Origin of the sequence: Pseudoalteromonas sp. SR41-4 (assembly GCF_014163985.1) — a bacterium.
Lineage (GTDB): Bacteria > Pseudomonadota > Gammaproteobacteria > Enterobacterales > Alteromonadaceae > Pseudoalteromonas > Pseudoalteromonas rhizosphaerae.
The window spans coordinates 173,015-226,253 of record NZ_JACJEI010000006.1 but is presented as its reverse complement, the minus strand read 5'-3'; the positions used below and the strand labels follow the sequence as shown (position 1 = coordinate 226,253).

48 protein-coding genes (1 of these 48 only partly in view) are annotated in these 53,239 nt (G+C 40.6%); 11 read left to right on the top strand and 37 right to left on the bottom strand.

The window, feature by feature from the left end:
• Nucleotides 1-122 precede the first annotated feature (122 nt).
• The 15 genes from H5180_RS07300 to rppH all read right to left on the bottom strand — a co-directional run bounded on the left by H5180_RS07300 (nt 123) and on the right by rppH (nt 14,827).
• A complete protein-coding gene (locus H5180_RS07300) occupies nt 123-782 on the bottom strand; it encodes a FlgO family outer membrane protein (RefSeq protein WP_404936332.1) in 660 nt (219 codons plus the stop codon).
• Between the two features lie 8 nt (nt 783-790).
• Nucleotides 791-1,471, bottom strand: coding sequence for a FlgO family outer membrane protein (locus H5180_RS07295; protein ID WP_145240939.1), 681 nt, complete (start codon nt 1,469-1,471; stop codon nt 791-793).
• A 12-nt stretch (nt 1,472-1,483) separates the two neighbouring features.
• Nucleotides 1,484-2,077, bottom strand: coding sequence for a FlgO family outer membrane protein (locus H5180_RS07290; protein WP_145240937.1), 594 nt, complete (start codon nt 2,075-2,077; stop codon nt 1,484-1,486).
• A 51-nt stretch (nt 2,078-2,128) separates the two neighbouring features.
• Complete coding sequence (locus H5180_RS07285) at nt 2,129-2,794, bottom strand: SPOR domain-containing protein (RefSeq protein WP_182757985.1); 666 nt, start codon at nt 2,792-2,794, stop codon at nt 2,129-2,131.
• Nucleotides 2,795-2,804: 10 nt separating this feature from the next.
• Complete coding sequence (locus H5180_RS07280) at nt 2,805-5,750, bottom strand: hypothetical protein (RefSeq protein WP_182757984.1); 2,946 nt, start codon at nt 5,748-5,750, stop codon at nt 2,805-2,807.
• Nucleotides 5,751-5,775: 25 nt separating this feature from the next.
• Nucleotides 5,776-6,570: a molecular chaperone gene (locus tag H5180_RS07275; RefSeq protein WP_182757983.1), complete on the bottom strand. Its 795-nt coding sequence runs from the start codon at nt 6,568-6,570 to the stop codon at nt 5,776-5,778.
• Nucleotides 6,571-6,578: 8 nt separating this feature from the next.
• Nucleotides 6,579-7,049, bottom strand: a complete 471-nt coding sequence (locus H5180_RS07270; protein ID WP_182757982.1) for a DUF4402 domain-containing protein — start codon at nt 7,047-7,049, stop codon at nt 6,579-6,581.
• A gap of 10 nt (nt 7,050-7,059) precedes the next feature.
• On the bottom strand, nt 7,060-7,653 hold the full coding sequence (locus H5180_RS07265; protein WP_145240927.1) for a DUF4402 domain-containing protein: 594 nt from the start codon (nt 7,651-7,653) through the stop codon (nt 7,060-7,062).
• A 119-nt stretch (nt 7,654-7,772) separates the two neighbouring features.
• Nucleotides 7,773-8,405, bottom strand: a complete 633-nt coding sequence (locus tag H5180_RS07260) for an SPOR domain-containing protein (RefSeq protein ID WP_259399551.1) — start codon at nt 8,403-8,405, stop codon at nt 7,773-7,775.
• A 121-nt stretch (nt 8,406-8,526) separates the two neighbouring features.
• Nucleotides 8,527-9,405: a UTP--glucose-1-phosphate uridylyltransferase GalU gene (gene galU / locus H5180_RS07255; protein WP_145240925.1), complete on the bottom strand. Its 879-nt coding sequence runs from the start codon at nt 9,403-9,405 to the stop codon at nt 8,527-8,529.
• A gap of 35 nt (nt 9,406-9,440) precedes the next feature.
• Nucleotides 9,441-10,292, bottom strand: a complete 852-nt coding sequence (locus H5180_RS07250; RefSeq protein ID WP_145240924.1) for a thymidylate synthase — start codon at nt 10,290-10,292, stop codon at nt 9,441-9,443.
• A 15-nt stretch (nt 10,293-10,307) separates the two neighbouring features.
• Nucleotides 10,308-11,111, bottom strand: coding sequence for a prolipoprotein diacylglyceryl transferase (lgt, locus tag H5180_RS07245; protein WP_145240923.1), 804 nt, complete (start codon nt 11,109-11,111; stop codon nt 10,308-10,310).
• Nucleotides 11,112-11,123: 12 nt separating this feature from the next.
• Nucleotides 11,124-11,933: a sulfite exporter TauE/SafE family protein gene (locus tag H5180_RS07240; RefSeq protein ID WP_145240922.1), complete on the bottom strand. Its 810-nt coding sequence runs from the start codon at nt 11,931-11,933 to the stop codon at nt 11,124-11,126.
• Nucleotides 11,934-12,014: 81 nt separating this feature from the next.
• Nucleotides 12,015-14,288, bottom strand: coding sequence for a phosphoenolpyruvate--protein phosphotransferase (gene ptsP / locus H5180_RS07235; RefSeq protein WP_145240921.1), 2,274 nt, complete (start codon nt 14,286-14,288; stop codon nt 12,015-12,017).
• A gap of 17 nt (nt 14,289-14,305) precedes the next feature.
• On the bottom strand, nt 14,306-14,827 hold the full coding sequence (gene rppH, locus H5180_RS07230) for an RNA pyrophosphohydrolase (protein WP_145240920.1): 522 nt from the start codon (nt 14,825-14,827) through the stop codon (nt 14,306-14,308).
• A 427-nt stretch (nt 14,828-15,254) separates the two neighbouring features.
• Between rppH and mutH the strand changes: the two genes are divergently transcribed.
• A complete protein-coding gene (gene mutH, locus H5180_RS07225; protein ID WP_145240919.1) occupies nt 15,255-15,926 on the top strand; it encodes a DNA mismatch repair endonuclease MutH in 672 nt (223 codons plus the stop codon).
• 14 nt (nt 15,927-15,940) lie between these two features.
• Here mutH and H5180_RS07220 read toward each other — a convergent pair whose 3' ends face one another.
• The 6 genes from H5180_RS07220 to rlmD form a co-directional block, all read right to left on the bottom strand.
• The gene (locus tag H5180_RS07220) at nt 15,941-16,915 is read right to left on the bottom strand and encodes a 2OG-Fe(II) oxygenase (protein WP_182757981.1); all 975 of its coding nucleotides are present in this window, start codon (nt 16,913-16,915) and stop codon (nt 15,941-15,943) included.
• Nucleotides 16,916-17,106: 191 nt separating this feature from the next.
• Nucleotides 17,107-18,405: a phosphopyruvate hydratase gene (gene eno / locus H5180_RS07215; RefSeq protein ID WP_145240917.1), complete on the bottom strand. Its 1,299-nt coding sequence runs from the start codon at nt 18,403-18,405 to the stop codon at nt 17,107-17,109.
• A gap of 111 nt (nt 18,406-18,516) precedes the next feature.
• On the bottom strand, nt 18,517-20,151 hold the full coding sequence (locus H5180_RS07210; RefSeq protein ID WP_145240916.1) for a CTP synthase: 1,635 nt from the start codon (nt 20,149-20,151) through the stop codon (nt 18,517-18,519).
• Nucleotides 20,152-20,289: 138 nt separating this feature from the next.
• Nucleotides 20,290-21,102 carry a nucleoside triphosphate pyrophosphohydrolase gene (gene mazG, locus H5180_RS07205; RefSeq protein ID WP_182757980.1) on the bottom strand — a complete coding sequence of 271 codons (813 nt, stop codon included), beginning with the start codon at nt 21,100-21,102 and terminating at the stop codon, nt 20,290-20,292.
• Between the two features lie 8 nt (nt 21,103-21,110).
• Nucleotides 21,111-23,267, bottom strand: coding sequence for a GTP diphosphokinase (gene relA, locus H5180_RS07200; protein WP_182731179.1), 2,157 nt, complete (start codon nt 23,265-23,267; stop codon nt 21,111-21,113).
• A gap of 8 nt (nt 23,268-23,275) precedes the next feature.
• Entirely contained in the window at nt 23,276-24,601 is a 1,326-nt protein-coding gene (gene rlmD, locus H5180_RS07195) for a 23S rRNA (uracil(1939)-C(5))-methyltransferase RlmD (RefSeq protein ID WP_145240912.1), read from the bottom strand.
• A gap of 98 nt (nt 24,602-24,699) precedes the next feature.
• Between rlmD and barA the strand changes: the two genes are divergently transcribed.
• Complete coding sequence (gene barA, locus H5180_RS07190) at nt 24,700-27,465, top strand: two-component sensor histidine kinase BarA (RefSeq protein WP_145240910.1); 2,766 nt, start codon at nt 24,700-24,702, stop codon at nt 27,463-27,465.
• On the opposite strand, the gene H5180_RS07185 is transcribed toward barA, so the two are convergent.
• A complete protein-coding gene (locus H5180_RS07185) occupies nt 27,462-28,391 on the bottom strand; it encodes a hypothetical protein (RefSeq protein ID WP_182731177.1) in 930 nt (309 codons plus the stop codon). The two genes, barA and H5180_RS07185, sit on opposite strands and share 4 nt — an antisense overlap.
• A gap of 127 nt (nt 28,392-28,518) precedes the next feature.
• Between H5180_RS07185 and H5180_RS07180 the strand changes: the two genes are divergently transcribed.
• Complete coding sequence (locus H5180_RS07180) at nt 28,519-28,986, top strand: YcxB family protein (protein WP_145240906.1); 468 nt, start codon at nt 28,519-28,521, stop codon at nt 28,984-28,986.
• 26 nt (nt 28,987-29,012) lie between these two features.
• On the opposite strand, the gene csrA is transcribed toward H5180_RS07180, so the two are convergent.
• The 5 genes from csrA to ribA all read right to left on the bottom strand — a co-directional run bounded on the left by csrA (nt 29,013) and on the right by ribA (nt 34,468).
• The gene (gene csrA, locus H5180_RS07175) at nt 29,013-29,204 is read right to left on the bottom strand and encodes a carbon storage regulator CsrA (RefSeq protein ID WP_004587515.1); all 192 of its coding nucleotides are present in this window, start codon (nt 29,202-29,204) and stop codon (nt 29,013-29,015) included.
• 689 nt (nt 29,205-29,893) lie between these two features.
• Nucleotides 29,894-32,494 (bottom strand): alanine--tRNA ligase, encoded by a 2,601-nt coding sequence (gene alaS / locus H5180_RS07170; protein ID WP_145240904.1) that lies wholly within the window; start codon nt 32,492-32,494, stop codon nt 29,894-29,896.
• A gap of 19 nt (nt 32,495-32,513) precedes the next feature.
• Entirely contained in the window at nt 32,514-32,966 is a 453-nt protein-coding gene (locus H5180_RS07165) for a regulatory protein RecX (RefSeq protein WP_182718042.1), read from the bottom strand.
• Between the two features lie 11 nt (nt 32,967-32,977).
• A complete protein-coding gene (locus tag H5180_RS07160) occupies nt 32,978-33,766 on the bottom strand; it encodes a BPSS1780 family membrane protein (RefSeq protein ID WP_182757979.1) in 789 nt (262 codons plus the stop codon).
• Between the two features lie 78 nt (nt 33,767-33,844).
• On the bottom strand, nt 33,845-34,468 hold the full coding sequence (gene ribA / locus H5180_RS07155; RefSeq protein WP_145240900.1) for a GTP cyclohydrolase II: 624 nt from the start codon (nt 34,466-34,468) through the stop codon (nt 33,845-33,847).
• A gap of 255 nt (nt 34,469-34,723) precedes the next feature.
• Here ribA and H5180_RS07150 point away from each other — a divergent pair, with 255 nt between their 5' ends.
• The gene (locus tag H5180_RS07150) at nt 34,724-35,806 is read left to right on the top strand and encodes an energy transducer TonB (RefSeq protein WP_182757978.1); all 1,083 of its coding nucleotides are present in this window, start codon (nt 34,724-34,726) and stop codon (nt 35,804-35,806) included.
• Between the two features lie 74 nt (nt 35,807-35,880).
• Here H5180_RS07150 and H5180_RS07145 read toward each other — a convergent pair whose 3' ends face one another.
• The 4 genes from H5180_RS07145 to H5180_RS07130 form a co-directional block, all read right to left on the bottom strand.
• Complete coding sequence (locus H5180_RS07145; protein ID WP_145240896.1) at nt 35,881-36,333, bottom strand: low molecular weight protein-tyrosine-phosphatase; 453 nt, start codon at nt 36,331-36,333, stop codon at nt 35,881-35,883.
• A 72-nt stretch (nt 36,334-36,405) separates the two neighbouring features.
• Entirely contained in the window at nt 36,406-36,621 is a 216-nt protein-coding gene (locus H5180_RS07140; RefSeq protein WP_145240894.1) for a TIGR02450 family Trp-rich protein, read from the bottom strand.
• Nucleotides 36,622-36,927: 306 nt separating this feature from the next.
• Nucleotides 36,928-37,446, bottom strand: coding sequence for a hypothetical protein (locus H5180_RS07135; RefSeq protein WP_182757977.1), 519 nt, complete (start codon nt 37,444-37,446; stop codon nt 36,928-36,930).
• A 69-nt stretch (nt 37,447-37,515) separates the two neighbouring features.
• The gene (locus H5180_RS07130; RefSeq protein WP_182718023.1) at nt 37,516-38,022 is read right to left on the bottom strand and encodes a DUF3087 domain-containing protein; all 507 of its coding nucleotides are present in this window, start codon (nt 38,020-38,022) and stop codon (nt 37,516-37,518) included.
• A 152-nt stretch (nt 38,023-38,174) separates the two neighbouring features.
• On the opposite strand from H5180_RS07130, the gene H5180_RS07125 reads away from it, so the two are divergent.
• Genes H5180_RS07125 through H5180_RS07115 form a run of 3 tightly spaced genes read left to right on the top strand, consistent with a single transcriptional unit; the run spans nt 38,175 to nt 40,004 of the window.
• Nucleotides 38,175-38,813: an energy transducer TonB gene (locus tag H5180_RS07125; protein ID WP_182731172.1), complete on the top strand. Its 639-nt coding sequence runs from the start codon at nt 38,175-38,177 to the stop codon at nt 38,811-38,813.
• A gap of 26 nt (nt 38,814-38,839) precedes the next feature.
• Nucleotides 38,840-39,391 (top strand): RNA polymerase sigma factor, encoded by a 552-nt coding sequence (locus tag H5180_RS07120; protein WP_145240886.1) that lies wholly within the window; start codon nt 38,840-38,842, stop codon nt 39,389-39,391.
• Nucleotides 39,378-40,004: a hypothetical protein gene (locus H5180_RS07115; RefSeq protein WP_145240884.1), complete on the top strand. Its 627-nt coding sequence runs from the start codon at nt 39,378-39,380 to the stop codon at nt 40,002-40,004. Before H5180_RS07120 ends, H5180_RS07115 begins: the two co-directional genes overlap by 14 nt.
• Before the next feature lie 67 nt (nt 40,005-40,071).
• Here the strand turns inward: H5180_RS07115 and H5180_RS07110 are convergent, their stop codons facing one another.
• The 3 genes from H5180_RS07110 to H5180_RS07105 all read right to left on the bottom strand — a co-directional run bounded on the left by H5180_RS07110 (nt 40,072) and on the right by H5180_RS07105 (nt 43,725).
• Entirely contained in the window at nt 40,072-41,547 is a 1,476-nt protein-coding gene (locus H5180_RS07110; RefSeq protein WP_310736487.1) for a P-loop NTPase fold protein, read from the bottom strand.
• Entirely contained in the window at nt 41,484-41,870 is a 387-nt protein-coding gene (locus H5180_RS23555; RefSeq protein ID WP_259399550.1) for a hypothetical protein, read from the bottom strand. Before H5180_RS23555 ends, H5180_RS07110 begins: the two co-directional genes overlap by 64 nt.
• 772 nt (nt 41,871-42,642) lie before the next feature.
• Nucleotides 42,643-43,725, bottom strand: coding sequence for a hypothetical protein (locus H5180_RS07105; RefSeq protein ID WP_182731164.1), 1,083 nt, complete (start codon nt 43,723-43,725; stop codon nt 42,643-42,645).
• Between the two features lie 222 nt (nt 43,726-43,947).
• On the opposite strand from H5180_RS07105, the gene H5180_RS07100 reads away from it, so the two are divergent.
• Entirely contained in the window at nt 43,948-45,093 is a 1,146-nt protein-coding gene (locus H5180_RS07100) for a PQQ-dependent sugar dehydrogenase (protein WP_182757976.1), read from the top strand.
• A gap of 72 nt (nt 45,094-45,165) precedes the next feature.
• Here H5180_RS07100 and H5180_RS07095 read toward each other — a convergent pair whose 3' ends face one another.
• A complete protein-coding gene (locus H5180_RS07095; protein ID WP_259399549.1) occupies nt 45,166-46,755 on the bottom strand; it encodes an RICIN domain-containing protein in 1,590 nt (529 codons plus the stop codon).
• Nucleotides 46,756-47,160: 405 nt separating this feature from the next.
• On the opposite strand from H5180_RS07095, the gene H5180_RS07090 reads away from it, so the two are divergent.
• Both H5180_RS07090 and H5180_RS07085 read left to right on the top strand, forming a co-directional pair.
• Nucleotides 47,161-47,610 (top strand): carboxymuconolactone decarboxylase family protein, encoded by a 450-nt coding sequence (locus tag H5180_RS07090; RefSeq protein ID WP_182757975.1) that lies wholly within the window; start codon nt 47,161-47,163, stop codon nt 47,608-47,610.
• Nucleotides 47,611-47,727: 117 nt separating this feature from the next.
• Nucleotides 47,728-48,327, top strand: a complete 600-nt coding sequence (locus H5180_RS07085; protein ID WP_246175539.1) for a helix-turn-helix domain-containing protein — start codon at nt 47,728-47,730, stop codon at nt 48,325-48,327.
• 82 nt (nt 48,328-48,409) lie between these two features.
• Here H5180_RS07085 and H5180_RS07080 read toward each other — a convergent pair whose 3' ends face one another.
• Nucleotides 48,410-49,786, bottom strand: a complete 1,377-nt coding sequence (locus H5180_RS07080) for a Na+/H+ antiporter NhaC family protein (RefSeq protein WP_182718013.1) — start codon at nt 49,784-49,786, stop codon at nt 48,410-48,412.
• Between the two features lie 150 nt (nt 49,787-49,936).
• Nucleotides 49,937-52,384 carry a penicillin binding protein PBP4B gene (gene pbp4b / locus H5180_RS07075; RefSeq protein WP_182757974.1) on the bottom strand — a complete coding sequence of 816 codons (2,448 nt, stop codon included), beginning with the start codon at nt 52,382-52,384 and terminating at the stop codon, nt 49,937-49,939.
• A 486-nt stretch (nt 52,385-52,870) separates the two neighbouring features.
• Between pbp4b and H5180_RS07070 the strand changes: the two genes are divergently transcribed.
• Nucleotides 52,871-53,239: the beginning of a MurR/RpiR family transcriptional regulator gene (locus tag H5180_RS07070; RefSeq protein ID WP_145240869.1), read on the top strand. Its footprint extends 477 nt past the window's final position; only the first 369 of its 846 coding nucleotides appear in the window; its start codon is at nt 52,871-52,873; its stop codon lies beyond the right edge, outside the window.

Genomic DNA, 53,239 nt, shown 5'->3' with positions numbered 1-53,239 from the left:
CTTCTAGGTTCTAGGCGCTAGGCGCTAGGTGCTAGTTGCTAGTTGTTAGGTGCTAGGTGCTAGGAACCTATAACGGTTTATCCTATTTACATTCAAGCAGTTTAATTGATTTTATCACGATGCTACGTAATACTCGCGCGTTGTAGGTGAATATCGGCGTTGTTGAGTACGTAATAAGGCAGTATTTTGTTGCTACTGGCAACTACGCGCTTGCTGGTGATATCAATAATACGGGCGTTTACTTCAACACCGTTGCTGCGGTAGATCAAGGTGCCTGATAACACATGACTGGCGATGCGTTGATCCGCTAACTGCTCTATATCGCGTGAAAATACAAAGTCACCGCGTGGGTTCATAGTTATTTGGTCGGTGGTTTTAAAGTCAACAATACCATAACCAAATTTTTGCAGTTGATGAATAAAACTCTCTGATAACTGGTTGCCTAATTGGCTGCTGTTATTAAGGCTGGCATCTAAATCTACAAATGAAGTAACGGCAATCGAGGTATCAAGCTCTGTTTGCATTGTGTCGACTAAGTCTAACGCCATTTGCTCTACATAATTAACCAGTGTTTTATGGTGTTTGTTAGGACTAAACTGCGCTGAGTTATCAAGTGGCTCGGCACTATTCATTTGTACTTGTTTTAGCATTTGAGTAAGGTCATATCGGCTAGTCGTACTTTGTACAGGCTCAGCCGTGTTATTGGTCATACTGCATGCGCTGAGAATGCTGATCACACCCCCTACGGTTAATAATTTAGCGCTGTGGATTAGCTTACTCATCATTGGCCTCACTTACTCACTTGTTTTAGCATTACGCCATCAGTGCGATAGCTACTGTCGAGTGCATCAACAACGGATTGCGGAATAAACCCTTGTGCAGAGCCAACTACTGCCTTACTTGTTAAACCAATAATTCGGGCATTGACTAATACACCACCTTGGTGATTTACCATAGTGCCCGCCAGTACGTAGTTGAAGTTTTGATCTTTACTTAGCTCTAAATAATCGCGACTAAATACAAAGTCGCCAGAGGGAGTAACACGCATATAGTCGGTGGTTTTAAAGTCGATCACCGGTACACCAAAACTGTGTAGCTCGTGCATAAAACTTTCGGCGATTTGATTACCTAACAATGTGCCGTCGTTGTAATCATCATCTAAAAAAATAAAGCTTGATACGGCCAGCGGCGTTTTGGTATTTACGTATTGTAAATTTTCAGCCATATCTTGCATTATGCCACGTACATAATGATTAATATTTTTACGTGTTGGGACTGTGACTTGGCTGCTATCGTTCATCACTGGAATATTGTTTTGATAAAATGTATTATTTTGCCCAGGAGCTGCAACCATTCTTTGATCACCCTCTAACTGCGCAGAGTTATCAGTTTGTGCTGTTTTGCCCGGTTCCATCATTTGCGCGCAACCAAAACCCAGTGGCAAACATAAAGTTAATATTAAGCGTTTCATGAGAGCTCCTAATTAGTATTCGCTGCGGTAAATATAACCGTCGCGCTGTTGTATTTTTTCATCGCCCCACATCACATTTATGGGGATCTCTGTACTGGCGGCAGATACAACGCGGCTATCTTGCGTATTTACCATACGGGCGTTAACTATATAGGCATGTTGTTGCCGTGTTAAGGTACCCGTGATAACAAAGTCAATATTCTGACGTTGGCGTAATTTGCTAATGTCGCGACTTAATATACCATCTGCGTTGCTGGCTAAATTAAGGTGTTTTTCAAGGCGATATTCAATAGTGTTATAGCCAAGTTGGGTAAACTGAGTAAGTAAGCTTTCTTGAATTTGCTGACTCAGCCCAGCGCCCTGCCCTTGTGCCAGCTCACTATCTAGCGCGTTGGCTAAGTAAAAGCTAGTAACGGCAATCCGTGCAGAGCTTTTAAACGGCCCTTGCACATGGCTCAATTGACTACTCAAGTCGCTCACATACTGATGCACAGTATAAGGTGCCATTGTTGCTTTTGGGGCATTGGTACTTGGTGCTGGCGGTTTTTCTTGCGTTAAACTACACGCAGTTAGACTCAGCAATAATAAACATAACAAAAGGCGCATAATTGCCATCCTCACTAAACATGGCAATAACAAAGCAAGTATTATGCCTATTTATAATTTTATTGGGTTATCTGTGTAGTGAGTCACCATGCAGTTGAGCTGTTGTAGCTTTAATTTATCACAATCAGCTTGGGCGTTTTTTTGATATTGGTATGCCCCGATTTTTAAGCGGTAATAAGTCATGCCTTTTACCTGAGCAGTTTCGACATTGGTGGTAAATTTATCTGACAATAAACTCGGTACTTTTTGTTGAATTGTTTGCCAGCTTGGAGCTAATTGCGATTGTTGAGTGACCGCAATAATTTGCAGCGCAAAAAGCGCGTTGTTAGTTATGTTTGACTGTGTTGCTATAGATTGCGCAGGTCTATCTAACGGTACTTGCTGTGATGCCAAGGCAGCAGATGAATGGCTCTTCTTACCTGTGTTCTCGTCATCATTTGCTATCGCGGTTAACTGTGCTATCAATAAATTCAAATCACTTTCAATCAGTAATAACCGTTCGAGATCGGGTTTAATCGCTTGCCACTGTGCAGAGCTAGTTTGTAACTGTTGTAGCTCTTGTTGCGTGATCTGCACATAGGTTTCATGATTAGTTTCAGCTGTACTGCTGGTACTTTTTTGCGCGCTATCCGTCGTGCTGATACAGCCAGATAATATAATTAAACTCATTATTAATACGGCTGATTGCATTACACTAAACGATTGTTTGATATTCATTGCTATTCCTTTAATGAAGTATTGTTCGTTGTTCAATATCACACTTCAATCTTTGTTTTATTAATGACTGACAAAGATCCGTAAATTCAGGCTGTGCTTGCTTAGCGTATGCTAAAGCGAGTATGTACTTACTTTGCTGTTGGTCATGAATATAAAACACGTCTTGCTGTTGTAATTTTAAGCGTGGGCTTATCAAACGTAAGTATGCCTTTAACATCATTAACGATGAAAAATTCCCCGCATTCACAATAGTACCCGACAATTCTTCAAGTGATTTTAAAGTAAAATCAACCCCAACCAACACATCCCCTTTTGCTGATAAATCAACTGTTACTTGCTGGGTGTTTTTTAATGCTTTACGTTCTTTAAAGCTATCGTCAACCACAGCCCGATACTGCCCTGGCCGTAGGTCGGTAAACAAATAATAGCCATCATAAGCCGCTTGGGTGTTGGCAACTTCTTTATCGTTTTGATCTAACAAGGTTATTTTTGCATAAGGCTGCACATAAGTGTGATCGCCTTGCTGCTGATACACCACCCCTTCAATTTCGCTGGCGTTATTTAGCGGGTAATCCATGTATTCAATAAATCCTGCTCTTGGCGTGATTGAAAAGCCCTCATTGGCAGGCACAAAAAACGGATCGGGGAAGCTGTCTCTATCGAGCACAATATCTGTGGTGCGATTAGCTGGCATTGAGGTTAACAATGCAATGCCATTTTCATCGGTTATTGCTTGGCGATAATTTTGCAGCCCTTTTACTTTTATACCTGCAACACCTTGCTCGTCAGGATCCATAATGCCGTTGTTATTTTGATCTAAAAATACTTTAACCAGTAGACTACCGGTACTGGTTAGACTGCGGTTTGACATAAAGGCGCGGTTATTTTCAGCGTCATAACCAAAACTAAAACGGCTATATAAACTAAAAAGCCAATTATCATTACTGTCGTAGTTAATGGTGCTGCTTAAATTAAAATCATCATTTTGCCAATTAAGGCCCAAGTCCGCTGATTGGATATTCTCATTTAGGGTATTTTTAAGTGTGAGCTCGGCTTGTAACTTTGCAGTAATACTGCGATTAAATTCAGCTTGGTAACTTAAAATATCACTGTCTGGCGATAATAAATAATCAAAACCAAAACGGCTATATAAACGCCCTATTCGTCCTTGCACACGGGTTGCCCCATATACTTTGCTTTGCTCATTTACATTTTGCCATTGCAATAGGTTGTTCACAGAGAAGCCTGAGTAACTATAATTAAAACGATTATAAGCTTGTTGTAGGTCGCGACCTGAGCTTGAATGCTGCAATAAAAAGTTGTTTTGATAATTAAGACGACCATAACGATTTTGCATCAACTCACCCGACATATCGAATTGATAACTTTGCAAGTCTTGCTGTTGATCCGAGCGATCTGTAACGGTAAACAGCAGTGATTGATCGGCCAGTTGGGTTCTTGCTGTGAGTTCTAATTCATTTTGTTGTTGGTTATTTTGCTCGTAGTCTAAATTAATCAACATTCTTTCAAACAAGTTGATATTAGTGCCAAAAGCAAATTGATAAAATTCATCGTCCTCACGCTTTTGCGCCATAGCCCCGGTGTAAATCGCGATATTATCAGTCAAACCACGTTCGTATCGCCCTGCCGCTAACCAGCCACTTTGTTGTGAATTACTTTCACTTCCTAGTAATCGTTTACCTTGCTCTGATACTGATATTTCGTATGCAGCTTCTCCTTGCGCCAATTGATTACCGTCAATAAAGTAATATTCTGTTTTGCGTTCAACTTGCCCTTGAGGACCATAAAAGATCAACTCAAAGTTATTTTCACCATACAGTAAATCAATACTATCGAATATATAACGGCCATATGCAAGGCTTAACTGTTGTTCAATTAAAATGCCATTACGATAAAGCTCAACATCCCAACCAGGCTGGATAGCGCCTGTGAGATTAATCCGATTGTTATCTATTTTGCGATCTAACTGATAATTTGAAAACTTAAAACCACGGCCATATTGACCGTTATAACGACTACCTACTTGCGTTGCAGTGATATCACCAAACTCCAACTCGCTGGCTGCAAAAACACCGAGTAAGCTGTTATTAACATCTTGTTTAGAGAATGTCAGCCGAGAGTCAGTCAGTAAATCTTGTTCACGTCCTGCTAAAAAATATTCTGCTGAAAGGTACGCAAAATCTTGTGCGCCTAATAATGAATAACTTGTACGGCTGCTATCATTATCACGACGATAATTTAGCTGTAAATCAGCCACTGGCATTGAAACCGCCTGATAGGGACTAGCCTTCCAAGGTTGTGTAGGTTGGTTATCCCCTTTACGCTGGTTGTTAAACAAACGCTTTTGCCTTTGTTGTTGCGCAGCAACAGGAAACAATTGCTCCGTTGTAAGCTCTAGCGTTAAATTCGCATAATCAGGGATAATAGCAACTGAGAAGGCGCGCTGTAAAACGGCCGCATCAATATAAATATCATCATCAATTAGTAGTTGCTGCGAAGATAGCGTAACGACTTGATTATTAAAAATTAATTGTTTAGGTTCAGTAGCATTTAGTGTAAATAAGTTTGCTTCATTGATAAACCAACCTGAAGCGGTGCCATTTGCAATATCAACATTAATAGCCAGTTGTAATATTTCGACTAAACCCGATAACCCCAATAACACACCTTGTTCGCTTTTAATCGCAAATGCTTCACCAAGATATTCACCGTTTAAGTGCAGCGAAAAGAGTAAAAATTCACCGGCGGCAATGCGCTGTGCTGCAGGTTGCCTGTGTTCGGCTATAACGGGCTGCTGTGCACTCACTTTCGGGTGCGGTTGATTTAATTTAGTTTGAATAGCTTTAAGTGTGCGCAACACATCAGCAGTTTGCACAGCACTAGCAAAACTCATTGAGCTTAAAAATAAAAGCCCAAGAGTAAATATACGGATCACTTTATTCGCTTAATAACGCTTAAGATTATTTCCCAATAGCGAGTGTGTATGAAGCAAAATCAACCCCTTTATATTCTTCAGCACCTTGATAATCTAGGAAAATACTGCCCTGTGTTGGCAGCTGTTTATCTTTAAATAGGCTCAGTGTTGCAATGGTAGTATCAACTTCTGGATACAGGCTTAAATTGCTAATTTCAGCCACTTTCTCATTCTCGCCTGATGCTGTTTTTATATAAGCGCTGAGTTTTCCATAACTACTAAAGTTGTTATGTCGTTGCAGTTGAACTTGAATTTTTGGCTTGGTCTGATTGGCATTTTTTATAATCTTTGCCTGAGTGATCGTAACATTAGGTTGTTCTGGCTGCTCACGGTAAACAACGGGAATACTAAAGCTCATAATCATGTTGATCTGTATTCCTGATTTTTGCTCTTTATTTTCGTTAGGTAGAGCTTGAAATAATAAGTGCGAGCGGTATTCGCCTTGCTGCAAATCTTTTGGCTTTCGAATTGCAATTTTAACGGTTTGTTTTTCACCTGCTGCTAAGGTCACTTGCTTAGGGGATAAACGTGTCATTGGCGATAAACTGTTTTCGGTCACTTGCGCTAAATTATTATAACCCCCACCTGGTAAAGCTTGTTTTTCACTCCAAACTACTCGATACGTACGTTGTTCATCAGAATTATTGATCACCGTGACTTTAGCACTACGCTGGCGTTCATCAAAAGTAACACGGGTAGGTGAAATCAATAAGTTTGCCATGGCCATTTGGCTAAAAAATGCTGTTAGTAGCACACACATCACTGTTAATTTATTGAACATATCAGTCCTTAGTAGTCAATCGAAATTTCTAGGTTAGTAGTTGAGGAGTAGTCGCCATCTGAATAACTTTTACTACTAGGTTTTGTTATTAATGTGCCGCCAATAAACACTTTCGCCTCACCTAAATCATCAGTGATGGTAGATTTTGGAAAGCCATTAAGACGTACTTCAAAATCGGCGCTGCTGCTACCCTGTGCGTTGTGCTGTAAGGTTACAGAATTAACTAATTGCATAGTTAATTCTGTATGTGCAGGAAAATTGGTTAGTAATAGCTCAGCAGGTCGTCCTTTCTCTAGTACATAAATTTTACCCATAGTATTTATGTCACCGTTCGCTTTGATTATCACGGAACTAACATTACTGTTACTTGGTATGACTAACGTGCCAAAATCAAGCGACTGTTGCTCTATGGTATTTGCGAAATGGTTAGGGCTGTAAATTAAAATACTTACAGCCACTGCATAAGGTAAAAGTCGCACTAGAAGCGATTTAATAAGCGACTTCGATTTGGAAAGTACCTGTGTATTCAACATCTTTGTAAGGTACTGTTGTTACTAAGTTATCTGTAGACAATGTGGCACCAATAGCAAATTCAACTTCACCTTTTTCACTGGCGATTAAGTTTGGCGTTGTCTCGTCATAAGCCGTGTTTATGTTTGGTCCACTAGTAATAAAGAACTTCCAACCATCAATTGAGAATTGCGGCTCACCCGCTCCTTTTGATGCAGATTCAAGCCTTCCTGTGCCTGGTTTAGTAATAGTAAGTGCCGCATTAGGTACTACATCTGACACTGTAAAAGTAGCAGGTGAACCTTCTTCAATGACTGAAATTAAAGCATCTCCGTCATCATTTTTAGTGGTTTTAATTGCTGCATTAGGGTTGGGGTTAATTGTCAGTGTCGCAAATTTGACGCCATCAGCTTGTGCTACAGCACGTATAGTACCAAAACTAAGATCTTCCCCCTTACTTAAAACAACAGTGTTTTGTACTTTAACTGTTGCAGAAAAGTCAGCGCTTGTCGCTAATGTAGGAAAAGAGTGAATTAAAGAAAAAGCGCTAATAATAGCAAGAGATCGTTTCATATTAAATCCTTATAAAAATGGGGCATTACCATAAAGAGCCCCTATCATAAGATTTATCGGCAATTAGAACAATTACTTTAAGATTAATTACATAAAAATCAGATAAATAATTGGCTTAGTTAAAGTGGCTCACCAACAAACGGAGCACTCAGGCATTTTTGGCCTAAACTTTGCGCTAAAGAACAAAATAGATTGGCCTCAGTATAATTTTGAAATGGCCCAACTCGTAACCCATACATGGTAACACCTTTATTTTGACGCTCAGTCATTACAAAATCTAATTGGCTAAATGCCTGTGGATATTGCTGCTGTAACTTTGTTATTTGTGTTCTCACTCTTTGCGGTTTTAAATACAGCCCAAGTTGCGCGCCTGGCAGTGAATTGTTATACAGTGGCTGGGGGCGGTTTTCGATATTTTTTGAGGAGTTAGCAGTATCAGGGGTCTGTATTTTTTCAGCATAATGAGCCACCGTAACATTATCTTCGCGAAGCACCGCTGGGTTTTCTGCAATATCAGTTTGAGAGGAAAGTGCCATTATTAATAGTTGCAAGTCTTCCTCCATCGCAGCTAAACGAGTAATACTCTCTTGTTGCGAGTGCCATTGCTGAACATACTCTTTGACTTGTTGATCAGAAATTAATGCAGGCTGCTGTTCCACCGAGTTAGCATTAATACTACTGCACCCACTAAGCCAGACAGTTGCTGTAACCCACACTGTGGTATACCAAGCTTGCTTTTTAAAACACATCATCTGTTAGCATCAAAAATAAATAATGCCATATTATAAGCAAAGTCAGTGCCAGTTTCAGGATTTTTAAGCAATAAAAAAGTGCCACTAAGGCACTTTTATAAGTTAGGCTCAATAAATGAGCTTAAACTAAGGTTTTAATAAAATCACTTAGTTCATCTTTAAATTCATCACGACGCAGTGCAAATTCAATAGTAGCTTTTAAATAGCCCAACTTACTACCACAATCATGACTACGCCCTTTTATCGCATAAGCAGCAACAGATTCTTTTTCCATCAACATAGCAATTGCGTCTGTTAACTGAATTTCGTCGCCGGCGCCTGCGGGAGTTTTTGCAAGTAATGGCCAAATATTTTTACTTAGCACATAACGACCTACCACAGCCAAATTTGATGGTGCGCTATGCACAGGAGGTTTTTCAACCATATTAAGGATCGCTGCGCTTTGCCCTTGTTCAAGCTTTACGTCGCCTAAATCGACCACACCAAACTTATCAACATCCTGCATAGGCACAGGCTCAACCATTATTTGGCTTTCGCCGTTTGCATTAAAGCGAGTAATCATTTCAGCTAAATTATCTTTTTGAAGATCGCTTTCAACGTCATCAATAATTACGTCTGGTAAAATAACCACAAACGGTTCGTTACCAATAATCGGCGCAGCGCAGTTTATTGCGTGCCCTAACCCTTTTGCTTCACCTTGGCGAACGTGAATAATTGTCACATCTTTTGGACAAATAGCTTGTACTTCAGCAAGTAACTGACGCTTAACCCGCTTCTCTAGCGTTGCTTCTAACTCAAAGCTGGTATCAAAATGGTTTTCAATAGAGTTTTTACTAGAGTGAGTCACTAATACAATTTCTTTAATACCCGCAGCAACCGCTTCATTAACTACATATTGAATCAAGGGTTTATCTACAATCGGTAACATCTCTTTTGGAATAGCTTTAGTAGCTGGCAACATACGGGTGCCAAGTCCTGCAACTGGGATCACTGCTTTCATTATTCTCTCCTTAAAACTATGATGCTTATTAATTGTTACACTGAAAACGGGTATTTAATTGCATCGTGGCATTGATAGCCATTTACCTCAAAGTCATCACGGGTGACCCACGTTTCGATATCTTCGAGTGATTTAATATTTGGATTAATCGTCAACGTAGGTGATGCAAATGGCTCACGCTGTAACTGCACATCGCGCATTAATTCCAGTTGGTTCTCATAAATATGGGCATTAACGATTTTATGATAGGCCTTACCTGCTTTGTGGCCAGTGATCTGCGCGACCAGTGCAAGCAATACAAAACATTGAATTTGATTGAAGTTCAAACCAAGTGGCACATCACAACTACGCTGATACGAGGTTAAATAAAGCGTATCGCCAAGAAGCGAAAAAGTATGCGTGTGCATACATGGGCGCAAACACCCTAACTCAAATTCACCCGGATTATAAAAAGTGATGATCTCGCCTCTGTCATCCACACCATTTTTTAAATTATCAATGACTTTTTTCAACTGATCTAACGCAGTGCCATCAGGGCGTTGCCAATCACGAGCTTGTACGCCATATACTCGGCCCATGTCATCCTCACCTTGGCGGTTCGGATTATTTAACCATGCTTGGTTTTCATTGGCATTAGCATCCCAAGTCATGCAACCTATGTCACGAAATTGCGCAGCGCTACTATAACCACGTAAATAACCTAACAATTCAGCTATCGCCGCCTTGTAGTAACTTTTACGGGTAGTGATCATTGGGAACTTATTATTTGCCACATCATACTCAAGCTCGGCATTGATAACCGTTAAGCAACGAGTTCCTGTACGTTTATTTTCAACCCATACGCCTTCATCAACGATGCGCTGACATAATTCTAAATATTGTTTCATTGTTAACTTCTTTTATTAAGCTTTGCTGGCAACAGCTGGCTGTGGCTTTTTATACGCCCATATTATCAAACCTAGGCCTGCGATGACCATCGGCAATGACAATATTTGCCCCATTGAAATAAAGCCGCCAAATAAACCTAAATGCGCATCGGGTTCACGTACGTACTCAACGCAAAATCTAAATACCCCGTAGCCTAGTAAAAATAATCCGCCTACGCTGCCCGCTGGACGTGGCTTTTTTGTAAACACATACAGAATAATAAACAGCACTAGGCCTTCTAAAAATGCCTCATACAACTGTGATGGGTGACGCGCCAGTGGACCACCAGTTGGGAATACCATAGCCCATGGTACATCGGTAGTTCTGCCCCATAATTCGCCGTTAATAAAGTTACCAATACGCCCTGCTAAAAGGCCAACCGGCACTAGCGGAGCAACAAAATCCCCCACTGCAAGTAACTGTTTTTTACGTGTCCAGGCAAACACACAAATAGCGGTTATCACCCCTAAAGTGCCACCGTGGAAAGACATACCACCTTGATCGATTCTAAATAAATACAGTGGATTTTCTAAAAAATAACTAAATTGATAAAACAGTACATAGCCAATCCGACCACCCAGAATGACTCCCAACATACCGTAGAACAGTAAATCACTGACCTCTTCTTTTGTCCACCCCGAGTTAGGTTTAGCCGCTTGCCTATTTGCCCACCACATCGCAAAAGCAAAACCAATTAAATACATTAAACCGTACCAACGTACGCTGAGAGGACCGACAGAGAAAATAATCGGATTGATGTCTGGAAATTCAAGAGCCATAAAAATTAAACCTTAACTAAAAACCATTTGAAGCGCGATAATAACCAGTAACACCGCGAACACTTTTTTTATCGTTGAAACAGGTAAATAATGCGTTGCTTTGGCTCCAATTGGTGCCATAAACCACGAAGTTATCACTATACCTAATAATGCTGGTAAATACACAAAACCTGCAAAGCCATGTTGTAAATCGGTTACTTGCCAACCAGCGCTGATATACCCCACAGAGCCAAATAACGCAATCACAATGCCACATGCTGCCGCGCAGCCTATGGCTTTTTTAATATCAACTGAAAAATAATGTAGTAGCGGCACAATCAATGCGCCGCCACCAATACCAATCAAACCTGATAATCCGCCCATCACTGCACTAATAGCGCCAATAATTGGGCCTCTTGGCATAGGTTTGACCGCGACAGGTTTATTACGAGCAGACAACACCATACGAGCAGCAATAAACACCACACTAACAGCAAAAACGATGCGTAATAACTGTTCTGGAATTAAACTCGCGGCAAAACCACTGATCAGAGCACCAAGTCCAACGCCAGACATAACCCAAGGCGCAATTTCCCATGGCACATTTTGATTCTTATGGTGCGCTAATGCAGATGACGTTGAAGTGAATAAAATAGAGGCAAGCGAGGTAGCAATAGCAATAACCAGTACATGATCAACCGCAACAACATTAAAATGCACTAATAATGAACTCAGTACTGGCACAATAATTAATCCGCCGCCAATGCCTAATAACCCAGCTAAAAAACCAACCACACAACCTAATAGCGCGCAGCTGATAATCAGGATAACTAAATCATGCATCGTACACTCTTATAAAATTGAATTTATTATATGCATATACTAATCGATTATATCGAATCTTTACAGCACTCGTTTAGGCTACTAAGAAGCCTGATTTGGGGTATAAAATAATTCACCAAGTTGATGCTCAATCATAAAATTACGCGTTAACCTAAGCACTTGTTTTGCAGTAGATTGTGCTAAACACTCCGCCAGTAATGCTTCCATATCGCTGGCTTTTAAACGTCTTAATACCCATTTAACTTTACTTAATGATGAATAGTTCATACTCAAGCGTCGATAACCCATCGCAATCAGCAGTATTGCACCTTCAGGATCGCCACCTAATTCACCACATAAACTAAAGGACATTTCATATTGCTGACACTCTTTTGCAACTTTTTGCAGTACTCTTAATACCGCAGGATGATAGGGATTAAATAAATCAGCAACACGCGCATTAGAACGATCGACGGCAAGTAAGTATTGCGTCAAATCGTTACTACCCACAGAACAAAAATCTACTTTTTTAGACCATTCAGGGAGCATAAATACACTTGAAGGGACTTCTAACATTACGCCAATCTCTGGGCGTTCAATGGCTTGCTCTGGGTATTTTTCTTCCAGTTCAAAATAGGCTTGCTCTAACAACGCTAAAGATTCATCAACCTCTTCGGTACCGCTTATCATTGGCAGCATAATTTTTAAATTACCTAAACCAATATTTGCTCTAACCATGGCTTTGAGCTGATCTAAAAAGATCTCTGGGTGGTCCAATGTGACACGAATACCCCGCCAGCCTAAAAATGGGTTTTCTTCAGTAATATCAAAGTAATCAAGTGCTTTATCACCACCAATATCAAGCGTACGCATCACTACAGGTTCTGGATGATAACTGGCTAATACTTCGCGATACCAATTCTCTTGTTCTATTTGTGATGGAAACTGGCCTTTTTGCATAAACCAGGCTTCAGTTCGGTATAAGCCAACGCCATCACAGACTTTGGTGTTAGCTTTTTCAGTATTGAGTTCCAAACCAGCATTGAGCAACAAGCTAATATGCTCGCCATCTAATGTCACTGCATCGCATTCTTGCTCAGCCACAAACTTGTCGTTTAATAGACTTTCTTGGTGCTGTAATTGTAAATACTCATCTTGTAGCATTTGCGAAGGCGAAATATATAATCGCCCTGCGTATGCATCTAAAATCATTGGTTTACCATCAAACTGCAATAACGGTAAATCTTCAATACCCCAAATTGCAGGGATCCCCATGGCACGGGTTAAAATTGACGCATGACTATTTGCCGCACCGTTAACACTCACCACGCCAACTAAATGGCCTTTAGGCACTTCTGCAAGCATGGCTGGGGTTAAAGTATTAGCGATCAGTACTGTATCTTTAGGATAACTTTTTACTGCGTGTTCAGTATTTACGAGGTGATGCAGTACGCGCAGGCCGATATCTTTAACATCAACCGCACGCTCTTTGATATAAGGATCCTGCATGGCATTGAATTGGGAGATCAATCGTTCGATCACTATTTTCAATGCACTTTTTGCACACCAGCCCTCTTGCAGCTGTGCTTCAACATTCTGCCCTAAACTTTTTGCATCCAGTAGTTGCTGATACACCTCAAATACTGCCAACGCTTCTTTAGGGATGGAATCGCTAAGAGTCATCGACAAGGTGTTAAATTCTTTGCGGGTTGCAGCAACAGCTTGAGTAAATAAGCGGCGTTGCTCAATACAGTTATCGTCTTTTTTTAATTCTATCGATTTAAAGTCAAGTTTCGGCAGAATAACAAACGCCTGCCCTATCGCAATTCCTGGCGCGCTAGAAACCCCTTTTAGCACCGAGGTCTGATGAGAAAACTCATCTTGGCGAAGAACTTCTTTGATTTCTGCATGGGCTAATTGCGACGCTAGTTGCGCAGATAACGTAATTAAAAAAGACTCTTCATCTTGACTAAATACACGGGCAATTTTCTGTTGTACAACAATAACGCCCAGTACTTTTTTTTGATGAACTACAGGCACAGACAAAAATGCGTTGAAGCCTTCTTCGTCCACTTCAGGAGAGAGTTTAAAACGGGGGTGAGACTTGGCAAAGGCAATATTAATAGGTTCTTCTCGTTGTGCTACTAAGCCAACTAAACCTTCGGTAAAACCGATTCTAAACTTACCCACGGCTGCGGGATTAAGCCCTCTGGTTGCCATTAATACAAAATTATCTTGACTGTAATCAGCAAAATAAATGGAGCAGCACTCAGTTTTCATGGCATCTTTCACCATTTCAACAAAACATGCTAGCGCACTATCCAAACTCGCTTGTTGCGAAACGGACTCGGCAATAGCTCTGAGTGTAGCCAGCATAATACTGCTCCTTTATATTATTTACCTTTATGGCGCCAAGTATCTTTGGACTGTTCACGTTTATTAAAAGGCATCGCAAAGGGTGCGAATTCTTTCATAACACGGCGATAAACATCGCGTTTAAACGATACAACTTGCCTTACCGGATACCAATAACTTACCCACCGCCAATCATCAAATTCCGGATGATGTGTTTTTAGTAAGTTGACGTCTTCGTCTTTACAACGCAGTTTCAATAAAAACCATTTTTGCTTTTGCCCAATACACACCGGACTGGAGTCTCGGCGGATCAAACGCTTGGGCAATTTATAACGTAACCAATGTTTTGAACTTGCGACAATTTCTACATCTTCAGGACGCAAGCCGACTTCTTCGTGTAATTCACGAAACATGGTCTGCTCTGCTGTTTCGCCACTATCAACACCACCTTGAGGAAACTGCCAAGAATGCTGACCATAACGTCTGGCCCAAAAGACCTGTCCCTGATTATTGCAAATTACAATTCCGACATTGGCACGAAAACCTTCGGCATCAATCACCTTAGTGCCTCATTTGTAAGTCGATTTTTAATGATTGTTCCACATTACCTGCAATACGGCAAACAATATTCAGAGTTTTACGCATCTTACTCACAGCTTGTGCATAACTTTAGTTTATACAGCTCATTTTGCAAACAAATCCACAATAACAGATCCAATAACTTGCCTTTTCCACAGTTTCTGTGGATAACATTGTTCATAGTTATGTATTTATCCCAACAAGTTTTCAACACAGCTTAAAGGCTTTGCAAATTTAACAGTTAAAAACCATTAAATTCAATACATTAAGCTTAAAGTCAGCAAGTTTCACCTTGCCTAAAAACACAGCAAACTATCACTGAACAAAAAACACCCAAACGCAAAGATATCCACGGTTAAACTCTTTTGCTATCATGAGTAGTGAATTTATACAACCAAATAACTCGCTATGAAACCGATAAAACCACATTCAATCAATGAATTAATGCAACGTGTTAGCAACATTTCAGGGCTGACATTAGGCCAATTAGCAAGTCATTATCAGTTTAAAACACCTGAGCATTTATTAAAGGAAAAAGGCTGGACGGGACAATTGATTGAATATGCATTAGGTGCAACGGCAGGTTCCAAACCAACCCCTGATTTTGAAGAGCTCGGGATTGAACTTAAAACGTTACCAATCTCATATAAAGGCAAACCATTAGAGACCACTTTTGTGTCTGTGACACCGTTATTGAATGTCACAGGTATGACATGGCAGCAAAGTAATGTGCGTAAAAAACTCAATCATGTCTTGTGGCTACCCATTCTAGGCGAGCGAGACATTGTGCCATTTGATAGGACCATTGGCAGTGGCTTTTTATGGCAACCCTCCGCTGAGCAAGATGCGCAGTTACAGCGAGACTGGGAAGAGCAAATGGAGTTGATTGCACTGGGACGTATTGATGAGATCTCAGGGCATTTAGGGGATGCGATGCAAATTCGCCCAAAAGCAGCTAACAGCAGAATAGTCACCGATGCAATCGGTCCAAACGGGCAAATTATTAAAACCCTACCCCGTGGTTTTTATTTAAAAACCAGCTTTACAGGGCAGATTTTGAAGCAGCAATTTCAGCTGTGATCATCCGTTAAATGTTAATCTTTATGCCATATAGATGCGCGTAGCCAAAATGGCTTCTCTCGCATCCACAGCGTACATATCCATTTTTCCCCCGATAACACTGGTTTACCGCTATGTACTGACTTTTTGTCCACTTTATTATCAAACATATTATTGAACTTAATAATTTGCCCTTGTTTAGCTTTTACGCTTATATTCCAATCTTTAAAGGCCGTTTCTCCGCCGCCAAACCCCTCATTTAAATTAATAATACGTGTACGTTGCCTTTGCCCGAAAAAATTTAGCTCATTTTTAGCATCTTCGTTTGAGGGAGTTATAAAATCATAGTGCCACTTATATTGTTGGCCTTTAACATAACGGTAAACCACCATAGGTTCAGCATAAGCTAAATCAGTATAGTCATCAGAGCACATGAGGCGCTGTAGTATAGCAACCGAAATATCATCTACAGGTAATTGCGTTATAAGTTGCTCGTTATCCCTAATATCTGCAACTCTCTGTCTAGTAGATGCCTCTGCATAGACAGCAGCTAAACTTAAACTCTTCGCAGCAAACTTAATTATCTCGTTGGCCAATTCTTCCGTTAGCATACTTTCTATTATCGTCACGGGTGTTGATTGCCCACTAGATTGAGGCACTGCTGGGATAATTAAGCTAGACCACAAATTTATCAAATCAGGTTCTGCATATTGCCTTATAACATTAGGCATACTCGATAAATGCTTTGCAAAACTATCAACTGTATCATGGTTAACTATTCTCTTTGGCCAAAAATGAGTCAATATCTGAAGCGCTTTAATTTCATGGTGCTTAGCTAAACACAAAACAATTGCGAGTTCTTGTGGACAGCTTGAGCATGACACAACATGACATAACCAATGATAGACAAATTCGGAATCTGTAAGAGCAAAATCTAAAATTCTTTGTTGTGGTGGGAGCTCACCATGATACTTTGCATTAAGTAGATGAGTAATCTTGTTATTTTTCATAATCTGCTAACTGTTATTTTTTACACCAATAAAATAACAATTAAACAACAAAAAAAGAACCTTAAACCCCTATTAAATTTAAACTTTACACACCTACAACCTTATTGCATAAAATATCATCTAATAAAACAAAAAAATCCCCGCATTTGCGAGGATTTTTCAAAAGTTTAAATCAGCTTCTTATAAAAGAATTACTGACCTTTAACTTCTTTAAGACCATTAAAAGGTGCTTTAGCGCCTAATTGCTCTTCAATACGTAGCAATTGGTTGTACTTAGCTACACGATCAGAACGGCTCAATGAACCTGTTTTGATTTGACCAGCTGCAGTACCCACTGCTAAATCAGCAATCGTTGAATCTTCAGTTTCGCCTGAGCGATGAGAAATAACAGCAGTGAAACCAGCGTCTTTAGCCATTTTGATTGCAGCTAACGTTTCAGTTAGTGAACCAATTTGGTTAAACTTGATTAAGATTGAGTTAGCAATACCGTTGTCGATACCACGCTTTAAGATCTTAGTGTTTGTAACGAATAAATCGTCACCAACTAATTGGATCTTATCGCCAAGTAATTTTGTTTGGTGTGCAAAGCCGTCCCAATCAGACTCATCAAGGCCATCTTCGATAGACACGATTGGGTACTGTTCAGTTAGATCTTTTAAGAAGTAGTTAAACTCTTCTGACGTGAATTTTTTACCTTCGCCTTTAAGGTCGTAGATATTTGCTTCTTTGTCGTAAAACTCAGACGCAGCACAATCAAGTGCTAGAGTAATGTCTTTGCCTAACTCGTAGCCTGCATTAGCAACAGCAACTTTAATTGCTGCAAGTGCCGCTTCGTTAGAGGCAAGGTTTGGTGCAAAACCACCTTCATCACCCACTGCGGTTGAATGACCATCAGCTTTAAGTACTTTGGCAAGGCTGTGGAATATTTCTGCACCCATGCGAAGCGCTTCACGGAAGTTGGCAGCGCCAACTGGCTGGATCATGAATTCTTGAATATCAACTGAGTTATCAGCATGCTCACCACCATTGATGATGTTCATCATTGGTAACGGCATAGAATAAACACCTGGTGTACCGTTTAAGTCAGCAATGTGCTCATAAAGCTCTACTTTTTTAGATTGTGCAGCAGCTTTTGCAGTTGCTAATGACACTGCTAAGATTGCATTTGCACCTAGTTTTTCTTTATTTTCGGTACCATCTAAATCTAGCATTACTTGGTCAACAGTGCTTTGCTCTAGTGCATTTTGGCCAGCTAAGGCTGTCGCGATTTCATTATTAATAAAACCAACCGCTTTTAATACACCTTTACCTAAGTAACGTGCTTTATCACCATCACGTAATTCTAGTGCTTCGCGAGTACCTGTTGATGCACCTGATGGTGCAGCAGCGCGGCCCCATGAACCGTCAGCTAAATGAACATCAGCTTCTACAGTTGGGTTACCACGCGAATCCATAATTTCGCGACCGATCACTTTTACGATATTTGACATCTTGATTCCTCTTTTCCCAAAATGGTGAGTCTACTCCGACTTTATTAATTTTCCTTAATGCCGTCGGCTTTAAAAACAAATAAGCCGTGCATAGTGCACGGCTTATTCATATTACGATGACGCTTTTTGATGAATATGCGCAGCGGCAACAAACCCTTCAAATAGCGGATGACCATCACGCGGTGTTGAGGTGAATTCCGGGTGGAATTGAGCCGCAATAAACCACGGGTGATCTTTATTCTCGATGATTTCAACTAGCTTCTTATCTTCCGATAAACCAGTGAAACTCAAGCCAGCTTTTTCAAGCTGTTCAACAAAATTATTGTTTACTTCGTAACGATGACGATGACGTTCAACAATCTCATCACTACCATATACTTCACGTACTTTTGAGCCTGGTGTTAAATGACATTTTTGTGCGCCTAAACGCATAGTGCCACCTAAATCAGATTTTTCGCTACGTGTTTCAATGTTGCCTTCCGCATCTAACCATTCGGTGATCAAACCAACCACAGGGCTTGACGAGTTAGCATTAAACTCGGTTGAGTTTGCATCTAATAAGCCTGCAACATTACGTGCATACTCAATTAGCGCAACTTGCATACCTAAACAGATACCAAGGTAAGGTACTTTATTTTCACGGGCATATTTTGCCGCTAAAATTTTACCTTCAACACCGCGACCACCAAAACCACCAGGAACTAAAATAGCATCAAGGTTAGCTAGTAACTCAGTACCTTTACTTTCAACATCTTGTGAATCAACATATTGAATATTTACTGTTAAACGATTTTTAAGACCTGCATGTTTAAGTGCTTCGTTTACAGATTTATAGGCATCAGGTAGTTCAATGTATTTACCAACCATACCGATAGTCACTTCACCCGTTGGGTTTGACTCTTGGTATAACACTTGTTCCCACTCAACTAAATCAGCTTCAGGGCAATCAAGATGGAAGCGACGACATACAAAGTTATCAAGCTCTTGCGATTTTAATAGCGCAGGAATTTTATAAATGCTGTCTACATCTGGTAATGAAATAACCGCTTTTTCTTCAACGTTAGTGAAAAGAGCAATCTTTGCACGTTCGTTATTTGGTAATTTACGATCTGAACGACAGATAAGAATATCTGGTTGAATACCAATCGAGCGTAACTCTTTAACAGAATGCTGTGTTGGTTTGGTTTTCACTTCACCCGCAGGGCCTAAGAATGGCACTAACGTTAAGTGAATAAACAATGCGCGCTCACGGCCAATCTCTGTGCCAAGCTGACGAATTGCTTCTAAGAATGGTTGTGACTCAATATCACCAACCGTTCCACCAATTTCAACGAGTGCCACATCATGGCCTTCAGCACCGTCATAAACACGTTGCTTAATATCGTTGGTAATATGTGGAATAACCTGAATTGTTGCACCAAGGTACTCACCACGACGCTCACGACGCAGCACATCTTCATATACACGACCTTGTGTGAAGTTGTTACGGCTTGTCATTTTGGTACGGATGAAACGTTCATAGTGACCTAAATCAAGATCGGTTTCAGCGCCGTCTTCGGTGACAAATACTTCACCATGTTGAATTGGGCTCATTGTGCCTGGGTCAACGTTGATATAAGGATCCAGCTTTAAAATGGTAACATTTAAACCACGGGCCTCTAAAATAGCTGCCAACGATGCTGCTGCAATACCTTTACCCAACGAGGAAACAACCCCGCCGGTAACGAAGATAAATTTTGTACTCATGCGAACCCTAGAATATCAGGAATTAAAAGGAAAAATATAGAATCAAGACGGGGCGAAATTATAGCAAAGGCACTGCCATCAATCCAGCGAAAGTTAGTAATTCTCTGCACAAAAAACGCACTCAGCGTTTCGCATTATTTACTGCTGCTTTTTTATCGCATCCCATGCGGCATCCATTTCAGCAAGGGTTGCTGTATCAAGCGATTGCCCACGCTCACATAAATAGGCTTGTACTTTTTCAAATCGCGCTGAAAACTTATCGTTGGCACTACGTAATAATTGCTCTGGGTCACGTTTAATATGCCGTGCTACATTAACTGTAGCAAACAATAAATCGCCGATTTCTTCTGCGCTGTGTGCTGAAAATGGATCAACGGCTAACGCTTCTTTTACTTCATCAACTTCTTCAGCCACTTTATCTAATGCACCATGATAACTAGGCCAATCAAAGCCTAATCCTGCAACCCGCTGCTGAATTTTTTTGGCTTTACTCAAACTAGGCAGATTTGCAGGTATATCTTGCCATAATGTGTTGCTCTGCGGTTCAGCTTTTGCTGCCCACTCCTGTGCTTTTATGGTTTGCCACTGCTCACTGAGTTGTTGTTCAGTCAGCCCTTGCTGATCGGCAAATACATGTGGATGGCGACGCACTAACTTATTATTTAGCCCAGCCATTACATCATTAAAATCAAATAACCCTTGCTCTTGTGCCAATTGCGCATAAAAAATCACTTGAAAGAGTAAATCACCCAGTTCATTTTTGAGCTCACCGAAATCACCTTTTTCAATGCAATCGGCTACCTCGTATGCTTCTTCTAAGGTATGCGGTACGATGGATGTAAAGTCTTGCTTTAAATCCCACGGGCAGCCTGTTGCTGGATCACGTAATTTAGCCATAATGGCTAATAACTCAGTTAAGGTATTCGTCGAGGTATTAGTTGTCTGGTTCATTTACATTCCTAGTGACTACGTTTTGCTTCATGCACGCCTTCGATTTGATCTAATTTTGATAGTAATCGATTGGTACTTGATAAATCATGTACTTCCACTTGCATAGTAAACAACGCTAATTGGCGGTCGTCCACGGTTTCCATATTCATATTCAGCACATTAACTTTTTCATTGGCCAGTACCGAACTAATATCACGTATAAGCCCAGCTCTGTCACTTGCTTCAATTTTAATACACAGAGCATAAGAGCCGTTAATTTCGTCTGACCAACTAACCGCAATAACACGCTCAGGATGTTGTGTTCTTAGATTATTAAAAGAATCACAATCAGTCCTATGCACACCTATGCCACGCCCTTGCGTGATATAACCGATTATTGACTCACCAGGAACTGGGCGGCAACATTTAGCCACATGGCTCATTAAACTACCAACCCCATCAACCACGATACCATTTTTATCACCGCTGATTTTAGTCGGGTTCTTAAAGCGGATGACGGGCTCGTCATCAGAGCGATCCGTGATAAAATTCAGCAACTGATTTAAACGCACATCGCCGGCGCCAATCGCAACCATTAAGTCATCTAACTCTTTAAAGTTATAGCGAATAATAGCCGGCTCTAAGTTTTTGTAGGTCAAATCGAGCTTTTGCAATTCGTTATCTAGAATTTCTTTACCAGCACTGAGATTTTTATCGCGATCGAGTTGTTTAAACCAGTGGTGTATTTTCGCTCTCGCGCGGGATGATTTAATATATCCCAGTGATGGATTTAACCAATCGCGGCTAGGATTCGGTTGTTTTTGGGTTAAAATTTCAACCTGATCGCCAGTGTGTAATTGATGGGTAAAAGGCACAATTTTGCCAAATACTTTTGCACCAATACAACGATGGCCGACATTTGAGTGAATATAATAAGCAAAATCCAATGGTGTTGCGCCCAGCGGTAAATCAAAAATATCGCCACGAGGGGTGAAAATATACACCCGATCTTCGACCACTTGATTTTTTAGCTCTTCGGCTAAATCGCTGCCATCAACCACCTCTTCTTGCCATTGCAATAATTTACGCAACCAGCTAATTTTTTGCTCATACCCAGAACCACGCCCAGGTAACGCCCCTTCTTTATACATCCAGTGCGCAGCGACTCCGAGCTCAGCATCTTGGTGCATCGCGTGGGTACGAATTTGGATTTCAACCGTTTTGCCTTCTGGGCCAAATACTACGGTATGAATAGATTGATAACCATTTTGTTTAGGGGTGGCAATATAATCATCAAATTCTTTATTTAGATGGCGCCAATTGGTGTGTACGATCCCCAGCGCACCGTAACAATCTTGCAATTCATCCACCACAATACGCATGGCGCGAATATCAAATAACTGGTCAAACTCGTAATTCTTTTGCGCCATTTTTTTGTAAATACTGTAGATATGTTTTGGCCGACCATATACCTCGCCTTTAATACCTGCTTGAGCCAGTTTAGTTTTAACTTGCTCAACCATATCTACCATATAAGCTTCGCGACCTAGGCGCTTATCATCCAATTGCTTGGCAATATTTTTATACACATCAGGGTGCAAATAGCGAAACGATAGATCTTCCAGCTCCCACTTTAATTGCCCAATCCCTAACCGGTTAGCAAGTGGCGCAAAGATATCAGCGGTTTCTTTTGCAGCAATCACCCGCTCTTCTTCGTTGGCGTTTTTAACCTCTCGTAAATGACATACCTGCTCAGCAAGTTTAATAACCACAGCGCGCACATCTTCAACCATCGCCAATAACATACGGCGTATATTATCAACTTGAACGGTGCCAGTACCTTGATGAGCCAAAGTGCTAATAGTAGCCATTTGTGCAACACCCGTTAGCAGAGTTGCCACATGGCTCCCCATCACATCGCTTACTGTATCGATGTCGATTAGATTAGCCAAAAAACTCGGCGTAATATATGCGGTAGCGAGGGTGTCTGCATCGAGATTCATTTCCACCAAAATTTCGACCATTTCCATGGCAATATTTTGTTGCTGATGATTATGCAGTTCAGCGCAAAGGGTATTCGCTTTACTTAATAGTTCGCGCTTTTCTTGCGTTAAGTTAAGTAAACCAAGTCGTGTGCTAAAATCACCCGGTTTGTCGTGTTGGTGTGATTGCCGAGTAGCTACCATAATGCGCTCTACCTCCGTTGAAATAACGCCATCGTTTCGATATGCCCCGTGTGTGGAAACATATTCATTAGCCCTATTTTTTCAAGTGAAAATGCAGCTTGCGTAATAATTGCGCTGTCACGGGCTAAAGTCACAGGGTCGCAAGATACATATAAAATCGTTTTAAATTGCTTCAGAGGCAGTTGCTCTAAAATAGCTAAGGCACCGGTACGTGAAGGGTCCAGTACTAATACATTCAACTCTTTACTAAACCACGGAGCTTGCTGCATTGTTTGTGTTAAATCAAAACAATGAAAATGAGCATTGGCTATATGGTTAGTTTGCGCATTTTGCGCCGCCATTGCAACCGCAGAAGCCACTCCTTCAACACCAATTACACTTTTTGCGTTGTTTGCCAGCGCTAAGGCGAAGTTACCAATCCCACAAAATAGGTCTAGTACCTGTTCGTCCCCTTTTAAATTCAGCCAGTCAACCGCTTGAGAAAGCATCGCTTGATTTACCTGCGCATTGACTTGAATAAAGTTTTCTAGCCCAAACGTAAATTTTAGTCCAAGTTCAGGTAAGCTATAAAACGGCATAGGTAAATGGCTGTGATTAATTTGCTGAGTATCTCCTTGCCATATTATTTGCCACTGATGGTCAAGCCCCTGCTGCTCAACAGTTGCTTTTAGCTTATCACTGATGCTTTTAGTGTGGCGGATCACCACAAAATTTTGCTCATCTGCTTGGCATAATTGTATATGGCTAACACTGCGAAGTTCGCCATATTGGTTTAATAACTGATCAAAAACAGTAAAAATTGCGGCAAAATCGTCACTCAGTACTGCACACTGCTGCACACTGACAATTTGTTTAGAACCTTGCGCGCGATAACCAACCCGCATTTTTTTTGCGGTTTTATCAAACATCACCGCTAACCGCGCACTGCGACGGTAGTGCGTCGGCTCGCTCAATAACGGGGCTTGCCAGTTCATTGCATCAAGCTTGGCAAACTTTGAAAACAGCTGGCTCACCGCCACTTGCTTTTCAACTAATTGTTGATCAAGTCGCAAATGCTGTAATTGGCAACCTCCACATTGTTGATAATGTTCGCAAAACGGTTTAACCCGTGCTTCACTGGCCTGCTCAACTTTTATCGTTTTAGCCGCGCTATAACGAGCTTTATCTTCGGTTAGTTTGGCCTTAACCGTTTCACCTGTCAGTGCACCGCTAACAAAGCACACTTTATTATTATGCTTGGCAATCCCCCGACCTTGATGATCCATTCCTGAAATGGCTAAAGTTAACGACTGCCCAGAAAGGGTTTTCTTTTTTGCTTGGAAAAACTGCGCCATCGGGCAACACCTTAAATATTGATTCTACGAGGGTGATTGATTACTAGCTTATAAGTATATACTCTTTAACTAACTAATAATGATAACAACGTTCACTTATGACTAAACTTGGTTTGCGCGACTCAGTTTTAACGCTAACACTTATTCCCACAGTGATTATCGGATTACTACTTGGCGGCTATTTTACAATAAATCGTTACATTGAGCTTGATGAAATTTTATATCAGCAAGGTGCGACTATCTCAGAGCCACTGTCGATTGCCATTGAGCAGCCATTATTAGCAAAAAATAAACAGCTACTAAACCGTTTGATCAGCCATGCGCATAATAAACACTCTCCAGCAATTAAAACCATCGCAATTTTTGACGAGCATAATGAACTGGTATTAACCAGTAACTATCACCGTGACTTTGATGATCTACTGCACAATGAATACTTGCAAGCAGGAAAAAACACCAAGGTACTGCCCAGCGATCACCTAATTACATTTTTTACGCCGATCATCAATCACTCAACGCCAGACGCTCAATGGAATAATGCAGCGTTTCAAACATCTCTTGGCACTGTGGTGATTCAGCTCAACAAAGACCAAGCGATTATTGGTCAGCAACAAGCATTATTAGTCAGCGGTATCGTGATTATTTTAGCCTTAGTGTTAGCGGCTATTTTAGCCATCAGGCTTAGCCATATGTTTATGACCCCATTAAATAAGTTAGTACTGGCTACTGACAAATTAATCGAAGGGAAAAGAGAAACCGGCCTAACCGCTCCGATGATGGGCGAGTTTGAGTTATTACGCCAAGGGCTAAACACCATTTCTGATACTATGGTGATGCAAAAAGATGAAATGCAAAAGCACATCGATCAGGCAACCAGTGACTTGCGCGAGTCGTTAGAATTATACGAAACACAGAATATTCAGCTCAGTATTGCTAAAACCGATGCCCAAGACGCCAACCGCGTAAAATCGGACTTTTTAGCGAAAATGAGTCACGAATTACGCACACCACTCAATGGTGTCATTGGCTTTACTCGTCAATTACATAAAACACCGCTTAATAAACACCAAAAAGATTACCTCGATACCATCGAACTATCAGCCAATAGTTTAATGACTATCATCAGCGATATTTTAGATTTTTCAAAGCTTGAAGCGGGCGCTATGGAACTTGAGTCCATTCAATTTCAACTACGAGACACTATAAACGAAGTACTTACACTACTGGCACCTAGTGCGCATGAAAAACAATTAGAGCTATCGATTTATATCAACTCACTAGTGCCTGACAACATAACAGGTGATCCAACCAGGTTTAAGCAAGTCCTGATCAACTTGATTAGTAATGCAATTAAGTTTACTGAAAAAGGCTCAATTAAAATTGATGTTGGCCATCGTTTACTTGATGAAGAACGTACCTCAGTGTTAGTGTCAGTAACCGATACTGGCGTTGGCATTCCAATGGATAAACAAGATGCTTTGTTCACTCCTTTTGGCCAAGCTGATTCAAGCATTACCCGTAAATTTGGTGGCACAGGCCTTGGCTTAATTATTACCAAGCACATAGTTGAAACCATGGGTGGCCGTATTACTTTAAACTCAGCGCCGGGTAATGGTACCTGCTTTACTTTTAATGGCGTATTTAGACTACCAAGCCATATTTATAATAGCGACTTGCCAAGTAAATCTCTCGCAAATAAACGTATTTTATACCTAGAACCCCATGAACATACCCATCATGCAGTGCTATCTTTACTCACCGAGTGGCAAACAAAGGTCACAGCGTGCTTTGATCAAGAAACTTTTTTACAAGAGTTAAATAAAGAGTTTAATTACGATATTTGTATTATCGGCCATGTTGCCGCAGTTGACGAAATGCAACGCTTAAAAAGCTATATCAAAGCAGTCCGTGAATCGACTGACTATCTGTATTTAATGCTTAATTCGGTATCGCACAATATGCGCGAAGCTTATATTGGCTGTGGTGCAGATGCGTGTTTAAGTAAACCGCTCAACCATCGCAAGCTCTGTGAAGTGCTTGCAGCACCTTATCGACTCGATCATCCCGTGCATAATATTGAAGAAAATGACGAGAAATTATTACCACTAAAAGTATTAGTCGTTGATGATAATGATGCCAATTTAAAGTTAATTTGTACTTTACTAGAAGAGCAAATTGAAACTATTGATACCGCTCATAATGGCTCACAAGCCTATAGTTTGAGCAAAAGCCATAAATACGACATTATTTTTATGGATATTCAAATGCCAATTATGGACGGTATTACCGCCTGTAAACTGATCCTAGAATCATCCTTAAACGAAGATACTCCTATTATTGCTGTCACAGCGCATGCCTTAGCGGGCGAAAAAGAGCAACTTATTACCGATGGTTTTAAAGGCTATTTAACTAAACCTATTGATGAAGATATGTTGAAACAGATTATTAGTGATCATAGCCCGCAATCACCGCTGCGACGTGACAAAAGCCGTAATGACCTGATTGCTAGTGAGCCTCCTTTTGTTAGCTCATCACTAGATTGGCCATTAGCACTGCAACGTGCCGGCGGTAAAAACGAACTGGCGCTTGAAATGCTTAATATGTTGTTACTCAGTGTGCCAGAAACTCTGCGATTACTTGAAGAAGCGACCGCCAGCCAAGATTGCGAACATGTGCTAAGTATTATTCATAAATTTCACGGTGCTTGCTGCTACACTGGCGTACCCAAGCTAAAAACACTTGCTGAAGCACTGGAAACCGCGTTAAAAGGCGATTGTGATTTAAGTTATATTGAGCCAGAGCTTTTTGAGCTGCAAGACGAACTTGAAAACTTGATGACAGATGCCGGCTTAGCCGAAAATTAACGGCAGATCCGCTTGAGTGGTTTACCACTTTTTAAACTGTTGATCTGCCAAGTTACATCTGTATCTTGTTGCACCAAACTCACTTTGGCAATGTCACTAAACATAAAATCACCGGGTACATTGAGCCGCGTTAAATTTTCGGATAATGGTTGCTGACAATAAGGGCCTGTATCACCGTGGATCACTAATACCGGCTTTTTTACTGTGTTTGCAAATTCCGCCAAAGCATCGCGATACACTTTAAAACCATCACACTGTTCTGGCTGAGTTTTACTGCATGCCGGTTGTACTGTTTGATGGGTGTAAATATCTGCCTGAAAAGCAATCACATAACCTTTGGCTGTTGGATTTGCTTGCGCTAACCAATTAAGGTTGTTGGCGTCTCTTGTGTCAGCTTGTTGATAAGCAAGTTGTTTATCACTTTTTAACACCTCTCGACGGCCATTGTGGGTGCCTGCAATATGCAGCGTGATAAACTCTACATCAGCAAGGCGCCAACGCGCATTTTCGTGCATGCTAGGCTGTTGCTGAAAATCAACTAAGGTATTGGCTTTTTCAAGATATTTATCATCAAACATCAAGGTTTTTAAATATACCAGGCGCTCTAATTCATCATAACGAGGAATTAGATTTTTTCGGTCGCAATCAGCCCATTCATTGTCACCGGGGGTGTAAATAAATGGCTGCGTAGTTAAAGAGGTAAGTAACTGTTTATTCTTCTCAAGCAACTCATTTTTACAAGGCTCAGAACCGGATTTCATATCGCCAACATGGATCAAAAAAGCATGCTCAGTCGTTTTTATTTTTTTACCCAAAGCCCCTGTTGGCGCTAAATTCATTTCATCAATTGGAGTATATGGCATATCCCCCATCACCAAAAACGCATTACTGGACAGCGCCCAAGTCAAACCAATTAAACTAAACATCACCATCCCCTGTCACGCATATAGATCTTAAGCCCTCATAGTAACAAACAAATGAACATTTAAAAGAACGGCTTTTTGCGACTAAGCTTGCTAAAATAACCGCACAGTAATCCCGAATTTGTAAATCATGTCATTTAGTACCACTTATACATTAGATAAACCCTACTTTTACGAATGTTTTGATGAGTCTCTGCCTTACAGCGCACAAGCAAAGCCGAAATATGTTTTTTTAGTCTTATTGGTTAGTTTAGGACTTACAGCTATTTATTGGTTAGAAAAACACTATTTAGGAAATTTCTTGATCATGGCCGCAGTACTTGAATGTGTTGCTTTTTATTATCGCAGGCCTTGGTGGGTAACGCGGCAAATGCTTAGTCGAGCATCAGGCTCTGAGGCAACGTTAACTATTGATGAAAGCGGTTTTAAAAGCGAAAACCCACATAAAAGCTATCAGCTAGCATGGCAAGATATCGATGAAGTAATTTTTACTGTTCGCGGTATTATTTTAAAAAGTCGTCGCGGCATGCAGTACGTTTCAAACAGCGTACTGAGTGATGAGATTATTGAATACATAAAAAAAAGAGCCACTAAATAGTGGCTCTTTCATATCAATTAAATTGATTAAGCATTGCCCGGATTCGGGTTAGACTTTTCAGCTTGAATACGCATGTAAATTTCTTCACGGTGTACCGAAACGTCTTTAGGTGCATTAACACCAATACGTACTTGATTTCCTTTAACACCTAGTACAGTGACAGTTACTTCGTCACCAATCATTAGGGTTTCACCTACTCGACGAGTTAGTATTAGCATTCTCTTGCTCCCGTATTCCAATAAATTAAAAGATTCCGCGTCTGTATATTAAAGAAAATAAGCCTTAATAGTAAGTAAAAACTCTAAATCGATTCATTTTCTGTTAAAAAAACTCTTTATAATGCGCCTATTGCCAATTCTAAGTATGTTTCATCTATTCAAACTAATATTTTAATATCAGATCTTGATACGTGTTTACGTTAATTTATAAAAACAAACTTACTACACTAGGATATGATTTCATACTCACTGCCTCAATGGCGACTTTAGCAACTGAGCAACCAACAGAAATCTCTTTACTGTTAATATAATGGTGGCTGTCATCTAATACTTCAAGTAGTTACTAAAATCTTTTCTGTGCACTATAACGGTAGTCGATATAAGCATAGCCTATTTTTTCAAAGTTATGATTAATCTTAACTATTTGGATGCAGTTATCGAGAAAAAGTTTCAATGAAAATTAGTTTTATCATCGCTGTAAAGAATTTATGGAGATGGTTCAGAGTTTTTTCGTAATTAAGGTAAATCCAGTGGCAATAAAAAATGCGGTAGTGTGTATTTAGTAGGGTATGCCGTTTTAGCCATAAATTTAGGACGTGACTTAGTTGTTAAAGCAGATTTAGAATAAACACTTTAGGAGACTCAATTGAGCCTCCTAAAGTGTTAAATCAACTTTACGTACTGAGCTATTAAGTACGCTCAGTTAACCAAGCGGTTACGCTATCAAGTGCTGCAGTTAAGTTTTGCGGCTCAGAGCCACCAGCTTGCGCCATATCAGGACGACCGCCGCCTTTACCACCAACTTGTGATGCCATGTGATTTACCAGCTCACCGGCTTTCACTTTGCCAGTTAAGTCTTTAGTCACACCAGCAATTAAGCTTACTTTGTCGCCATCAGCAACACCAAGTGCAATAACACCTGAGCCAATCTTGTTTTTAAGGTCATCAACCATGCCGCGTAAGGCTTTTGATTCAGTGCCTTCAACGTTTGCCACAAGTAATTTAACACCGTTAATTTCAACAATTGAATCAATTAATGATGCACCCGCAGCACTGGCTAGCTTGTCGCTTAGCTGTGCTATTTGTTTTTCAAGCCCTTTTGACTTTTCAAGCAAGGCTGTTACTTTTTCAAGTACTGATGCGCTGTCGCCTTTAACAAGAGCCGCTACGTCGTTTAGGTGTTGCTCTTGCTCACTTACATAAGCAATTGCATCAGCACCCGTTACCGCTTCAATACGACGCACACCGGCAGCAATACCGCTCTCAGAAACTATTTTGAATAAACCGATATCACCAGCACGATTTACGTGAGTACCGCCACACAGTTCTATAGAGTAATCACCAATAGTCACTACGCGAACTTCATCATCGTACTTCTCACCAAATAACGCCATTGCGCCTTTTTCTTTGGCGGCATCGATTGCCATCAGCTCAGTATTTAGCGCAAAGTTACGACGGATCTCGTCATTCACAACTCGCTCAATTTCACGTAGTTCAGCTTTCGTGACTGCTTCAAAATGCGAGAAGTCAAAACGTAAACGTTCAGGGTCTACGAGTGAACCTTTTTGCGACACATGATCGCCCAATAACTGACGTAGTGCTTCGTGTAAAATATGCGTCGCTGTATGATTCTTTTTAACACGATCACGGCGCTTATCATCAATGTTAGCGTCAACTTTATCATTCACACCAATACGGCCCATCACTGTTCCGTGATGCGCGAATGCATTACCAAGTTTAGTAGTATTAGTTACTGTAAACTCACCGCCAGCTACCGTTAATGTGCCGGTGTCGCCAACTTGGCCACCAGATTCAGCGTAAAACGGTGTGCGATCTAGTACCACAATGCCTTGTTGGCCATCTTCAAGTACTGATACAGCTTCACCTTGCGCGAACATTTCAATCACAGTGCCACTATAGTGCGTTGCATCATAGCCTTTAAAGTCAGTGTGTTTGTCAGACTTTAATTGCTGGTTATAGTCAGCACCAAATTTACCAGCTTGTTGTGCAGTTTTACGCTGTACAGCCATGCACTCTTGGAAGCCTTGCTCATCAATCGTCATAAAGCGCTCACGCGCTACATCTGCGGTTAAATCAGCAGGGAAACCATAGGTGTCATATAATTTGAATACCAATTCACCTGGGATCACATCGCCAGTTAAATCAGTCAGGCTTTCTTCTAAAATAGCTAAACCACGCTCAAGAGTTTTGCCAAACTGCTCTTCTTCAATGCGCAGTACTTTTTCGATGATTTCTTGCTGTTTTGCAAGCTCTGGATACGCTTGACCCATTTGTTCGATTAGCGCAGCAACTAACTTATAGAAGAACGAACCTTGTGCGCCAAGCTTATTACCATGGCGAACTGCACGACGAATGATACGACGCAGTACATAACCACGGCCTTCGTTTGATGGCATAACCCCATCAGAAATTAAAAACGCACATGAACGAATATGATCCGCCACTACGCGCAGTGATTTATCATCCATATCTTGTGCATTGGTAACTTCTGCAGCAGCTTTAATTAAGCCTTGGAATAAATCGATTTCGTAGTTTGAATGAACGCCTTGTAAAATTGCAGCAATGCGCTCAAGACCCATACCTGTATCAACAGACTGCTTAGGAAGCGGCTCCATCGTACCGTCGCTTTGACGGTTATACTGCATAAATACCAGATTCCAAATTTCAATGAAGCGGTCGCCATCTTCTTCAGGTGAGCCAGGAGGTCCGCCCCAAATCTGTTCGCCATGATCATAAAAAATTTCAGAACATGGACCACACGGGCCAGTATCACCCATTGACCAGAAGTTATCTGAAGTAGCAATACGAATAATGCGATCTTCAGGCAAACCAATTTCGTTAGCCCAATAACCAAATGCTTCTTCATCATCATGGTAGATAGTAACGAGCAGTTTTTCTTTCGGCAGTTTTACAACGTCAGTCAAAAACTCCCACGCAAACTTAATCGCGTCTTGCTTAAAGTAATCACCAAAGCTGAAGTTACCTAACATTTCGAAAAATGTATGGTGGCGTGCTGTGTAGCCTACATTTTCTAAATCGTTATGCTTACCACCGGCACGCACACAACGTTGTGAGCTAGTTGCGCGGTTATAAGGGCGGCTTTCGGCGCCTAAAAATACATCTTTAAATTGCACCATGCCGGCGTTATTAAATAATAACGTCGCATCGTTACCCGGAATAAGCGAGCTTGATGGAACAATTTGGTGTTGTTTAGAGGCAAAAAAATCTAAAAACTGTTGCCTGATCTGTGCGGTAGTCATGTGCTGCATGTGAACGTCTCACCCATTTTTACTGTGCTTGCATTGCAAAATCTATTTGTTCGTAACTGAACCCTCGATACATTAAGTAGCGCACGCGCTTAGCTTTTTCTTTGTGATCGAAGTCGTCCTGTGAATTTGAATACTTCTTTAAATACGCATCCTGCGCTAACCCAAACCAATCAATTTCGAATGATTCAATCACACTTTCTAACAGTGCTCGGTCAATCCTTTTGCCCATGGCTTCGCTTTGAATACGTTTTAAGCCATGTTTTTTAGCAATGTGGCGACGTACAAAACCTTCAACATAACGCTGCTCATTTATAAAATTGTGCTCTTCACACCAATCTAATAAAGCTTCGATAAATTCAGGCGTCGCCTCTTTTTGCTGTAATTTTTGGGTTAACTCTCGGCGCGAATATTCTTGGCGCCCGAGTAACCAAAGTACATAATTTTTTAACTTTTTTTGTAATGCTTCATCCATTTCTTCAGCCATTATGCGTCAAAACGACCGCTTTGATCATTATGCTGCGGCGCAACAGGCTCTGCCTCTGCAGGCGGTACGATCGGCATAAAAATAGCTTGATAAGAAACAAAAAAGCTAATGTAGCAAATTGGCATTAAAACCAACAGCGGCAAGAATGATAAAAACATTGAAAGCATCATCAAGCCTGCAATAATTGCCCCATATACACTCAATGGTGCCATGTTGTGGTAAAACACCATAAATGAACTTTTTAGCACCTCAAAAATACGTTTTTGTTGATTAAAATAAACCAACGGCACCGCATAAGAAAAAGCCGTTAAATACACCGATAACGCAATTAAAAACAGCGCAACATTTGCCATCGAGATGCTATCAATTACTTGCTGCAAGGCAATGTTAGGATCGACATTCGGATTACTCATAATCGCAATCGCTTCGGAAAATAAACCCCCAGCTAGCAAGGCCATTAGCACACCTGCCGCCATTTGATAAAGCGCTAAACGTAGCAGCCCCATGCGATTACCCTTGGCGGTAAACGGTTTTAGGATATCGGCCAACATAATTTTGCCGCCTTGCTGTTTGGTGATCACCGCTTGATAAAACCCCGCAGTTAAAAACGGCGTGGCGATGGCTGCTATAATTTGTAAGAAAGGTAAAAATAGCGATAGTAAACCAATAATACCTATAAATAAGTGCATAAAAATAAAGGTAAAAGGCTGAGCTTTAAAAATAAGCCAGCCTGCTTTAAACCATTTCAGCCCTGCATCGGCCTTAAATACTCGTAATTCAATTGACATACTTGCTCTTAAATTAACAACAAAACACGCCGAGTATAACTCGGCGTTGGATGGGATTACATAGACGACAGCTTAAAATTACGGTTTTTTAATCTTCTTTATATCTAACATATGCGCACCATGCTTAATTTTCGTCTCTAGGTATGCTTTATTGCCCGCTAAACCAGCTTTAATGTGTGCATGCGTGCCAACCACTGATTCAACTTCAATACCAGCATCTTTCAAGGCATTAAGCTTTTTAGGATTATTGGTCATCAGCTTTACATGAGCCAACCCCATCGCTTCTAGCATTAATACCGCGTCAGAAAAGTCACGTAAGTCATCAGCAAAGCCCAAATGATTATTTGCCTCATAGGTATTCATACCTTGTGATTGCAATACATAGGCGTCAATTTTATTGTATAAACCAATACCACGCCCTTCTTGGCGTAAATAAAGTAAAATACCACCTTGTTGATGCATCATTTCAATACATTCGTTGAGTTGTTCACCACAATCACACCGTGATGAATGAAATACATCACCGGTTAAACATTCAGAATGCATACGAATAAGCGGCACAGACTGCTCGCTATCAGCACGATTAAACACCAAAGCAACATGCTCTTGGCCATCTTTTAAATCGCTAAATGACACGATTTCTGCGGGTATATCACTGTTTTTGCCAACATTTAGCTGGACTCTAGCTCTTACTTGCGCCACGACAAATCCAAAATTAAAAAGTAATGCGATAATGCAAACGTGATAATATCACAAAAATAAACTGCATTGAAAATAATACAACACCGCAATGAGTAATAACTATATTGAGGCAATTACTCGCAATTCAAGCATTGCCCTGCGCTAAATCGACAATTCCACCCCACCAAAAACAAAATTCTTACCCGATACTCTAAATCAATGACATAGTTGTACCTATTTGGTAGAATTTAATTAAACATAATAATAAGGAAAATTATGAAAGCCTCCTCTTTACTACTTTGTCTTGCCATCGCCTATTCTGGTTATAGCCACGCCGATGAATCTATACATAGTCAATTTAAAATAGTTTACCAGCAATACCTTGATTCACAGCAACAAGGCAAAGGCGCAGAAGATAAAGCTGAACAAGCCTATTTGCTAGGTAAGCAAATCTATGGAGATAAATCAGATAACACTGCAAATTTAGCCATAAACTATGCTAATGAGCTTCATCAATACCCTGCAGAAAACAAACAAAAACGTTTTACCTTGTTTGAGCAGGCTTACACTATTTTAGCGGCTAATCATCCAGCAAGTAGCATTGAACTCATCGATGCATTGCTTGGTATGGCAACCAATACTGATTCGGTAAATAGAGCCGACGCCCTATACAAACAAGTTATTGAAATCGCTGCAGTCCAAAAAGTCCCAAAATTAGTAGCAGATATGAAACTGGCTGCTGCACAAGGATTAGCGTATGGCTTTCAAGGGAAGAAATACAACCAAGCCAAACGTTACCTACTTGAGGCAGACGAGTTTTACAGCCAAAACTTACCTGAGAACTCAGTAGAGCGGATCAAAGCTGACTTTTTAGTTGCCGCTTTTGCAGAAGGTAAAAGACAATATTCTAAAGCGATTGAGCGTTTAAATCGAGTTGTAAGTGTATTTGATGATGCGCTTAGCTTCGATCATGAAACAGAGCTTAGTGCGCACTCTAAATTAGTTCACCTTTATGAAAAAACAGGTAAAAGTGACGAAGCGACCAAACATTGTTTAGCTATAGCTAAAATGGTGCCGTGGCAAGAAAACCAGCAACAAACCCCACTCTATCGTCAAGAACCTAACTACCCAGATAGTAAAGCAAGGTTTAGGCAAGATGGTTCAGTGCAAATGGAGTTTGACGTTAACACCGCTGGCTTTGTAAAAAATATCACTATCATTAAATCTGAAGGTGGTGAAGCATTTGAACAAGAAGCCATTAAAGCAATGGAAAAGTGGCGTTATGCCCCTAAGTTTGAAGACGGAAAAGCAGTGGTTGCAAAAGCTCAAGTACAGCTAGACTTTAAAATTGGCAGGTAAATACACGTAATTACTAATAACATCAGTGTTTGTAATACTGTTTATAAACACGTTTTAAGCCCAGCATGACTGGGCTATTTTTGTAAGGTATCGAGTATTTTGTCACTGGCATCCTCGATTAAATCAAGTACCTGTTCAAAACCATTTTCGCCACCATAATAAGGGTCGGGGATCTCATCAACACAGGTTCCATAAGCTAAAAATAACGACAGCTTATACTGCAAATGCGCCGGACAAAGTGCAGTTAGATCAGCTAAATTGGCTTTATCTGCAGCGAGAATCAAATCAAAGTACTCAAAGTCATGAGCGTTGACTTGTCGTGAACGTATCCCCTCAAAGCTATAGCCACGTTTAAGTGCCGCCGCTTGCGAGCGTTTATCGGGAGGATTACCAATGTGGTAGCCTGCGGTACCCGCTGAGTCAATTTCAAACTGTGATCCACGTTGTAATGCTTTAGCCTTTAACACCGCCTCCGCAGTCGGTGAGCGGCAAATATTACCTAAACAAACGATCAGTATTTTTTTCATGATTAAATTTCATCCACTAGCATCAACATGCATTCATAAGATACCAATAAAATTAAAACCTGCATACCTAGGTTACTTCCAACCTTGTAACCAGCGCTGTTGATCTTTTAAATCATGCCAATTTATTTCCATCGAACGCTTTGACATCACCGCTTCAATAACACAGCTGATAACAACGCCCTCTTCGTCAAACTCCATTTCCGTAATCATAAAATGCTTTTCTTTATTGACGGGGGAAACTGCCGTCCATTTACTGTTTAATAGTTTTCTGTGGTTAATTTTATTCATATGATTCCTATCTAACATCATTACGTATTGATCATCGTGATACGTAAACACCACCCACTGCGTTTACATTTAACTGAATGAAATGTGATTTTACAGCTAACTAATCACAGCTGCATAGAGGTGTAAGTCTGGCTCGACCATCAAGTGGGTTGTCTATTTTCAGGTAGTATTTACCAAGTAGGGTTGGAATTTGCGGTGCTAGTAAGAGGAATTAAATAACCAGTTACATCAGATGACTCACTATGTATTACAAGGTAGAGGTAGGCTTTAATTTATCACTAAAGCCTATATAAGCTAATGCAATTATTAAAATTCGTAACTAATACTCACGCCACCATCAGCGCGTTTTTCATTACTGTTGCTGCCTTCACCGTAGCCTAATTCAAAACGAACGCGCCAACCGCCTTCATTTAAACCACTAAAAAGGTAACTATAACTCACGCCTACACCGTTGGTCGTTTCTGTATCAAACATACCTGATAGCGCACAGCCAAAAATATTACCAAATGTCTCACCAATGTCTTTATCATCAGTATCCGGACACTCACGACCATCATCTTGTGCACCAATGGCGCCAACAACTAAGCCTAAAACATGCTTTTTATCGCTCGTTAGCGCATGTTCAAACCCGACAGAAAAACCATCATCTAAGCCTATTTTATAGTTAGCATACCAGCGCTGTGTACCTTGTGCTGCTGATAATGATACCTCTGGTATAACAAAGTAAGGGTAGCCGCCACCGATTGAAAAATTAACATCGTTTGCATTAGATGAAAAAGTACAAATCGTTAGCAAAGCACCTAGGCAAAGCTTGTTTAATGTCATTGAAGTTCCTTTTAAGTTTTTTATTATAAAGCGAATGCTACTTTACACATTCTAGAAACAAAAAAGCAACTAAAATTGCTTTAAAATAACATCATCATAATCATCAACGTTTAACGTCACATTAAACTTAGCCGCCACATTATCAAGCTCAGCTTGCTTAATAGCTAATTCATCCATGGTGATAGTGTTATCGTCTAGTTGCCATAATAACCGCGAGCCCGCATAACTATAATGAATTGCTAACAATGCTTGAGGATTCCCCTCTCGCCCCGCCGCTTTTAATTTTGCCATTTTACGGGTGATTTTATTCAATGCTTGTTTGAGATCCCACACATACACCACTTCGGTCATATAATCATGCGTGCGGTATTTATTCAGCGCCCAGCCAATTGTTAGGCTAGTAATAACTACACCTATTAAATTCCAATGAAAATGACTGCCACTTTCATCAGGGAATAACGCGATTAGTAGTTGTGAGATTGCTAAACTGCCAATAGCCAACGCCAAGCCGCAGCCGATAATAACGCGGTTTAAATGCTTACGATAACGAGCTTTATCAATTTGAATAAGTTGCATAACTGCCTAATAAAATAAAAACCAAAATTCACAGCCGCCATTGTAACCAATGCCCATAAGCAAACACGAAACTTTTTAAAAATATTTCACCCCTTTTTAATCTAACGCACGTTTTAGTGATGAATACCACTTAACTTATCGAGGATTTGCTTATGCAAACAGTAGCTTTACCACACACTAATCATGCTTTAAAAACATCAACGGCCATTGTTGGTGGTGCAGCCATGACCTTTGCGGCATTTGCATTTATGCAGTACTTAATTAGTGGCGAGCAACGCGCGCCAAGCTTTATTGATGACAGCATCATTGTAGAAATATTCCAAGCACCTGAAGATTCTAAAGTGCAGCACAAGCAAACCTTGCCGCCGCCACCTAAAATGCAAACGCCGCCTAAAGTGCCGCCGCGTACACCGCCAAGTACTGATACTAATATAGTAACAACCGCAATAACGCCAGATATAAGTATTGATAAAATAGGTGGCGATATAAAAGCTAACTTACAGCGACCAACCGGTGATGCGACCCCCATAGTACGTATAAATCCTAAATACCCGCCCATTGCCGCACGAGAAGGCATTGAAGGCTGGGTACAATTAAGCTTTAATGTATCTCAAACCGGTGAAGTAATAGATGCACAAGTAACAAACGCAGAACCAAAACGCATTTTCGACCGTGAAGCACTACGGGCAATAAAACGCTGGAAATACCGCCCAAAAGTGATTGATGGCGTAGCACAAATGCAAACGGGGCAAAGTGTACAACTTGATTTTAAGTTAGACCAAACGCAATAAAAGCTCATTAATGGATAAGGTTGCCTATGCTTACAAGCTTAAAGTCATGGTTTATCAGTCAGCCCAGTAACGACTACTTGGCTGACTACGCAAAAAGTGGCGACAATCGCCACTTAACTAAACTCGTTACCTTGTTTGGCAACGATTTGTATCATTACTTAGTCACGCAAAGTAATGAGCAACTCGCCTTTGATATAAGCCAACAAACATGGTTAAAAGTGATGGAAAAACGCCATTATTATCAACCGCAAGACAACCCGAAAGCCTGGTTGTTCCGCCTTGCCCGTAATGCGTTAATCGATGAGTTTCGCAAACAACAGCGTTTTGTAGAATTAGAAGACGATACTGCAATTGCAGCACCTAATACTCAGCAAAGCTTTGATTACGAAGCCTTTAACCACGCTTTAATGCAACTAAGCTTTGTACAACGCGAAGCGCTCAGCTTACAGCAAGAAGGCTTTTCGCTTGAAGACATACAACAGATCACCCAAAGCAATCATGAAACCGTAAAAACGCGGCTACGTTATGCAAAACAAAACTTAAAAACATTATTAGGAGCCCATCATGAACAAGCATAACGAACAGTTTGAGCAGCAACTTAACCAGCATTTTAGTGAGCGTAAAAAACGCCACACACTGACGCCAGAGCAACAGGCATTGTTTACGCAAATGCCGAATCAAAAAGCTAATAAAAAGCCGACTCGATTTTTATTACCCCTGCAAATGACCGGCCTCGCCTGTGCTCTAGTAGTACTGGGCTTTACCATTTTTAACACCACAGATAACAACACAGAACAACAACACACACTTAACAACACCTTTGCCGTACAGCAAAGCAGTTACCACTTTATAGAAGTACACCAAGTAGATAATGCGGGCAGTTATTCAAGTGAAATAAAAAGCCAAAAACAACAACTCGACGACAAACTCGCCGCCGACCTGCGCCTACACCAACAGCGCTACATAGAATACGGGCAATTAGTCAAAGTAGATAACGACTGGTACATCGCCAGCTGCCACAGCGAAGTGCTCATTCAAATAAAAGACTCACTATTGAATAACTTAAAAACCAAACACGCCGTAGAGAGCAATATAATGAAAGGCGACATGCTCGCCATGGCCCACAACAGCCAAGGCCAGATCATAGCGCTTAAACATGCAGGGGATGGGGTAAAGATGTGCAGGGGATAATTTTTACCACCGAGGGCACAGAGGCGCTGCGCGCTACACAGAGATAATTAAAGTTATGGAGTATATTTTAGTTATCTCCCATATAATCAAGAGGAGATGATAGTTCTACAAACTCACGATAGTTCTCTTTAGAGAGTTTGTCATATTCATCTTTTATATAGATATAGTTGAGCCATAATAAAGTAGCGTCTTGCCCAACCTCCAATTTTGAATGAACTAGATTGTTTTCTGCCTCTTGTAAATTATTTAGCCCGTTGTCATTATCAGAAATCCAAAAATCTAAAGAACTTGCTTGTAAATCAAAAATACTGCAAAAAATACTCTCAATAAAATTAGATAGTGAAATAGTGTGATCCCCTACGAAATAGCTACTTCCTTTTTGAGTGAGACGCCTATGAAATGATTCATTGGTATATGACTGTGGATCAATAAAATAGGTTAATTCGGCTGATAAGTGCTCTTCTAATATATTCCTTTTTAAAAAGTCAGCTAGGTTTATATTTATAATTTTATTTTCACTACCTTGTTCTGTTCTTTTAAATCTTCCACTTATGATTTCCTCATAAAGTGGATGATCTTTTTCATAGATACAAAACAAAGTAGCCAACACAAGAATATCTACTTTTTTACCGCTGGGTAAGTTTGCGATAATGGCTGTAATACGCTCAGTGATTTGAATCGCGGTTCTTGCTGATACCTGAAAGGCATCTAATACAACAGAAATATTAGCTAAAGCAATTTCAGGTGTACCTGTACGCGGGAGTAGCTCAATATTTTTACTTTCTAAATACGCAGATTCAAATTTAGTCATATCGCTATGTACTGATAAAAAATCCTTTAAAACAGGTCGTTTTAAGCTATAGCGGCTATTAAAAAATCGTCCGAGGTATACTTTAGCATCAAACCCCTCACCATAAACTGACTTAATTGTATGTTGGAGTTGCTCAGTATCTGTTGCCACAACAAATACGATACCTTCAACATCAAATATATGCTTTATAGTTTCGAGCATTTCAACAGCATAACTTGGGCGACAACGATCTAACTCATCGATAAAAACAAAAATAGGTAATTCTTTACCTTCCTGCTGCTCAAATTTACTGACCCAATCTGCTAGCTTAGAATTTATGACCTCGATGCTTTTACTTTTCGCTTCATGCTCTTTAATAAGGTTCTGCGCAAGAGCTTTAACTGCGGGTGAAAAAGCTGAGCTATTTTTTTTGCTAGATTCTACATTCTCAGTTTCTTCACCTTCATCATCTGAAAATAATAATGTATTTAACTCATCTAAACCGATACCAGTTATTTTTTTCGTTAACCCCTGTGCAATGGCGGGTGCAACCGTTTTAAATATCGACGCAGCTTTATTCGGAATAGTAATAGCGAAATTTGCCTGCGTACTAAGCTGCTTAATAATGCCAGCAATAACTGTTAGAAAAGGATCGTCTGAGTAATCTTGTTGCCAAGCATCGATATAAACTACAGGAAAGTTTTTGAGTTCCTGCGACCAGCGCTTGAGAAAGTATGTTTTACCTGCCCCCACTCGGCATTTAAGTTTAATACATAGTTTCTCTTTTGCTCTTTTTTCGGCCTATTTTCGTCAAAACCTTCTTGAATTAATAATCTTGTGAGAAATGTTGCGTATCGAGCTCTATCTAACTTATCAGCGGGAAAGTACTCATCTATCTTAGGATTTGGCGGTGTGCTCCAATCAAAGTCATTTATATCGGCCATCAAATTCCCTCTTAAATATCTATTTTTTATATAGTGCCATACAAAGTCAGGTAAATATAATTCTTCAATAGATCTCATAAAAATGCACTGAGGAAGACCTTTTGTCTTGCCTTGAGCAAACTCAAATCTCACGTTTAACACCCTTCCCCCGTCATCACGCCCTGAAAATAAGTAATTGATGAGTAATATCACGCATGGAAGCGCGTTAAGCCGTGACTTCGCCATGGACGGCGAATACATGGCGTTTACGTTCACATCAATTACTTATTTGAAGGATTAAGTGTGATGCTCGGGGCGCCGTGGGTTACGAGTGACCGAAACGAAGTTTCGCAGCGGGAGGAAGTGGAAGCATGGATGCTGACAGGAACCCAGCTTCAGGGATGAATTGCTTGCAGCAGAATCAATTTGAAAACCGGTCGCCCCTTGGTTGCCGCCAGCAATCTGGCAAAAACCTTGAATAAGGTTTTTAATGTAGGTCGAGGATTTATCCCGACAAGAGTTAGCAAGCTCAGCGCCTACGGTGGTTAACCCTAACATTGGTGTTAAATCATTCGCGGCTAAAGCCAGCTCCTACTTCCAATATTTAACCTCTGTGTAGCGCAGCGCCTCTGTGTTCTCAGTGGTGAAAATTCACTTTTTTCGCCCTAAAGGGCGACCTAAAATATAAAGTGGCTAGGCTCTAGGAAGTGACTAGGTACTAGGATTGTTCCGTAGTTCGTCGCCCGCCGCACGAAGCCATAGCCACACGCGCCAGCAAGCTCAGCGCCTACGGTGGTTAACCCTTACATTGGAGTTAAACCCTTCGCGGCTGAAGCCAGCTCCTACAACAATAACTAACCTCAGTGTGGCGAAGCGCCTCTGTGCTCTCGGTGGTGATATTCACTTTTTCGCCCTAAAGGGCGACCTACTGTTTAAACTGGTAATCTTTTATATAACGATAATCAAATTCAGTGTCGTCTAACACTTGGCAGTGGTCGTTAAAATCATCGCTGAGCATGCCATAGATATCAATTTTTACTGATTGTTCTTCAATATTTTTAGCAAAGCTGGTGAGTAACTGCCTGCCTTTTTTAGCGTCCATATAACAACCAAATTCATAAATACTGTAAAGCCTTGCAAAGGTATCGCCGCCCTCTTCTGCTTGCGTGATAAGTGCGTCACCTGTTTTACTATCGAGTATTTTTCCTAGTATAAATTGAGCGCGCGGGTTGCTTTTTTGCTCTGCTAAATAACGCAGTATTAATTGCGCTTGATAGCTATCTTGCGGGTAATTACCTAAGTAGCGCCCTTGAACATCAAACTGCCTACCTGAATAGTAAGCAAAAGCATAAGTAAGTGCTTTATGCTGGCTTATTGCAGCGAGCGCTTCATCACTGGTATCAATGTGCTTATCGCGAAACTCGGCTGCACGCGCTGCTTGCTGATTTTTTTCATTTTCCATGTACTGTACCTCTTGAAAAATGAGCACCGCAATGGCAACAATATAACCAACCACAAAAGTCAGCACTAGCAACAAAGGTAAAACAACAAACCACCTGTTTTTTAACTTTTTTTGTTGTAGATAATCAGGGCATGCAAAATAAGCATCAAATGCTTTATAGTCATGCATTGAGATGTTGATACGTGATAGATAGGCAGCGCTCCAGGCGCCGAGTACATAAACGCCAATCAAAATAACGGACAACACATTGCCGCCGACCACTATTTGAAAATCCCATGCGAGTAAAACAATACACGCATGAGACACAAAACCTATTACAGAGAATAATCGTTCATAGCCACGACCATGAAACCTAACAGCTAAACCTATTAACGCGCCGCTGAGCCATAGCATAACAGCGCCTGCTGCTGGCTTTAATTCATAAATAAATACCCACAGCACTAAAATGGGTATACACCAAAAGACTGTGCCTAATGCGGCTGCCAATGCATTTTGTTTTGTTATTTTTTCGATTACATTGTTTTGAAAGTTGCTCTGAGCTGACACGGTAAATCCCTATACGATTGTAAAAATTGTTAATATATTCTATTTCTAACTTCAATACATCCCCAGTACAACGCAAAGCATAAGTAGCAACTTACTGCCCCCCTCTATACTCCCTCCTATCTCATTTTTTCTGTTACTAATCGCACTTTAGTAAATGTTAATAACAATTAAACTATTAACACGCTACTCTATTTACATCGTGTTTAAAAAATTGGAGTCATCATGAAGACGTCTTTTTACACCAGTTTAGCTATTGCTATGGTCAGTTTATCTACCTTGCAGGCGTGTGCGCAGCAAGCGGAACAAGAAATCCCTGTCGCTAAAAGCGCTGATAAGTATCAGCTTGAATTAGTTGCTCAAGGGGTAAATATTCCTTGGGGAATGGCGTGGCTTAACGAGCAAGATTTATTGGTAACAGACCGCGCTGGTGAGCTTAGGCTAATTCGTAATGGCAAACTGCTAGAACAAAAAATTGCAGGGCTGCCTAACATGCATGCGGAAGGTCAAGGCGGCTTATTAGATATCGAGCTTGATCCTAACTTTAAAGACAATGGCTGGATCTACTTTTCTTACTCAGGTTATGAAGGCGATGAAGAAGGCTACAATACATCCATTATGCGTGCGCGCTTAAAAGATATGGCACTAGTCGACTCGCAGCTGCTGTTCGACGGCACGCCAAACACCACAACCAGCAAACATTACGGCTCGCGTATTGAATTTGATAAAGACGGTTACTTGTACTTTTCGATTGGTGATCGCGGCGCGCGTGATGTTAACCCACAAAGCTTAGAGTATGATGCAGGAAAAATTCACCGCATTAATGCTGATGGCACAATCCCTAAGTCAAACCCGTTTGTTAATCAGCCAAACGCACGTAAGAGTATTTACTCTTATGGCCACAGAAACCCACAAGGCATGGCTATGCATCCAGAAACGGGGGCAATTTGGAGTCATGAACACGGCCCTCGTGGTGGTGATGAAATCAATATTATTAAAGCAGGCGCTAACTACGGTTGGCCAGAAGTAACTCACGGCATTAATTATAATGGCAGTAAAATTACTGATCAAACAAGCCGCGAAGGTATGCAACAACCCGATTGGGTGTGGGTGCCCTCTATCGCGCCTTCTGGGATGGAGTTTGTTACAAGTAGCAAATACCCGCAGTGGCAAGGTCATGTGCTTGTTGGCGCTATGAAGTTTGCACACTTAGTATTGGTTGAACTTGATGGTAATAAAGTAACGGGTCACAGCAAGCTATTTGAAGGTGCTGGCCGCGTGCGCAGTATTGCAACCCACCCTAATGGCGATTTATATCTGGGTATTGATGGTATGGGAATTTACCGTATCGTGCCTAATAGTAAAATCTAACGCGTAATACAAGCAATGTGATGAAGCCCTCTAAATTGAGGGCTTTTTGCATTTTTAGGTGGTTTGGGTGTATTACTGCGGCCCTGTACCGCCATCAACTTGACTGCCTAAGCTATTGGCATTGTCTAAACTGTATGGGTATAACTGAATATCGTTAAAGATGTTAGCCCCATTGTCGCGATATTGATCGGTTGCTGACACACCAGTATACACATTTCCTGACGCGCTAAAGTAGCCTGAGCCTTGGTTCCAATGTGGTTTTGCACTGTTTTCAAAGTAATTGTTTTCTACTAATACTTCAGCGCCATTACCTGCACTAATTGCAAAATAAGTAATGTTTTTCCAATAGTTATTAAACATATGAACGCGTGAATTGTAGCCGTCTACTTTAGGGTTGCGCCCTGCCGCTGTATCCCAAAAGTTATGATGTGCCGTTATTTGGGAGTTTTTGAATAAATGCGTATACCAATGCTGGTTAGCACACACTTGCGTATTATAACCATAAAAGCGGTTCCAGCTTAAAGTGACATTTTGGCTATTGCCAATATCAATATAACCGTCACTAATTTTATTAAACGCCATATGATCAATCCAGATGTGGCTACTGTCATCAACAGAAATAGCATCACCGGCTTCAACTAATGCAGGGTTAATATCTTCAAGTAAAATATTACGTATGATGATATTACGATCATTACTGATCACTAAGCTTGCGCCGATGATTTTTGAGTTTTTCCCTAATCCTTCAAGGGTTTTATTTGAGCGAACACGAAGACGAGAGTCATTACGTGTAACGTTAACCGTGTTGTTGGAGCTGCTACCTAATTCACTACAACTTTGGTTACCAACCGGTAAGCGATACCAGGTTTTACCGTAATCGCCCCATGTGCCACAATCGAGTGGACATGCTGCAACAGTTCGGTTTGCCGTATGGCAGTTAATCGTTGTATTGTTAGGAACTTGAATAACCGCAGTTGATATTGAGTTTAATGCGGCTGTTAACGCACTGCAGCTAGTTACAATAGTAGGAGATACATTACCGCCGCCGGTTGTAGTTGCAAGGCCATCATTACCTGGTTGTGCTGCAAAACCAATTAAACCAGCTGTTGTTTGACCGCCACCACTACTGCTACCACAACTACCTGAAACAGGGTTGATATACCAGCGCTGTGAACTGCCACCAACATCATCATTTTGATACACATTGGCACCGTTTTGCGAACCCGCCACAGTTAATGACTTTTGCGTAAGTTTATTAACAATATTAAAGCCACCCGATGAAGACACCTTCAGCTGCCAGCGCTGATTATCACCTTGCCAATCGTCATACACCACAATATTAGCGCCATTAGACTGTGACGAATTGAGTACATCAAGTACTTGGTTATTATGTTGCGAACGAATAGTCCAGTAACCATCACTGCCTTTAGTGAAAGCAAACTTCTGGTTTGCACCACCCCAATATTGATAGCTAATTACATCCGGTGCGCCACTAGTATCAGACGTATTTACATCTAATGCCAAGCTAGAGCCACGGTTAATTACAGAGTAAATCCCACCTGAGGTGGGCATAGTTGTACAATTTTCTGCCAATGTAGCAAAGCTACAAGTAGATAACAGAAGTAAAAACAAAGTCTTTTGCCGTTGTATCAGTGTTGTCATAACGCTCATTCTTTTGCTCCAATTTATGCCATTCCTTGAATGGTGTTTTGTAAAATGCGAATCCTGCACTTAAGTACAAACGGTTAATAATTATCGTTTGCGCACTTATATTAGGATCATTTATATTACAAATAAAGTTAATTGTTAAATAAAAGTAAATTAACGTCATTGTCGGTGTGAGCTTTTTAAAGCTTAAGAGCTAAATTAGTATTGAAATTCGCTAATTTTAGGGTGTAAATATAATATATCAGCGACTTATACCGTTTTATTATTGTGTAATAGTATGATAAGTCTTTAGCGAGGTACGACTACACTAAAAACAAATCAAAAAGTCGTTTTTTTACAATTCTTTTTATTTATCCGTCAATAAACTAGCTAGTAGTTATTTATCGATTTGGAACTATTATGAAAAGAGCGAATTACTTTAATATCGAACCCGAGTTAATGACCTACTTGATTGATCAAGAAGTACTGATCAAACAGAAAGTCGAGGCTACCTTTGGAGTGACAATTTGGGAGCTGCTAAAACTAAGAGCGTCACAGTTAAACCAATGTGCATATTGTTTAGCCATGCATAGCAAACAAGCACTGGAGTATGGCGAGAGCATTAACCGCATTATTGCCCTCAATGCGTGGCAAGACACGCCACTTTATAACGATAAAGAACGTGCTGCATTAGCGCTTTGCGAAAAATTGACTTTGTCACAGAACATTGATGATGACTTTTATCTTGTGCTTGCCGAGTTATTTGATCAACCCAGTTTAGTGACCCTCACCGTAGCAATTAATGCTATAAATAGCTGGAATCGTATGGTGAAAATGTTTAAACCGACAGTCGAGTTTAATGAACGATAAACTATTTACAGCCCAACGGGCGATATCGCTGATTATGTACAAGCAATTTGGTTTGCTCGCGCTCAGTGTTCAGGGGAGAGCTGGCTCCCCTGCGATGGCGCAAAAGGCGTTATATTTTTGCTATCTGGGCGTCTTAATTTAGCTGGAAAACCATTAAATTCCCCCTATTTCATGCAAACCATATCAACACAGTCAGAAAAAGTAACGTTTACTGCTGGCTCCGTCTTTTGTGGGATCCGGTTTAAACCCGCTGGACTTGCCCATTTACAAAAGGTAAATCATTCGCTTGTGGCGCCTGCAACCTTAACAGGTTTAGCACAGGCACTTGACCAATATGCTAACTTAGATTCGTTTATTGATTTGTTGTCGGCGCACCTCAATACACCAAAAATACACCATCAGGCTATTGAGCACACACAAAAACTGATCCATAAAATAATCAATCTTACCCCACTAAGTACTGCTTACGAGCACACTCCTAAAGGTAAGCGGCAATTAGAGTGCTACGTTAAAAACACCTGTGGCATCACTGCCAAACACCTAGCACGTATTTACAGAGTCAGGCAAGCCAGACAACTTATAAAAGCAAACCCACAGCTAAGCTTGGCACAACTCGCCCTTGAGTGCGGGTTTTCCGATCAATCTCACCTAAACAATGAGTTCAACGCTATTTTACAAATACCCCCAGCTAAGTATAAAAAGTTAATTCAGCAATAAAAAAGCCTGCAAAATTGCAGGCTTTCTCGTTAACTTTACTCTCGCTAACTTTACTCTCGCTAGCTTTACTCTCGATAACTCTTTACAAAACAATAATGCTCGTAACTAGGTAAGCTACAAACGTTAAGCCACCCGCGAATAATGCATACGGCATTTGTGTTTTAACGTGAGTAAGCAAGTCACAGCCGGAGGCAATAGCTGACACCGCACTGGTATCTGATATTGGCGAGCAATGATCGCCAAATACGCCGCCCCCTAAAATTGCCGCAATCACTAATGACGGCGGTAAACCAAGCGCTTGAATTAATGGCACACCAATCGGGATAAGTATTGCAAATGTACCCCATGAGGTGCCTGTTGTGAAAGAGATCACCGCACCGGTTACAAACAACACTGGTACGACTAAGTAAATAGGTAAGTAATCACCCACTAAGCCCGCAACAAAAGTGCCAGTACCTAAATCTTTTAAACTGGCGCCGAGAGTCAATGATAGTAATACGATCGCGACTAACGGTAATAACTCACCCATGCCTTTAAAGCCAATATCAACCAGTTTATGGTGAGTAAATTGACGAGAGCTTACCATTAATAAGTAGGCGACAACGCAAGCTAAAATAGTTGCATACAATACCGACTTAGAGCCACTGCCGCTGGCAATATCACCATTACCTGACCAATACATAAAGCCGACCATACTACCAATTAATGTAATTAGTGGTACTAACATGTAACGTGCTTTAGTCCCTTTGACTTCTTCTTGCAGCTCAGTTTTTTGATATTCCACTTGCTCTTCAGCCTTTTTAAGCGGGCCGTGTACTTTATCAAACGAGATAGTGTAAAACACAATGAGTAAGGTGATGATGGCGTAAAAGTTATAGCCTATGCTGCCCCATAACACCGAGACTGCCGACTCTGACAGTTCATAATTACCAAGCAAGCCAAGTATGTATGCCCCCCAGCCATTAAGTAAAATCAAAATACACACAGGTGCACTGGTACTATCAATAATGTACGCTAAGCGAGCACGGCTCATTTTAAATTTATCGAATAAACCCCGCGATAAAATACCCGCAGTCAGTACACTTAAATTAGATTCTATAAACACCGCAATGCCTGAAAACATGGTTAAATAACCCACTTGGCGTTTGCTCTTTGCCACACCTTTGTTCATCAACACATTTACTGTTGCAGCCACACCGCCCGATTCGCGTATGTAAGCAAGTAATGCACCGATTAAGATACTAAAAATGAGGATACGACTATTACCTGGCGAACTTGCTACGCTCACCACGCGCTCTATGGTATTTATAAATGTATTAAAAAGTGTATTACCGTTACCTTGCAAGGCCAGCAAAAACTCTGAAGAAGCAACAGCGACGAGTAGCGCCATAATGACTTCTTTGCGCCAAAATACGATCAAAATCGCAATTAGTGGCGGTAAAATTGAATACCAAGACATACTGTAACCTTTTTTGTGGTGAGTCTATGACTCACTCTAATTATTATCAGGCCTTTGTTATAAAGGCTGGAACAAACTCATTAGCTTAATCTGTTCATCAATAAACACAACTTAAATCGATTAGCGATAAGCTGAACACTGCCATTTAGATCAATGCTTATTTAATATTGCTTCATAAATTAGCGAAACAATTGAGCCATATTTACCGGTTTCAAACTTTCTCCCCATAAATTCATAATCTGTTTCATTCCCTCCAATCGGGGTATGGCGAGCATTGGTAAGCAAAATTATCGCCAAGTCATAAGCGGGATCAATCACAGTAACCGTGCCCGTCCAGCCAGTGTGACCATACGCTTGTGGGCTCGCGTACGGGCCAAAATGCCATTGTAAAGCACCGTTACCGGCACGACGCCAACCTAAACCATAACTTTCATCGCTGGCTTGCGGGGCAATGAATTGCTCTAATACTTGCGGGGTAAATATTTGCTTATTACCATAGCCACCGCGATTCAGCAATAACTGCGCAAGCACACTTAAATCTTGACCTGTACTAAAAAGTCCTGCGTGACCTGCGACCCCTCCTAAGGCATAAAATGCTTTTTCGTCATGTACTTGTCCTTGTAAAACGTCAGTACGAATATTATCAAAGCTGATCCGTCTGTCACGAGTGTTTCCCATTAACTCAGTGGCAGCTATTTGGTTTTTTATAAAGCCCTTTTGCAATGGATTATAAACGGTGTGGGTTAAACCAAGCGGTTGATAAATTTGCCCTTCAGCATAATTATCCAGCGACTGCCCGGAAAGTCGCTCCACTAATACACCGAGTAACATGTAATCAATATCTGAATATAAATGTTTAACGCTACGACCCGCAACAAATGGCACGCCTGTCAGTAATAAGTTTTTAGTACGTAAGCTATTTTGTGAAAAGAATCGCTCACCAAACTTATTATCTTTACGATGAAAATCAACTACCGCTGGATAACCTGCACTATGGGTCAGTAAATCTTTGACTAACCGCTGCTCACGGCCCGCCCCACGAAACTCAGGTAAGTAATAAAATAGTGGTTTTTCTACATCAACTTTACCTTCACTGGCTAATTTCATTAACGCTAAATTTGTGGCAAACATTTTTGAATTAGAGGCAATATCAAATAATGTATCGCTTTTCATCTGCTGTGGCTGCTCTAATAATGAGCCATCAGCAAGGTATTTTTTAGCATCGCCATAGTGGCTTAATTTAATTAACTTACCATCTTTGATCACTGCAAGTACGGCACCGGGAAACCCTGCCGCGACTTCTTCGTTGATCAATTTATCCACGTTATTAAACTGCACTGACTTTACGGGCTTAGTTACTAAAGTTGGGTAAGGAAAACGTAATGTTAAACTTGCCCCTTCAGGCTGCACATTTTCAACCTTGAACGTATTTGTGCCGTTGTGAGTCCGTTTAGATAAGCTGTATTTGTAGCTATTATTTGCCATAAGTGGCTGAGAAATATTTATTTTTTCACCATTGATAAAAATATCCGCGCTCGTTGCGGTGTTATTTTCAATGATAATTTCGCCTCGGCCTTTATAAGCTTTAAATGTACCACGGTCATTAACCAGTGCCCGAGAACTTGGATTAGGATTTGGTACCTGCAATACAACCTGCGCATTTGCTAAAGGCTTAATAATCGGTTCTGGGGCAAGTTGCTGTTGTTGATATTGCAACATTAACTTAGCTGCTTTTTTCGGAAAGTACTTCTGCATCAAAGCAAACAATACCGCAGCGCTGCGCGCATCTGCATTACCGCTTACATGCCAAGGTAAAAAGTGCATTTGAAAGGCACTTAATGTATCAAGGGTTTGTGGATCAAGTTGATTAGTCACGTGTACATCATAACCATAACCACGTAACGCTTTTTGCATTAAACTAATGGATGGTTTAACTAAACTAAATTGCTGCCAATATTTATCAACCGTGTCACTGTCATACCATGCACCAATACCAGCTTGGTACAATTGATACCATGGAAAGCGCGGACCTGGATCGTTTTTTCGTGTAGGCGCTATATCGGAGTGGCCTACAACTTGAGTTGGGCCAATATCAGGATTACGGGCTAAAATACCTTTACTGAGCTCGATCAATAACGCTATTTGTTTAGCGTCAAAATCGGGGAAAATACACAGTTTGGAGGCGTCATTTTCCATTTGCTCATCAGATTTAACTTCAGGATAGTGACAGCTTGGTACGTTAACAATTTCGATACCAATTGATTGATCATTTAAATCTTCACGGCCTTGCCAAAAGCTTGTCCCGGCATGCCACGCCCTATCATGTTCATCAACTAGTTGAATTACTTTTAATTCATCCTCAGGGTAGCTAGGATCATTTAACTCTGGTAATAAATAATGAGCACTTAAACCACCTTCATCGACTAAAGCACGCATCGATTTTTCATAATCAATAGCGGTGTAATGCATGACTAAAAACTTAACACGATGACTGTAATTGGCAGATTGTGTAAACTCGTAAGGTGTTGAAGCGCAACTAGTCAAAAGTGCGGCAATTGTAACTAAACAAAGTTTTTTAAACCAAGATAAAAACGTCATAGCCTTCTCATTGCTGATCAAAGTAAATAAGCGCAATCCCAAAACCACGATTAGCGGTATGTGCTTTTAGTAAACAATACATTAAATAAACCCAGTTCTCATATTGTTATTATAGTTTGGACAACTCGATTTGAGTTGTATAAACCAAACCCTATCACAGTAAAATGATTTGTAAATAATTTATTTCAACAAGTAAATTAAATAAAGATATTTTATCCCACCATAAAAACAGTGCCCAAGCGACTAGCAAATAAATCTGTTAGTTCGTGCTATTGGTGTTGTAAAATTAGATAATTAAAACTATATTATTCCAATTATTCTTAAATAATATTCCAAAACTTAATTGCGGCTATTGGGAATAATTTATTTTTTGTACGCCTAGGAACAAGAGTAAAAACTAAGATGGTTACATTTGAACCTAGAATAAGTACAAATTTATTTCGATTAATGCTATAAATACGCCAAATATAAAAATAAGCGGGTAGTATGTCTACATTTGTAAAAATTAAAGCCTTACGTCAGTCCCTATCGAGCAGCGAAGCTAAGCTAGCCGACTTCACATTGAACTCAGCTAATGCTATTCGTAATCTTTCGTCTGTAGAGCTGGCTAAAGTTGTCGGCGTGAGCCAGTCAAGCGTTGTAAAATTTTCGCAAAAACTGGGCTACAAAGGCTTTCCAGCATTTAAGCTGGCTGTCATTGATGCACTCAATGATGAAACATCAGAACCAAAACTGCATGGTAAAATCACCTTAAGTGATTCACTAGAGCAAATAGCAGAAAAGCTACTCAGTAGTAAACTTGCTGTGCTTACTGAAACAAAAAACCTCAATGAAGCGCTAGCCATTGAACAAGCT

Excerpts from the sequence above, each read along its gene's own strand:
- H5180_RS07300 (WP_404936332.1), bottom strand. The coding sequence starts at position 782 with ATGAGTAAGCTAATCCACAGCGCTAAATTATTAACCGTAGGGGGTGTG.
- H5180_RS07295 (WP_145240939.1), bottom strand. The coding sequence starts at position 1,471 with ATGAAACGCTTAATATTAACTTTATGTTTGCCACTGGGTTTTGGTTGC.
- H5180_RS07290 (WP_145240937.1), bottom strand. The coding sequence starts at position 2,077 with ATGCGCCTTTTGTTATGTTTATTATTGCTGAGTCTAACTGCGTGTAGT.
- H5180_RS07285 (WP_182757985.1), bottom strand. The coding sequence starts at position 2,794 with ATGAATATCAAACAATCGTTTAGTGTAATGCAATCAGCCGTATTAATA.
- H5180_RS07275 (WP_182757983.1), bottom strand. The coding sequence starts at position 6,570 with ATGTTCAATAAATTAACAGTGATGTGTGTGCTACTAACAGCATTTTTT.
- H5180_RS07265 (WP_145240927.1), bottom strand. The coding sequence starts at position 7,653 with ATGAAACGATCTCTTGCTATTATTAGCGCTTTTTCTTTAATTCACTCT.
- H5180_RS07260 (WP_259399551.1), bottom strand. The coding sequence starts at position 8,405 with ATGATGTGTTTTAAAAAGCAAGCTTGGTATACCACAGTGTGGGTTACA.
- galU (WP_145240925.1), bottom strand. The coding sequence starts at position 9,405 with ATGAAAGCAGTGATCCCAGTTGCAGGACTTGGCACCCGTATGTTGCCA.
- H5180_RS07250 (WP_145240924.1), bottom strand. The coding sequence starts at position 10,292 with ATGAAACAATATTTAGAATTATGTCAGCGCATCGTTGATGAAGGCGTA.
- lgt (WP_145240923.1), bottom strand. The coding sequence starts at position 11,111 with ATGGCTCTTGAATTTCCAGACATCAATCCGATTATTTTCTCTGTCGGT.
- H5180_RS07240 (WP_145240922.1), bottom strand. The coding sequence starts at position 11,933 with ATGCATGATTTAGTTATCCTGATTATCAGCTGCGCGCTATTAGGTTGT.
- ptsP (WP_145240921.1), bottom strand. The coding sequence starts at position 14,288 with ATGCTGGCTACACTCAGAGCTATTGCCGAGTCCGTTTCGCAACAAGCG.
- mutH (WP_145240919.1), top strand. The coding sequence starts at position 15,255 with ATGAAACCGATAAAACCACATTCAATCAATGAATTAATGCAACGTGTT.
- H5180_RS07220 (WP_182757981.1), bottom strand. The coding sequence starts at position 16,915 with ATGAAAAATAACAAGATTACTCATCTACTTAATGCAAAGTATCATGGT.
- eno (WP_145240917.1), bottom strand. The coding sequence starts at position 18,405 with ATGTCAAATATCGTAAAAGTGATCGGTCGCGAAATTATGGATTCGCGT.
- H5180_RS07210 (WP_145240916.1), bottom strand. The coding sequence starts at position 20,151 with ATGAGTACAAAATTTATCTTCGTTACCGGCGGGGTTGTTTCCTCGTTG.
- mazG (WP_182757980.1), bottom strand. The coding sequence starts at position 21,102 with ATGAACCAGACAACTAATACCTCGACGAATACCTTAACTGAGTTATTA.
- relA (WP_182731179.1), bottom strand. The coding sequence starts at position 23,267 with ATGGTAGCTACTCGGCAATCACACCAACACGACAAACCGGGTGATTTT.
- rlmD (WP_145240912.1), bottom strand. The coding sequence starts at position 24,601 with ATGGCGCAGTTTTTCCAAGCAAAAAAGAAAACCCTTTCTGGGCAGTCG.
- barA (WP_145240910.1), top strand. The coding sequence starts at position 24,700 with ATGACTAAACTTGGTTTGCGCGACTCAGTTTTAACGCTAACACTTATT.
- H5180_RS07185 (WP_182731177.1), bottom strand. The coding sequence starts at position 28,391 with ATGTTTAGTTTAATTGGTTTGACTTGGGCGCTGTCCAGTAATGCGTTT.
- H5180_RS07180 (WP_145240906.1), top strand. The coding sequence starts at position 28,519 with ATGTCATTTAGTACCACTTATACATTAGATAAACCCTACTTTTACGAA.
- csrA (WP_004587515.1), bottom strand. The coding sequence starts at position 29,204 with ATGCTAATACTAACTCGTCGAGTAGGTGAAACCCTAATGATTGGTGAC.
- alaS (WP_145240904.1), bottom strand. The coding sequence starts at position 32,494 with ATGCAGCACATGACTACCGCACAGATCAGGCAACAGTTTTTAGATTTT.
- H5180_RS07165 (WP_182718042.1), bottom strand. The coding sequence starts at position 32,966 with ATGGATGAAGCATTACAAAAAAAGTTAAAAAATTATGTACTTTGGTTA.
- H5180_RS07160 (WP_182757979.1), bottom strand. The coding sequence starts at position 33,766 with ATGTCAATTGAATTACGAGTATTTAAGGCCGATGCAGGGCTGAAATGG.
- H5180_RS07150 (WP_182757978.1), top strand. The coding sequence starts at position 34,724 with ATGAAAGCCTCCTCTTTACTACTTTGTCTTGCCATCGCCTATTCTGGT.
- H5180_RS07145 (WP_145240896.1), bottom strand. The coding sequence starts at position 36,333 with ATGAAAAAAATACTGATCGTTTGTTTAGGTAATATTTGCCGCTCACCG.
- H5180_RS07140 (WP_145240894.1), bottom strand. The coding sequence starts at position 36,621 with ATGAATAAAATTAACCACAGAAAACTATTAAACAGTAAATGGACGGCA.
- H5180_RS07135 (WP_182757977.1), bottom strand. The coding sequence starts at position 37,446 with ATGACATTAAACAAGCTTTGCCTAGGTGCTTTGCTAACGATTTGTACT.
- H5180_RS07130 (WP_182718023.1), bottom strand. The coding sequence starts at position 38,022 with ATGCAACTTATTCAAATTGATAAAGCTCGTTATCGTAAGCATTTAAAC.
- H5180_RS07125 (WP_182731172.1), top strand. The coding sequence starts at position 38,175 with ATGCAAACAGTAGCTTTACCACACACTAATCATGCTTTAAAAACATCA.
- H5180_RS07120 (WP_145240886.1), top strand. The coding sequence starts at position 38,840 with ATGCTTACAAGCTTAAAGTCATGGTTTATCAGTCAGCCCAGTAACGAC.
- H5180_RS07115 (WP_145240884.1), top strand. The coding sequence starts at position 39,378 with ATGAACAAGCATAACGAACAGTTTGAGCAGCAACTTAACCAGCATTTT.
- H5180_RS07100 (WP_182757976.1), top strand. The coding sequence starts at position 43,948 with ATGAAGACGTCTTTTTACACCAGTTTAGCTATTGCTATGGTCAGTTTA.
- H5180_RS07095 (WP_259399549.1), bottom strand. The coding sequence starts at position 46,755 with ATGACAACACTGATACAACGGCAAAAGACTTTGTTTTTACTTCTGTTA.
- H5180_RS07090 (WP_182757975.1), top strand. The coding sequence starts at position 47,161 with ATGAAAAGAGCGAATTACTTTAATATCGAACCCGAGTTAATGACCTAC.
- H5180_RS07080 (WP_182718013.1), bottom strand. The coding sequence starts at position 49,786 with ATGTCTTGGTATTCAATTTTACCGCCACTAATTGCGATTTTGATCGTA.
- pbp4b (WP_182757974.1), bottom strand. The coding sequence starts at position 52,384 with ATGACGTTTTTATCTTGGTTTAAAAAACTTTGTTTAGTTACAATTGCC.